The organism is Enterococcus sp. DIV1090 (assembly GCF_050537975.1).
Classification (GTDB): Bacteria; Bacillota; Bacilli; order Lactobacillales; family Enterococcaceae; genus Enterococcus; species Enterococcus faecalis.
Window position 1 is genome coordinate 2,625,515 of the sequence record NZ_CP172917.1, and the last position, 57,671, is coordinate 2,683,185.

The 57,671-nt window shown below is 38.4% G+C and carries 55 protein-coding genes (2 of these 55 running past the window's edge); 10 read left to right on the forward strand and 45 right to left on the reverse strand.

Features of this window, described 5'->3' with window-relative positions:
* A protein-coding gene (gene gshAB / locus IGL48_RS12795) for a bifunctional glutamate--cysteine ligase/glutathione synthetase (protein WP_002354955.1) crosses the window boundary here: on the reverse strand, positions 1-1,668 show its 5' portion. The gene continues 603 nt to the left of window position 1, outside the view; the window shows 1,668 of its 2,271 coding nt (coding positions 1-1,668); it begins with the start codon at positions 1,666-1,668; its stop codon lies off the left edge, out of view.
* A 170-nt stretch (positions 1,669-1,838) separates the two neighbouring features.
* On the opposite strand from gshAB, the gene IGL48_RS12800 reads away from it, so the two are divergent.
* Both IGL48_RS12800 and IGL48_RS12805 read left to right on the forward strand, forming a co-directional pair.
* Positions 1,839-2,345, forward strand: a complete 507-nt coding sequence (locus IGL48_RS12800) for a cysteine hydrolase family protein (protein WP_010777986.1) — start codon at positions 1,839-1,841, stop codon at positions 2,343-2,345.
* Positions 2,346-2,534: 189 nt separating this feature from the next.
* The gene (locus IGL48_RS12805; protein WP_002368434.1) at positions 2,535-3,431 is read left to right on the forward strand and encodes a YitT family protein; all 897 of its coding nucleotides are present in this window, start codon (positions 2,535-2,537) and stop codon (positions 3,429-3,431) included.
* 59 nt (positions 3,432-3,490) lie between these two features.
* Here the strand turns inward: IGL48_RS12805 and IGL48_RS12810 are convergent, their stop codons facing one another.
* Entirely contained in the window at positions 3,491-4,357 is an 867-nt protein-coding gene (locus tag IGL48_RS12810; RefSeq protein ID WP_002415662.1) for a helix-turn-helix domain-containing protein, read from the reverse strand.
* Positions 4,358-4,550: 193 nt separating this feature from the next.
* On the opposite strand from IGL48_RS12810, the gene IGL48_RS12815 reads away from it, so the two are divergent.
* From IGL48_RS12815 to IGL48_RS12835, 5 genes are all read left to right on the forward strand, one after another.
* Positions 4,551-4,739, forward strand: a complete 189-nt coding sequence (locus IGL48_RS12815; RefSeq protein WP_010777987.1) for a hypothetical protein — start codon at positions 4,551-4,553, stop codon at positions 4,737-4,739.
* 78 nt (positions 4,740-4,817) lie between these two features.
* Positions 4,818-6,092, forward strand: coding sequence for a radical SAM/SPASM domain-containing protein (locus IGL48_RS12820; protein WP_010777988.1), 1,275 nt, complete (start codon positions 4,818-4,820; stop codon positions 6,090-6,092).
* Positions 6,064-6,885 (forward strand): hypothetical protein, encoded by an 822-nt coding sequence (locus tag IGL48_RS12825; protein WP_010777989.1) that lies wholly within the window; start codon positions 6,064-6,066, stop codon positions 6,883-6,885. The genes IGL48_RS12820 and IGL48_RS12825 overlap by 29 nt, the downstream gene beginning before the upstream one ends.
* The gene (locus IGL48_RS12830; protein WP_010777990.1) at positions 6,866-7,783 is read left to right on the forward strand and encodes a radical SAM protein; all 918 of its coding nucleotides are present in this window, start codon (positions 6,866-6,868) and stop codon (positions 7,781-7,783) included. Before IGL48_RS12825 ends, IGL48_RS12830 begins: the two co-directional genes overlap by 20 nt.
* Entirely contained in the window at positions 7,776-9,332 is a 1,557-nt protein-coding gene (locus IGL48_RS12835) for an ATP-binding cassette domain-containing protein (RefSeq protein WP_010777991.1), read from the forward strand. Before IGL48_RS12830 ends, IGL48_RS12835 begins: the two co-directional genes overlap by 8 nt.
* A 108-nt stretch (positions 9,333-9,440) precedes the next feature.
* On the opposite strand, the gene IGL48_RS12840 is transcribed toward IGL48_RS12835, so the two are convergent.
* From IGL48_RS12840 to IGL48_RS12915, 16 genes are all read right to left on the reverse strand, one after another.
* The gene (locus tag IGL48_RS12840) at positions 9,441-9,839 is read right to left on the reverse strand and encodes a VOC family protein (protein WP_002354951.1); all 399 of its coding nucleotides are present in this window, start codon (positions 9,837-9,839) and stop codon (positions 9,441-9,443) included.
* Positions 9,840-9,958: 119 nt separating this feature from the next.
* Positions 9,959-10,444, reverse strand: coding sequence for a cupin domain-containing protein (locus IGL48_RS12845; protein WP_010777992.1), 486 nt, complete (start codon positions 10,442-10,444; stop codon positions 9,959-9,961).
* Positions 10,445-10,740: 296 nt separating this feature from the next.
* A complete protein-coding gene (gene ftsY, locus IGL48_RS12850) occupies positions 10,741-12,069 on the reverse strand; it encodes a signal recognition particle-docking protein FtsY (RefSeq protein WP_010777993.1) in 1,329 nt (442 codons plus the stop codon).
* A gap of 2 nt (positions 12,070-12,071) precedes the next feature.
* On the reverse strand, positions 12,072-12,899 hold the full coding sequence (locus IGL48_RS12855; RefSeq protein ID WP_002359053.1) for a Cof-type HAD-IIB family hydrolase: 828 nt from the start codon (positions 12,897-12,899) through the stop codon (positions 12,072-12,074).
* Positions 12,900-12,923: 24 nt separating this feature from the next.
* Complete coding sequence (smc, locus tag IGL48_RS12860; RefSeq protein WP_002361019.1) at positions 12,924-16,502, reverse strand: chromosome segregation protein SMC; 3,579 nt, start codon at positions 16,500-16,502, stop codon at positions 12,924-12,926.
* Between the two features lie 20 nt (positions 16,503-16,522).
* On the reverse strand, positions 16,523-17,215 hold the full coding sequence (gene rnc, locus IGL48_RS12865) for a ribonuclease III (protein WP_010777995.1): 693 nt from the start codon (positions 17,213-17,215) through the stop codon (positions 16,523-16,525).
* 329 nt (positions 17,216-17,544) lie between these two features.
* Positions 17,545-19,323, reverse strand: coding sequence for an oligopeptide ABC transporter substrate-binding protein Opp2A (gene opp2A / locus IGL48_RS12870; RefSeq protein ID WP_002395965.1), 1,779 nt, complete (start codon positions 19,321-19,323; stop codon positions 17,545-17,547).
* A 28-nt stretch (positions 19,324-19,351) separates the two neighbouring features.
* Positions 19,352-20,275: an oligopeptide ABC transporter permease Opp2C gene (gene opp2C / locus IGL48_RS12875; protein ID WP_002365358.1), complete on the reverse strand. Its 924-nt coding sequence runs from the start codon at positions 20,273-20,275 to the stop codon at positions 19,352-19,354.
* A 27-nt stretch (positions 20,276-20,302) separates the two neighbouring features.
* Entirely contained in the window at positions 20,303-21,265 is a 963-nt protein-coding gene (gene opp2B / locus IGL48_RS12880; protein WP_002354943.1) for an oligopeptide ABC transporter permease Opp2B, read from the reverse strand.
* Positions 21,265-22,209 carry an oligopeptide ABC transporter ATP-binding protein Opp2F gene (gene opp2F, locus IGL48_RS12885; protein ID WP_002354942.1) on the reverse strand — a complete coding sequence of 315 codons (945 nt, stop codon included), beginning with the start codon at positions 22,207-22,209 and terminating at the stop codon, positions 21,265-21,267. The genes opp2B and opp2F overlap by 1 nt, the downstream gene beginning before the upstream one ends.
* Positions 22,209-23,249: an oligopeptide ABC transporter ATP-binding protein Opp2D gene (gene opp2D, locus IGL48_RS12890; protein ID WP_002367425.1), complete on the reverse strand. Its 1,041-nt coding sequence runs from the start codon at positions 23,247-23,249 to the stop codon at positions 22,209-22,211. The genes opp2F and opp2D overlap by 1 nt, the downstream gene beginning before the upstream one ends.
* Before the next feature lie 263 nt (positions 23,250-23,512).
* Entirely contained in the window at positions 23,513-23,752 is a 240-nt protein-coding gene (acpP, locus tag IGL48_RS12895; protein WP_002354939.1) for an acyl carrier protein, read from the reverse strand.
* Positions 23,753-23,888: 136 nt separating this feature from the next.
* Positions 23,889-24,890 carry a phosphate acyltransferase PlsX gene (gene plsX / locus IGL48_RS12900; RefSeq protein WP_048949517.1) on the reverse strand — a complete coding sequence of 334 codons (1,002 nt, stop codon included), beginning with the start codon at positions 24,888-24,890 and terminating at the stop codon, positions 23,889-23,891.
* A gap of 102 nt (positions 24,891-24,992) precedes the next feature.
* On the reverse strand, positions 24,993-27,029 hold the full coding sequence (recG, locus tag IGL48_RS12905) for an ATP-dependent DNA helicase RecG (RefSeq protein WP_002359051.1): 2,037 nt from the start codon (positions 27,027-27,029) through the stop codon (positions 24,993-24,995).
* Positions 27,030-27,144: 115 nt separating this feature from the next.
* Positions 27,145-28,821: a DAK2 domain-containing protein gene (locus IGL48_RS12910; protein ID WP_002354936.1), complete on the reverse strand. Its 1,677-nt coding sequence runs from the start codon at positions 28,819-28,821 to the stop codon at positions 27,145-27,147.
* A gap of 82 nt (positions 28,822-28,903) precedes the next feature.
* Positions 28,904-29,266, reverse strand: a complete 363-nt coding sequence (locus IGL48_RS12915; protein WP_002354933.1) for an Asp23/Gls24 family envelope stress response protein — start codon at positions 29,264-29,266, stop codon at positions 28,904-28,906.
* Between the two features lie 273 nt (positions 29,267-29,539).
* Between IGL48_RS12915 and rpmB the strand changes: the two genes are divergently transcribed.
* The gene (rpmB, locus tag IGL48_RS12920; protein WP_002354928.1) at positions 29,540-29,728 is read left to right on the forward strand and encodes a 50S ribosomal protein L28; all 189 of its coding nucleotides are present in this window, start codon (positions 29,540-29,542) and stop codon (positions 29,726-29,728) included.
* Positions 29,729-29,830: 102 nt separating this feature from the next.
* Here the strand turns inward: rpmB and IGL48_RS12925 are convergent, their stop codons facing one another.
* The 12 genes from IGL48_RS12925 to gmk form a co-directional block, all read right to left on the reverse strand.
* On the reverse strand, positions 29,831-30,475 hold the full coding sequence (locus IGL48_RS12925; RefSeq protein WP_002361010.1) for a thiamine diphosphokinase: 645 nt from the start codon (positions 30,473-30,475) through the stop codon (positions 29,831-29,833).
* Positions 30,472-31,125: a ribulose-phosphate 3-epimerase gene (rpe, locus tag IGL48_RS12930; RefSeq protein WP_002354925.1), complete on the reverse strand. Its 654-nt coding sequence runs from the start codon at positions 31,123-31,125 to the stop codon at positions 30,472-30,474. The genes IGL48_RS12925 and rpe overlap by 4 nt, the downstream gene beginning before the upstream one ends.
* A 23-nt stretch (positions 31,126-31,148) precedes the next feature.
* Complete coding sequence (rsgA, locus tag IGL48_RS12935) at positions 31,149-32,042, reverse strand: ribosome small subunit-dependent GTPase A (RefSeq protein WP_002359046.1); 894 nt, start codon at positions 32,040-32,042, stop codon at positions 31,149-31,151.
* Between the two features lie 248 nt (positions 32,043-32,290).
* Positions 32,291-34,447 (reverse strand): serine/threonine protein kinase IreK, encoded by a 2,157-nt coding sequence (ireK, locus tag IGL48_RS12940; protein ID WP_002365367.1) that lies wholly within the window; start codon positions 34,445-34,447, stop codon positions 32,291-32,293.
* A complete protein-coding gene (locus tag IGL48_RS12945) occupies positions 34,444-35,193 on the reverse strand; it encodes a Stp1/IreP family PP2C-type Ser/Thr phosphatase (protein WP_002354922.1) in 750 nt (249 codons plus the stop codon). Before IGL48_RS12945 ends, ireK begins: the two co-directional genes overlap by 4 nt.
* 1 nt (position 35,194) lies before the next feature.
* A complete protein-coding gene (gene rsmB / locus IGL48_RS12950) occupies positions 35,195-36,574 on the reverse strand; it encodes a 16S rRNA (cytosine(967)-C(5))-methyltransferase RsmB (protein ID WP_002354921.1) in 1,380 nt (459 codons plus the stop codon).
* A 5-nt stretch (positions 36,575-36,579) separates the two neighbouring features.
* A complete protein-coding gene (gene fmt, locus IGL48_RS12955) occupies positions 36,580-37,521 on the reverse strand; it encodes a methionyl-tRNA formyltransferase (RefSeq protein ID WP_002398166.1) in 942 nt (313 codons plus the stop codon).
* On the reverse strand, positions 37,514-38,008 hold the full coding sequence (def, locus tag IGL48_RS12960; protein ID WP_002371656.1) for a peptide deformylase: 495 nt from the start codon (positions 38,006-38,008) through the stop codon (positions 37,514-37,516). Before def ends, fmt begins: the two co-directional genes overlap by 8 nt.
* Positions 38,009-38,034: 26 nt before the next feature.
* A complete protein-coding gene (gene priA / locus IGL48_RS12965) occupies positions 38,035-40,467 on the reverse strand; it encodes a primosomal protein N' (RefSeq protein ID WP_048949516.1) in 2,433 nt (810 codons plus the stop codon).
* 345 nt (positions 40,468-40,812) lie between these two features.
* Positions 40,813-40,959 (reverse strand): putative holin-like toxin, encoded by a 147-nt coding sequence (locus IGL48_RS12970; RefSeq protein ID WP_002383235.1) that lies wholly within the window; start codon positions 40,957-40,959, stop codon positions 40,813-40,815.
* Between the two features lie 148 nt (positions 40,960-41,107).
* A complete protein-coding gene (gene rpoZ, locus IGL48_RS12975) occupies positions 41,108-41,410 on the reverse strand; it encodes a DNA-directed RNA polymerase subunit omega (RefSeq protein ID WP_002354916.1) in 303 nt (100 codons plus the stop codon).
* Positions 41,411-41,414: 4 nt separating this feature from the next.
* Positions 41,415-42,029, reverse strand: a complete 615-nt coding sequence (gene gmk, locus IGL48_RS12980) for a guanylate kinase (RefSeq protein WP_002354915.1) — start codon at positions 42,027-42,029, stop codon at positions 41,415-41,417.
* Positions 42,030-42,251: 222 nt separating this feature from the next.
* On the opposite strand from gmk, the gene IGL48_RS12985 reads away from it, so the two are divergent.
* A complete protein-coding gene (locus IGL48_RS12985; RefSeq protein ID WP_002386255.1) occupies positions 42,252-43,733 on the forward strand; it encodes a DUF1958 domain-containing protein in 1,482 nt (493 codons plus the stop codon).
* 43 nt (positions 43,734-43,776) lie between these two features.
* Here the strand turns inward: IGL48_RS12985 and IGL48_RS12990 are convergent, their stop codons facing one another.
* The 13 genes from IGL48_RS12990 to gnd form a co-directional block, all read right to left on the reverse strand.
* Entirely contained in the window at positions 43,777-44,082 is a 306-nt protein-coding gene (locus tag IGL48_RS12990; RefSeq protein WP_002383233.1) for a hypothetical protein, read from the reverse strand.
* A 55-nt stretch (positions 44,083-44,137) separates the two neighbouring features.
* Positions 44,138-45,022, reverse strand: coding sequence for a YicC/YloC family endoribonuclease (locus IGL48_RS12995; protein WP_002365374.1), 885 nt, complete (start codon positions 45,020-45,022; stop codon positions 44,138-44,140).
* A gap of 16 nt (positions 45,023-45,038) precedes the next feature.
* Positions 45,039-45,257, reverse strand: coding sequence for a YdbC family protein (locus IGL48_RS13000; RefSeq protein WP_002381076.1), 219 nt, complete (start codon positions 45,255-45,257; stop codon positions 45,039-45,041).
* Between the two features lie 175 nt (positions 45,258-45,432).
* Positions 45,433-45,903, reverse strand: a complete 471-nt coding sequence (locus tag IGL48_RS13005) for an ASCH domain-containing protein (RefSeq protein ID WP_002354908.1) — start codon at positions 45,901-45,903, stop codon at positions 45,433-45,435.
* A gap of 167 nt (positions 45,904-46,070) precedes the next feature.
* On the reverse strand, positions 46,071-46,724 hold the full coding sequence (locus IGL48_RS13010; RefSeq protein WP_002359031.1) for a bifunctional 4-hydroxy-2-oxoglutarate aldolase/2-dehydro-3-deoxy-phosphogluconate aldolase: 654 nt from the start codon (positions 46,722-46,724) through the stop codon (positions 46,071-46,073).
* 4 nt (positions 46,725-46,728) lie between these two features.
* Positions 46,729-47,802, reverse strand: a complete 1,074-nt coding sequence (uxuA, locus tag IGL48_RS13015) for a mannonate dehydratase (protein WP_002388613.1) — start codon at positions 47,800-47,802, stop codon at positions 46,729-46,731.
* 23 nt (positions 47,803-47,825) lie between these two features.
* Complete coding sequence (locus tag IGL48_RS13020; protein ID WP_002354905.1) at positions 47,826-48,278, reverse strand: PTS sugar transporter subunit IIA; 453 nt, start codon at positions 48,276-48,278, stop codon at positions 47,826-47,828.
* Positions 48,279-48,355: 77 nt separating this feature from the next.
* Positions 48,356-48,862, reverse strand: coding sequence for a PTS system mannose/fructose/N-acetylgalactosamine-transporter subunit IIB (locus tag IGL48_RS13025; RefSeq protein WP_002354904.1), 507 nt, complete (start codon positions 48,860-48,862; stop codon positions 48,356-48,358).
* 21 nt (positions 48,863-48,883) lie between these two features.
* Positions 48,884-49,756, reverse strand: coding sequence for a PTS system mannose/fructose/sorbose family transporter subunit IID (locus IGL48_RS13030; protein WP_002354903.1), 873 nt, complete (start codon positions 49,754-49,756; stop codon positions 48,884-48,886).
* Between the two features lie 20 nt (positions 49,757-49,776).
* Positions 49,777-50,613, reverse strand: coding sequence for a PTS mannose/fructose/sorbose/N-acetylgalactosamine transporter subunit IIC (locus tag IGL48_RS13035; RefSeq protein WP_002354902.1), 837 nt, complete (start codon positions 50,611-50,613; stop codon positions 49,777-49,779).
* A 12-nt stretch (positions 50,614-50,625) separates the two neighbouring features.
* Positions 50,626-51,732, reverse strand: a complete 1,107-nt coding sequence (locus tag IGL48_RS13040) for an iron-containing alcohol dehydrogenase family protein (protein WP_002359028.1) — start codon at positions 51,730-51,732, stop codon at positions 50,626-50,628.
* Between the two features lie 14 nt (positions 51,733-51,746).
* Positions 51,747-52,748: a D-isomer specific 2-hydroxyacid dehydrogenase family protein gene (locus tag IGL48_RS13045; protein ID WP_002368455.1), complete on the reverse strand. Its 1,002-nt coding sequence runs from the start codon at positions 52,746-52,748 to the stop codon at positions 51,747-51,749.
* A gap of 12 nt (positions 52,749-52,760) precedes the next feature.
* Positions 52,761-53,696, reverse strand: coding sequence for a phosphogluconate dehydrogenase (NAD(+)-dependent, decarboxylating) (gnd, locus tag IGL48_RS13050; RefSeq protein WP_048949515.1), 936 nt, complete (start codon positions 53,694-53,696; stop codon positions 52,761-52,763).
* A 374-nt stretch (positions 53,697-54,070) separates the two neighbouring features.
* On the opposite strand from gnd, the gene IGL48_RS13055 reads away from it, so the two are divergent.
* Entirely contained in the window at positions 54,071-54,958 is an 888-nt protein-coding gene (locus IGL48_RS13055; RefSeq protein WP_002383224.1) for a MurR/RpiR family transcriptional regulator, read from the forward strand.
* 1,126 nt (positions 54,959-56,084) lie between these two features.
* Here IGL48_RS13055 and IGL48_RS13060 read toward each other — a convergent pair.
* Together IGL48_RS13060 and pgsA are read right to left on the reverse strand one after the other, a co-directional pair.
* On the reverse strand, positions 56,085-56,801 hold the full coding sequence (locus IGL48_RS13060; protein WP_002378980.1) for a PBECR4 domain-containing protein: 717 nt from the start codon (positions 56,799-56,801) through the stop codon (positions 56,085-56,087).
* A 545-nt stretch (positions 56,802-57,346) separates the two neighbouring features.
* Positions 57,347-57,671 carry the 3' portion of a CDP-diacylglycerol--glycerol-3-phosphate 3-phosphatidyltransferase gene (pgsA, locus tag IGL48_RS13065; RefSeq protein WP_002365382.1) on the reverse strand. The gene runs 254 nt beyond the window's last position, so only the last 325 of its 579 coding nucleotides appear in the window; its start codon lies beyond the right edge, outside the window; it ends in the stop codon at positions 57,347-57,349.

Genomic DNA, 57,671 nt, shown 5'->3' on the forward strand with positions numbered 1-57,671 from the left:
TAACGCTTCCGTAAAGTCTTCCAACGAAGCGCCTTCTTTAAAAATGGTAATTCCTAAACCGTAATTCGTTGATTTTGGTTTCACGACAAACGCTTTATTGGCGTAGCGTAAATGTGCTTCTTGTGCCTCAATAAAAGATGAAAATTCTTCACCGCCAGGCACATGGAACCCTGCTGCAGACAAAATTTTCTTTGTCACGGTTTTGTTTTCCATAATCAATGGTACCACGTAGTTATCTTTGCTAGTCATGTTGGCATTTTTGACGTATTCAATGTGCTCGCCATGTTGCAGTTTCAAAAATTGCTCTTGTTCATCTAAAATTTCGATTTCCAAACCTTTTTGAATCGCATCAAATAAGAAAATTTGTGTGGATAATTCCATCTCACGGAAACCAGCTAATTGATAAGGGCGTTCAAAGGCCATACTTTGATATTGGTTTCCAAAAATATTTCCCAGTTCACTGTTGGAGTTTTCTTGAATAATCGTCCACATTTTGCCAGAAACGGTGTCTTGTGGATTCCGCAGTTGTTGATAATACTTACCGACAACTTCTTTACCTTTACGAATGCCTAGAGCATCTAACATATCAATCATTTCTGAAAAAATCCGATCGCCTTCTGCAATTAACTTAATCGTTTCATGAGGATGACCAAGAGCCACTTGTTCATTAAAAATATCGCCAGTTTTTACCCATTCATCCGCTTCTTCTTTTTCATCTGTCCACAATAAATACAACATGAAATAATGTAAGAAATCCACGGTATCTTCCACAATGCCTAAACGTGAAAAAGGATTTAAGTCTAAATTACGCAACTCGATATAGCGAATACCTGTTTTAGGCAGATCAGACATTTGTTTCCCGCCACGTAAGCGCACAGGCGCATAAAATTCTTTTTCTTCAGAAAGTAAACCATTTTCCACCATGCGATGAATATCTTCTAAATAGCGTTCCAATGAGGCATACGACACTTTCACATTGTCATGATTTCTGTAGCCATACGTACTATTCCGAATACTGCGAATGGGTTCTTGCGGTTGGTCGTCATAGACTCTAAAGTAGCCGTCTTCACTAACTGGCGAAGCCCCAAAAAGATACGTAATTAACCAACGATAACGTAAAAAGTTACGGGCAACTTTCATGTAGACTTTCGTTTTAAATTGTTTGCAATCTGTCACTTCGGATTGTTCATCATATAATTGCTGAATCAGGGCTTGATCATATTCAAAATTAAAATGAATTCCGCTGACCATTTGTTTTCGTTTGCCATACTCTTTTGCCAAATAACGACGATATAACACCGCATCATATTGATCTAATTTAGCAATTTTAATCTCTTCATCTTTTGTTGGTAATTGTGGCGGCATACTTAATGGCCACAGCATTTCATCTTCTGGAATCGAACGACGAGCCACATCGTGAATGGCATCTAAAAAACGAAGCATTTCTGTGCCGCTATTTGCTACAGGCGTGATTAGTTCTAATTGTGTTTCACTAAAATCTGTTTGAATATATGGATGATAAGAACGGTTACCAAAAACCGTGGGATGATCAGTTGTCGCTAAAAGCCCTTCTCGTGTACTACGTTGGTTTTCTTTTTCTAAACCAAAACGAGCCATCAATACGTAAGGACGAACATTTTTCTTTTGCATTAATTCTCTATAATTCATCTTGTCGCCTTTCTTTCTACAAACTATCTGTTTCTCTTACTATTATATAGGAAAATGAGTAAATATGCTGTTTTTTTGAACGTTCACTTGGGAATTTTCGAGACACTTTTAGAGAGCGCCTTTTTCCGTTATACTGAAAACAACTAGTTTATAGAAAGTGGGGATTGCTCATGAAAAATCGTGCATTACTTTTAATTGACTTTCAAAAAGGCATCGAAAGTCCGTCGCAGCAATTGTACCGTCTGCCAGCAGTGTTGGAAAAGGTCAATCAGCGTATTGCTGTCTACCGCCAACACCATGCGCCCATTATTTTTGTTCAACATGAAGAAACTGAACTACCTTTTGGCTCAGACTCTTGGCAACTTTTTGAAAAGTTGGATACACAACCCACAGATTTTTTCATCCGCAAAACACATGCGAATGCCTTTTACCAAACAAATTTAAATGATTTACTGACGGAACACGACATTCAAACGTTAGAAATCGCTGGTGTCCAAACCGAGTTTTGTGTGGACACTACAATTCGGATGGCTCATGGTTTAGGCTATACATGTTTGATGACACCGAAAACCACTTCCACCTTGGATAATGGACATTTAACCGCGGCACAAATTATCCAACATCATGAAGCTATTTGGGCTGGCCGCTTTTTGACTTTTTTACCTTCAATAAATTGAGGGCTTTTCCAAAAAATTGTTTGTTCACTATGTTTTCTTGTCGTATTTCATGTTAGTATAAGGAAAAAGTGTTCAGTTGATTAGTTGAAGATTTAGAGTGTGGGACATGAGTCGATTAGGCTTGTCTCTCATGTTCTGTCTTTTTTTATGTCATCATTCACTAAACTAATAAATAATTGGAGGTATTTTATGAACAAATTTTTTACAGCCCAACGTTTAAAAGACACCGCCTATGTAACAGTCGGCGCATTCATTTTGGCCATTTCAATCAATGCGGTCTTATTGCCAAATAAACTTGTCGCAGGCGGAGCCAATGGCATTAGTATTGTTATTAATTATGTTTTCGGGATTAGTCCCGCCATTGTTCTTTACGCCATCAATATTCCTCTTTTAGTGCTTTGTTTCTTACTTCTTGGGAAAGAGGTCGGTGTCAAAACCATTTATGGCAGTCTTATTTATCCATTTTTTGTAGGAATTACTTCGGGGATGCCTGTTTTAACACATAATATTTTTCTAGCAGCATTATTTGGCGGTATTATTACAGGTGCTGGCCTAGGCTTGGTTTTCCGTGGCAATGCCTCAACTGGTGGGACAGCAATCATTTCACAAATTGTCAATAAATACTTCAAAGTTTCCTTAGGTATTGCTATTTTATTCGTCGATGGTTTAGTCATTTTATCAGCAATGTATGCTTTTAATGCAGATATTGTGTTATTCTCTTTAATTTGTTTATTTACAATTGGTCGTGTCGTTGACATGATTCAAGTTGGTCTGGTTCGCTCGAAGAATGTGATGATTATTTCACCAAAATATGTCGCTATTCAAGAACGCTTATTACGTGAACTAGATAAAGGTGTGACCTTGGTGCCAATCGAAGGCGGTTATCGAAGCGCGAAAGGCATGCTCTTAATGACTGTCATTCGTGAAAAAGATTTTCCCCGCTTAAAAGAAGCCATTCTTGATATTGATGAAGAAGCTTTTTTGATTTCAATGAGTGCGAGTGAAGTCTACGGAAAAGGATTTAGCTTGAAAAAAGTAGCTGATTCTTATGGTGTTGAAGCAACTAATGCCAATAATTTACAATAGTTTTTTGTAGGAAAAGAGCCGCAAAATCTGTAGAGATTTTGCGGCTCTTAATTTATACTCTATTGTTCAGTCATCTTAAAAAATTCGATTTCTTTATTCAGTTCTTCGATTAATTCGTTTTCATCGGTTAATGTTAAGATTTTCATTCCTCGCTCTATTAGTACGCTATTTTTTTCACAAATTCCCATTCTAACAAAATAAACGCCTAAAAAATCATATCGTTTTAAATCTAGTGCTAGTTGTTTCATTCGAAGCAAAACATTTTCACACTCAGCCATCTTACAATTTTTCAAATAAATGGTTGATAAATTAGTCAATATAGATATTTCAAGATCTTTAATTTTAGCATATGTACTGTATTTCTTTAAAGAATACAATAACTTATCGGATATGGCTTCGATTGTTTCAAGTGGGAAATAAAACAAAATACCATTAAGTAAGCGAATCTCATTATAATACCATACATCCATTTTCTCTAATCTAGTCCAAATTTGACTAATTAGCAGTTTCGATTTGCACACATTGCTACTCATTGATTCTAATTGGAAGGCTAACTGAGCTTTTAATAGCATCTGAATATCTTTGATATAATAATCATCCGTTATTTTTAAAAATTTTTCGCATCGTTTTAGCAAGTCCTTGATATTCACTTTGTCTGTATTATTTATTAAAGAATTGAATTCTTCAATGATACACTCTCTTTCCTGGGGCTGATAAACATTACATATATACTCGAACTCAGAAAAACTCATATTTATTTGTTGTAATAAATACTCCATAGTTTGATAACTGGGCATTATTTTACAATTTTCTAATTTGGATAAGGTTGTTCTGGATAATGCTTCATGACAAATTTTTTTCTGCGAAATACCTTTAGACTCTCTTACCTCCTTATAAACTTTCCCAAAATTCCATTTCACCACCATCACTCCTTTTTATAATACTTGTGACTAAAGTGTACAAACTGATTTTTTCTTAATTTTATTTGTTAACATAATTCTAATCAAAAATTCAGAAAAATACAAATATAGACTGGAGGTGATTATTATTTATATTAATTTTTATATTTTATGGTTTTTCTAATTTTTGATAAAAATTACACAATTAGGAGGACTCTTTATGAAAATCAAAACTAAAAAATACAACGTAGAAGTAAATCATGTACATGTGAACCAAAAAAACAATCTTTTTGGAACGTTAAAAATCACATCTATTAATCCTGCATTTGTCTCTGATACAAAAAAACCTACAGAAAATCATATTATTTGCGGCACATGTCATTGTAGCGCTTCAAACATACGCGCCTAATTTTTGAATGATACATTAAAAAACAAGAGTGGATAGTTTTTCCACTCTTGTTAAGTTATTATGCAAAGGAGTCGTTTTATGAAATTATATTTTAATAATGCTTTTTCTATTATTAAAGAAGACCAACACTATTTTTTATTTGAGAAAAAAGACCAAAAAAAGACCACTATTAATGAAGATATGTTTCATTTGCTTAATGAAATACAAAAATTAAACGGTATTGATTCAGATAAATATGTAGAAATTTCTTCTTTAATTATGGAACTTAAGGAAAAAAATATATTGACTTCCATTTCACAATTATCTTGCGATAATTTTTTTATAAAAAACTATTCAGTAGAGATGCTGTTTATAGAATTAAGTAAAAAATGTAATTTAAAATGTCAGCATTGCTATAATGAATCTTTATATTCTATAAAAGATACTCTAACTACTGCTGAGCTATTTAAACTTATTGATCAAGCCAAATCTTTAGGTATTTTTAAAGTTCAATTAACTGGTGGAGAACCTCTTCTTAGAAAGGACATAGTTGATATTTTGGAATATCTATTTAAATCAGGTTTTTCAATAAAAATATTTACTAATCTAACTCTTCTAAAAAATAAGCATCTTGCTTTAATAAAAAAATTTCATATTAGTATTGTTACAAGCTTAGATTTTTTAACAGATAAACAACATGATACATTTAGAGGAAAAGTAGGAGCCTTCAATACAACATTAAATTCTATCAAATTATTAAAAGAAGAAAGAGTTCCTGTCAGAGTGAATTCAATATTAGATGGAAAATCTAACATTGAAATTGAAGACTTCGTTAATTTTTTAAAACAAGAACTTACAGTTGATTATTTGATGGATATTATAATTCCTACAGGTAGAGCTGATTGTGTCGACATTAAAGAGTTTTACAGATTAGTTGAAGCTTATAAAGTTATTGCAGTCGATCAACAAACTAGTTCTACTCAATTTACATTTGAAAATGAATGCAACATTTCAAAAAATTGTATCTATGCTAATGACTGTGGCATACAAAAGAGTTTTTTATTTATCGATCATTTAGGCAATGTGGGTATTTGTCCCTCATTACGCATAGATCATTCATCTATGTTTTGTTTAGGAAATATCTTACACACTCCCTTGGAAAAAATGTGTGCCTTAATGGAAACTAAAAAAAATGATATAGAATGCCGTCATAAAAAAAGTTGTGCCTTTTTTAAAAATTGTCATGGAGGATGTCGCTCAAGAGCGTATCATTTTTCTAATGGAGATATCAATTCCGTAGACCCTGTGATGTGTAATCTATTTGATATATTGGAGGAGCATATTGATGAAGTACACAAATTTAGAATTCCCTAGCATAACGCTAGCTTCTGGTTTATCAGAAGCCAACGTATTAAATATTATTCAGCAAGCATTAGAGCTCAATATTCAAACAATTGTTTTAACCGAGCCTTCTCAAAATTTAGTCTCTACACTACAAACTAAATTTCCATCCGTAAATTTTAATAAGTTGTTCAATCGTTTTATTTGTGATGAATCTCCACTACCAAAAATTTTCCAGTGTTCCTACCGAAGCATTTCTCTATCCTCGTTGAACAAACTGAACAGTTTAAGAGACATTTTGTTTTATAATATTGAAATTGATAAAAGCTTCAGCAAAAGTAAACTTATTAAAGCATTGGATATTTCAAAAAGTTTCAATGGTTATACAATATGTAATCCAATCATCTGTCCTGATATAGATAGTCCGTTGAATATATATGATAGTGTTATTCATTTAATTTGTAATCACTCTAATAAATACTTATTACTTGAAAAAAAACATTTAAAAACAAGTTTAATTCAAAATCATCCCTGCAATGTACATGCATGTTCCGGTAACTCCTGTCATGAAAAAAAATCTGGATTACCTACACAACTTTTCATAGATAACAAGTTACAATTATATGCTGATAATGAAATTTTTTTAGGTGAATTAACTGACAACCTTTTATATGAGATACTTTTGGACAAGAAAGAATATTATTTAAGTATGTTGAAATCAGTCTATTCTACTTATGTATTAAATCATTCTTACAATTATTTTCCTTTAGCGTATTATATACATTTACTACACGGGGAGGGATTTTTTGAAAAAAAGACATGCTAATATTATGTTAACTGATAATTGTAATCTAAATTGTTCATTTTGTTATGCAACAGATTCTGAAGTCTCCCATCAAAGCATTCCTTTTGCACATTGTAAAAACATCTTACTTTCTTTAAAAATTCAGGGATGTAACTCTATATCTTTCACTGGTGGGGAACCCCTTCTTTATCAATATAGTAAAGAAATATTCTATACTGCTAAACATTTAGGGTTTCATACTACGTTATACACAAATGGAACTATTATAGATGAAAATCTTCTGGATTCAAATGTAATTGATTCTTTTATAATTAGTGTAGATGGTCCCTCGGCTATTCACGATATTTTAAGAAAAAGGCGAGGCAGCTATAAATCAACTATACAAAATATTAATAAAATAATTAAAAAAAACATACCTTTAACCCTAGCTACTACTGTGTCTAGTCAAAATTTTGAAACTTTAGATGAGCTTTCTGTTTTGATAAAAAAAATAAAACCAAATTTTTGGAGAATTAATTCTTGCCTGCCTATAGGAAAAGCATTAAACAATATTCTGTTCGCCAATGCAAATAATATTTATAAAAAAATCGTTACTTACTCTTTAGATAAGGACCTTCCTTTAATAATTACAGATTTACATTCCGTAAAATCACTAAAAATTGATTATCAGAAACAAATAGATAACTTCTTTTCATCTATTTGGATATCTCCTGACACATCAATTTCACTCTATCCAAGGTCATTAGGTGCAAAAACTATCTGTTTGACATTAGAAAATTTAACTCTCCTTGATTATTTGTATAAGGAGATTTCTCAAGACTTTGATTCTTATTTAAAACAAACAGAAGAAAAGATAATAAATCCATATTTTATATTAGAAAAATTATTCATAGAAAGGACATCCCACCTCGATGCTTAAATTTTTATTCAGTAAAAATCGAAAGTTATTCCTTGCTACATTTCTGATGACATTACTTTTCGCTACCTACAAACCGATTTTTTCGCTACTGATTTTATTCGACTCAAATTATATTAAACAAGAACAAACTTTCCCTTTTTACATCTTAGTTTGTATCAACTTAGGAATTCTATTTAGTCTTGTTTTAATTAATTTAGGATCACAAATTGTTCAACAACATTTTTTTGCCAGTTCTTTAAAAAAAATGAATAATCAAATGTACCAAGCTTTGATTCGGTTACCGCTGGCTACTTTAATAAAAAAATATCCTACAGAAAAAGTTGTTAAAATAATGACGATTGACAATCCTTTTGTGATAAAAAAATATCTAGGTGCGCTAATTAGTTTGATTTATTTTATTTGTTCATTTTCTCTAGGTTCGCTATTAATTCTAACAATTAATTGGCATATTTGGCTCTATTTATTAGCCTTAACGTTGATTTCTTTTTTTACAACGAAACATTTTGTCAAAAAAATCGCTATATATCAAAAAAAATTTAATGATTCACAAGCTAATATTGTACAAACATTGCAAGATATTTTTGAAGACTTAGCAGTATTAAAAATTTTTTCTATTGGCAAACATCTCTTTCCTCGTTTTTCTCAAAAAAACAAAGAAGCTGAAAAACATTTTTTCAAGAATAATTTTTTCCAATCAACGATAACAGTTATTAATGATACTTGTGGGTGGTTTATTCAAATTGGTTTGTTATTAATAGGTATTTTTTTAATTCGCCAGCAAGAATTGACTTTTCCCGAACTATTAGCGATAACACAATCTGTCGAAACAATTACTACTCCTATTTTTTGGCTCTCAACTGTATTAACAGAACTTTATTCTACAAAAGAGATTCGCAAAGTTAATGATGTCTTGCTTTCCACCGAACCTAAACTTCTTCATTCTTCTATAGTTCCCAAAACAATTTTATTTAATAATGTTTTGATTACTTATGAAGAAAAAAATATTGGTCCGATTAATTTAGAATTATATTCAGGAAAAAAGTATATAATCATTGGTAAAAACGGAAGTGGAAAATCATCTTTCCTAAAATTATTGACACAAGAGATAAATCAGTATCAAGGAAAAATATTATTGAATCAACAACAAGAATTACGCACAGTCGACTTCTCGACAATGATTGGCTATGTTTCCCAAAAAGCCAAGCTTTATGATGGGACAGTCGCAGAAAATATTACTTCTTTCAATAAACCTAATAAAGAGAAGTTACATGAAATTGGTAAAAAAGTTTTTGGTGCCAATTTTGAAATAATTTCCAATCAATCTACTGCCACAATCAGTGGTGGTGAGGCTATGTTAGTTTCCTTGGCTCGGGCGCTATATGAAAATCGTCCATTTTTATTGGTAGATGAACCAACTTCTTCAACAGATAAAGAAAATACTGAAAAAGTTTTATCCCTATTAGCTGAAAGTTCTAAAACAGTCCTTGCTGTTCTTCATCATGTAAACAATGATATTTCTAGTAAATTTGATGAAGTAATTCAAATGTAAAAGAATATACACCATTTTCAAAGTTAGACTTTTTAATCTAAGTTTGAAGAATGGCGTATATTTTTGTTTGGTTATAATATTTTTTCTGTAGAGATTTTGCGGCTCTTTTTACATCTTCATCCAGACAGGTTCTAAGCTATTGCCATCCAAATCTTGCACTTCTAAGCCATACATTTGCTCTTCTGGTATTCCCATATCAACTCGGTAGCAGTTGCCTCCGTTAGCTTTGGCGGTTTCGCCAAACTGTTTTACGGCTTCGGCACTCTCTAAACTAAAGGAAATTAATGCCCCACTGGTTGTTTGCGCATCAATAATTTGCTTTTCTTGGATAAATTTTCCATAAAAGTCATGGTTCAACAACATAATCCAAAATTGATCATCCCACATCATCGAACTAGCTTCCTCTGTTGAAAATTCCTCGTTCTTTTTGAATCCAAGTTTTTCATAAAAGGCTGTAGAACGTTGGACATCCGCTACTGGGAAGTTAACAAAAACCATTGTGCCCATGTGATTCATCCCTTTCTTTTAATCATCTACGACAGCTAACTGTGCGTTGCGACAAAATCAACAAGCTTGTTTGATTTATACTAGCATATTCATAAAAGAAATGTTACTAAAACGTTTTCTTAAGGTAATTCTCGATAAGCCAAGTGCTGAATGATTTCACTATGTTGTGGATAATCGTTTAACAATTCCGCTTGAGTAAATAACTCGAAGTCTTCAAACTCAAAGCCTGGTGTAACCACACAACTGACTAACGCAAATCCTGCCGCTACTGTAGAGCCAAAGATTGTGCCGGCAGGAACTGAGAACGAAAGCTGTTGTCCTTGAACTAAGTCTTTCCCTAACTGAACAGCTTGATACGTTCCATCAGGAAAAATACAGTGAACGGTTAACGGCTGACCATCGTGAAAAAACCATAATTCATCCGCTTTTAAACGATGAAAATGTGACGGACTTTCTGTATTTAATAGAAACAAAATCGCTGTATGCAACGCCCGTTCGCCTCGTTTGGTCGGAATCAATTGTTCACTTTTATTGGTTTGTTTAAAATAACCGCCCTCAGGATGCGCTTCTAATCCTAACTTCTCAATCCACATTTGTTCTGTCATCTTCTCCCTCACTCCTTCATTTTTTCAGAAACAATTTAGGAAGAACTTAGAACATCCGTCCCAATCCTAAAATAAACGGCGGGACAGGAGGTCGGGACAGAACCGTTTAGCTCCGAGAAATAAGAAGAAATTTCCGAAAATTGCTCTTTAATTTTTGGAGAATTTCGACTTATTTCCGAAGGAGTTGGTTCTGTTCCCGCCGTTTATCAGGTTTTGAGCCTGGGACAAAAATCCAAAGTGATTTTTGTCCCAGGCTCCTGTCCCACGTTCTTCCCAAACCTGTTTATTTTCTACAACTAAACATCTTTTAATAAGCCTTTAAATAAGCCCATTGCGAAATCGTTGGCATTAAATGGTTCTAAATCGTTAATGCCTTCACCTAGACCAACTAATTTCACTGGCAAGTGTAATTCATTCCGAATAGCAATGACAATACCACCTTTGGCTGTTCCGTCTAGTTTGGTTAAAACTAAACCAGTGACATCGGTTGTTTCTTTGAACTGTTTGGCTTGTGTCATCGCATTTTGCCCAGTAGTTGCGTCCACGACTAAGAGAACTTCGTGAGGCGCATCTGGAATTTCTCGTTGGATGACTCGTTTGATTTTTTCTAATTCTTTCATTAAGTTGACTTTATTTTGTAAACGACCTGCTGTATCCACTAGCAAAACATCGGCCTGTTCTGCCTTGGCACGTTCCACTGCATCGAAAACGACCGCTGCTGGGTCGCCGCCAGCATTCCCACGTACAACTTCAACGCCAGCCCGTTCGCCCCAAACAACTAATTGATCGATGGCGCCCGCTCGGAACGTATCGGCAGCTGCCATTAAAACTTTCTTTCCTTCCAACTTGTATTGATGGGCTAATTTACCAATGCTGGTTGTTTTACCGACTCCATTAACACCGACAAATAAAATCACGGTTAAGCCATTTGGCTGTAAGTTAATCGCATTATTTTCATTAATTCCTGCTTCTTCATACAAATCAACCATTTTTTCAATGATGGTATTTTGAACTTGAGCTGGTTTTTTCACATTTCGCAGTTTCACTTCTTGTCGCAAGGCTTCTGTAATTTTTAAGGATGTATCAAAGCCTACATCTGCACCAATTAACGTTTCTTCTAATTCTTCAAAGAAATCTTCATCGACGCTTCGGAAATTAGCAAACAATTCGTTCAACCGTTGACCAAATGTTTTACGCGTTTTTTCCAAGCCTTTTTCATATTTTTCTTGGACCTGCTCTTCTTTTGACTCTTCAATTTCTTCTGAAACCTGCGTGTCTGTTGTTTCTGCCAAAGGAGTCACGACGTTATTTTCTTCCTCAGGCGCTTCCACAACAACTTCTTGTGTTTCCTCTGTCAGGATTTCTTCTGGCTCTTCATCTAACGCTTCTTCTACATCAGCTAATTTTTCCATTTCAGCGTTATCTGTTAAATCGGCTGTTTCTGTGACTTCTTCCGCTGTCGTTTCTGGCGTTATTTGCGCCTCTTCTGCTGCGGTTTCTTTTGATTCAGCAGGCGCTGATTCATCACTAGGTGTTTCGTCTACTGTTTCTTCAATTATCTCTTGTTTTTCTTCTTCCTTTTTTTCAGCGGAAAAAGCTTTTTTAATTTTATCAAAAAATCCCATTCTTATTGGCCTCCTTCCAACGGCGTTAAAATATATTTTTCGACCGCTTTGGCAACGCCATCTTGGTCATTCGTGTCTGTGACGACATCTGCGGCTTCTTTAACTAATGGAATCGCATTTGCCATGGCGACACCTAAGCCAGCGTATTCGATCATCGGTAAATCGTTTTCTTCGTCCCCTAGGGTCATGATTTCTTCTGCACGGATTCCTAAATCTTTGGCTAACAAGGAAATACCATAGGCTTTCGTAATCCCTTTTGGCATAAATTCTAATAAGTTATTTCGCGTTTTAATAATTTCAAAGCGCTCATAAAAAGAGGCTGGAATTTCCTTGATGCGTTCATTTAAATACGCTTCATCAATCGCAACAACAACTTTATTATAAATTCGATTCGGGGTTAACTCTTCTAATTTGTAGGACTCAAAGGTTAATAATTTGTTTAGAGAACTATAAATTGAAGGATAATTTGGGGCAGAAGGCAGTTGCATCACGACCTCATCGGATAAGACATCAAACGGCATATTGAGTGTGGTTGCTAATTGGTACAGCTCATGAATCGCTTCCAAGGGCATCAATGTTTTCTCAATAATGGCCCCTGTATCATTTTTTTGAACCAACCCGCCGTTAAAAGTAATGCTATAATCGCCTTCATCTTGTAAACCTAATTCTTCTAAGTAAGGACCAATGGCTGCCAAAGGTCGACCTGTGCAGATAACAACTTTCACGCCTGCTTGTTTCGCAGCCATCAGTGCTTGTTTATTCCGTAAAGAAATCTCTTTTTGGCTATTTAATAATGTTCCATCTAAATCAATAGCAACTAATTTTATCAAACGTTCGCTCCTCCTTGCTTCTGGCTAATTGCTTTTTTCAATTGCGCCACCTTCTTTGACCTCTTCCAAGCGAACTGAAACGATTTTTGAAACCCCAGATTCTTGCATAGTCACGCCATATAAAACATCTGCGGCTTCCATTGTCCCTTTACGATGCGTCACCACAATAAACTGTGTGCCATCTTCAAATTCGCTTAAATAATGGCCAAAACGAGCAACGTTGGCTTCATCTAAAGCTGCTTCTACTTCATCTAAAATACAGAACGGAACTGGTCGAACACGAATAATTGAAAAGAGTAATGCAATCGCCGTTAATGCTCGTTCGCCTCCAGACAACAAGCTTAAATGTTGTAATTTTTTCCCTGGTGGTTGCGCCTCAATCTCAATCCCTGTATTCAAGAGATCCTCTGGGTTGGTTAGCACCAGTTCTGCCCGTCCGCCACCAAACATATTAGGAAATACCACTTTGAACTGGCCACGAATTGCTTCAAAGACTTCTTTAAACCGTTCTTTCACTTCTTGGTCCATTTCATCCATGGTTTCAAATAATTGTTCTTTCGCATTTAATAAATCATCTCGTTGACTGACTAAAAATTGATGGCGCTCATCGACTTGTTCAAATTGCTCGATGGCACTTAAGTTAACAGGTCCTAACCGCTCAATTTCTTGTTTTAGGCGTTTCACTGTTTGCTGCGCTTGCGCCAAATCATCGATTGGGAAATACGCTTCATAGGCAGCTTCAAAGGTTAAGCTGTATTCTTCCTGTAAGTAACTTAATGAGCTATCTAATTGCATTTCTGCACGATTTTTTAGGACTTCGATTTGTGTTTTATCTGCTAAATACTGTTGTTGGCGTTTGTTTTCTTCCGCTAATTTTGTATCTAACTCGTCTACTTCTTCTTGCAACGCTTGTCGTTGACTACGTGCCGTTTGTAAAGACGTTTGCAACGCTGTTTGTTTCTCCGCTAATTGCGCGACTTGTGCCGCTAAGCCTTCTTCGGTTAACTGGTGATCGCTAGAATGGCTACTTAATTGTTGTAGCTGTTGACGGATGGCCGTTTCTCGAATCAACAATTCGTCCAATTGTTCTTGTTTGTCTTGTTTTTGACGAGCAAAATGGGCACATTGTTCCGCCGCTACTGCTTGTTCTGCTTGAACTGTCGTCAAGCGTTCTTGCGCTTGGGCTTTAAAGGTTTCCATTTGGCTAGCTTCTTGTTCCACTTGTTTCATTTCAGCATCTAAACGTTCTTTCGTTGCCGTTAAGTTTGCTTGTTGCTCTGTCAATGTGGCTTTTTTCGTTTGATATTCGGTTAAGAATTGATGCAATTCACGTGATTCATATTCAAACAAGCGTTTTTCTTTTGTTAAACGAGTAATCGTTTCTGTTTGATTGGCTAATTTATTGTCAATTTCTTGTTGTTTTAAACGATTTTGTTCACCAGCAGAGCGCAACATTTCTGCACGTTCCGTGGCTGTTTTCACTTCTTGCGAGAGCGCTTGGACTTCTTGTTCTACACTTCTTAGTTGTGTTTCTAATTGAGTCATTTGTTCAGTAATTGTTTGAAGTTCTTGCGCTTGTGAAAATAGGCTTCCTTGGTTGCCACGTTTATTGGCTCCCCCAGTCATCGAACCGCCAGGATTCATCACATCGCCTTCCAATGAGACAACGCGATATTGGTAATTGACTAATTTTGCTAACTGGTTGGCACTCGTTAAATCTGCCGCTAAAATCGTGACGCCTAAGAGATTTTGAATAACGGTTTGTACTTGTTCTGGATAACGAACTAATTCACTGGCAATCCCCACGAAGCCCGGTGCACCAGCCAAACGATTCTGAACCATCGCCGATACAGAGCGCGGCTTAATGGTAGTCAATGGTAAAAAGGTTGCTCGGCCACTGTGTTGTTGTTTTAAGAAGGTGATGCCTGCTCGACCATCTTTCTCATTTTCCACAACAATATGTTGCGCCGCACCACCTAAGGCCGTTTCAATCGCCAACGTATATTCTTTAGGCACTTCAATTAACTCAGCCACTGCGCCAACAATCCCAGTTAGTTGGTTTTTGTGACGCAATACAGCTTTCACGCCTTGATAGAAGCCAGCGTAATTTTCTTGAATTTCTTGCAAACTTTTTTGGCGTGCCTTCGCTTGTTGCACTTGATTCATCGCTTGGTACATATCATTTTGACGCTGTGCTAATCGTTCACGTTTGGCTTCAAGCGTTGCTTTCAACGCAGTGTATTCTTCCAGCTGTTCTTGTAAGCCTTGTTTTGCAACTTTTTGCTCTTTTTCTAGCGTCTCTTTCATTGCGAGAGCTTCAACCATCTGTTCTTCTAGCGCTTCGTGTTTTGCTAGCGATTGTTGATTTTTAGCTGTTTCTTGTTGATATTGTCGTTCTAAATATTTTAAGTCATTGGCTGTATTGGCTTGTTCTTGCATGACTTCCACATACTGGCTGCGCAATTCCTCCATCAATTCTTTAGAAGACTTACTATATTTTTCCACATCTTTCGTTGCCAAAGCCAATGCTTCTTTTAACGTCTGACGTTGTGCCGTTTTTTCTGCGATTGCTGTTTCCAGCGTCTGCAATTCTTCTCGATAACGAACAATTTTTTCGGCCGTTTCTGCCAATGTCTCTTCGTATTCGCTTGCCGTTTGGGAGGTGTGTTTGGAACGTTCAATTAAAACATTTTTTTGTCCTTCTGCTTGTTTCAACGCTTCTGTCACTTGTAATAATTGTTGTTGTTCCGTTTCAATTTGTTCATCTAAACGATTGCGCTTGCTGCGTAAACGTACCAATTTGCCTTCTAAGTCATGGACTTGCTTACTTGCGCCGGCTAACTTTTCTTCAATGGCTGTTAATTCTTGCGTTTTCGTTTCCCAAATAGCTTTTGCTTCTTGAATTTCGGTCACAGTTAAATTGACATCAATTTCGGTAAGTTCTTCTTTCAAAGCTAAATACTTTTTAGCCGCATCTGCTTGGGCGGCTAGAGGAACTAATTGGTCTTCCAACTCGTAAATGATATCTTGGACACGGCTTAAGTTGTCCTCAGTTTCGAAAAGCTTTTGTTCAGCCTTTTTCTTCCGTTGTTTGTATTTTAAAACGCCCGCTGCTTCTTCAAAGATCCCACGACGGTCTTCAGGTTTACTATTAAAAATCGCTTCAACTTTCCCTTGTGAAATAATTGAAAAAGATTCTTTGCCTAACCCTGAATCCATAAATAAATCTTGAATGTCTTTTAAACGGCACGCTTGTTTATTAATAAAAAAGTCACTTTCGCCCGTTCGTTTTAAACGACGGGTGACACTAATCTCACTATAATCCAATGCTAAATAATGGTCGCTGTTGTCTAACGTCACGGTAACTTCCGCAATATTTAGCGGCTTACGACCTTCCGAACCGGCAAAGATAATGTCGTTCATTTTGCCACCGCGAAGGTTTTTCGCAGATTGTTCACCTAATACCCAGCGAACAGCTTCCGTGATATTACTTTTCCCACTTCCATTCGGACCAACCACTGCTGTCACATCATCTTCAAATTCAATAATGGTTTTATCTGCAAATGATTTAAATCCTGTAATTTCAATTCGTTTTAAATACACGAATATTGCTCCTTCCAGCCTTACTGAGGAATACTTTTCAGTGCCCGCTCAGCGGCATCCTGTTCAGCTAACTTCTTCGATTTTCCTTGGCCTAACCCAATGAGTTCACCATTCATGTAAACTTCAGTGAAAAAGGTGCGGTCATGAGCAGGGCCTTCTTCTTTAATTAAGCGATATTCAATTGAAACATCGCCTTTGCGTTGTAAAACTTCTTGTAATTGTGTTTTGTGATCCATCTCATGTGAAAAAGCACCGGCATCAATTTTCGGAAAAATAACGTCTTCAATAAATTTCTTGGCTGCGCCAAATTTTTGGTCTAAGTAGAGGGCACCTAAAAAGGCTTCAAATAAGTCACATAATAATGATGCACGTGTTCGTCCGCCCGATGCTTCTTCTCCTTTACCTAATAAAATGTAGTTGTCGAAGTGACATTCTTTCGCAAATTTGGCTAAACTATCTTCCCGAACGATGGCTGCGCGCATCTTCGTTAATTTTCCTTCTGGAAGTTCTGGGAATTTTAAATACAAATATTGTGAAACAATTAATTCTAAAACTGCATCTCCTAAAAATTCAAGACGTTCATTATCGGATAATTTTAAATAGCGATGCTCATTCACATAGGATGAATGAGTAAAAGCTTGCTCTAATAGATTGACATCATGGAAAACAATGCCGTAACGTTCTTTTAACTCTGTTGTTAACTGATTGTCCATTCTCCACATTCCTTTACATTTATTTACACCTTGTTTCATTATACTTTTTTTTTCACTTTTTTTAAATGGTTCTATTCAGAAAAAGCCTGTTATTCACTGTGTTCTCATTATTTTTTAGAAAAAAATAAATAAATAGAGCTATGACTGAGATAAAAGCGTTTGTTTACGTAAGAGATAGAAAGAGCGTGGGACAAAAATCACTTTGGATTTTTGCGCCACGCTCAAAAACTGATAAACGGCGGGAACAGAAGCAACTCCTCCTTATTTCTCGGAGTTAAACACTTCTGTCCCGACCTCGTTCTATCTCTATTAAATCAGCGGAACGTTGTTTAACGTTTTTCCGCAGTGACACCCACCGTTGCCCATGGATTATCTTTCGTATCAACTGCCCAAGTAAAGTCAACTACACGGTCGTTGACAGGCAAGACTTCATTTCTGTAAAGCGTTGGGATTACAAACGCTTCATCAATGGCATACTCTTGCCAATCGTAGAAGGCTTTTTTACGTTTTTCTTCATCAAATGATGCTTTTGAATCAATCGCATCAAGTAATTTAGTATTTTCTTCTGACTCAAAACGTGTATAGTTAAAGGCTGAGTTTGGACCATATAAGCCGGTTGGTGAAGGATCTGAACCTGTGCCCCACGCGCCTTGATAGATATCTACTTCTGGGTCATCATTTTTCAATTTATCATAGAAGGCTTGGAAATCAATTAAGCGTCCTGTTGTATACGTTACGTTTAAGCCAATTTCTTTCCATTGTTGGACATAGTAATCAGCAAGTGGTTGTGCAGTTTCGCCGCCTGACATTGAAGCAAACTTGATTTCTAGTGGTTTGCCTTCTTTGTCTTCGCGAATGCCATCGCCGTCTACGTCTTTATAACCAGCATCGTCTAATAATTTTTTCGCTTTGTCTAAATCAAGCGTATAGCCTTTCGCTTCGCTATCATGCAAGCTCTTGAAGACTGGTGGGATTAACGTTGTTGCCCCTGTTCGTAAGCCGTTGTAGAATTTTTGGCCGACTGCATCATTGTCAATTGCATAGCCCATGGCTTGACGTAAGCTTTTATCTGCCATTTTAGCTTTTGGATTGTATTTCACTGTATTGGTTTCTTTGTCAAACGTACCCATTTTAAAGCCAATATACGTGTAGGCTTGTTCGGGACGTCCTAAGATTTGATACCCTTCAGTATCTTTGTATGTTGGATACGTATCTGTTGGCATTGATAATGCAATATCGTATTGTTTCGCTTTCATCGCTTCTACAATGCTCGCAGAAGGAACAGATTTGAACACTAATTTATCTAATTTAGGTTTGCCACCGTAGTAATACTCATTTGGTAGGTATTCAACAGATTCACCTGTCACAATATTACTCATGTAGTATGGTCCAATAGTCACAGGGTTTTTACGAACTGCATCGCTTGACTCCATGTCTTTGACAGCAATTCCTTCAAAGGCATGTTTTGGTAAAACTGAACCCCAAACACCGCCACCTAATTGTTGCATTCCTGGGTGAACTTCTTTATAAGTGATTTTAACTTCTTTATCATTGACTTTTTCTATGCCAGAAATGGTTGGCGATTTACCAGCATGGTAGTCTTCCATACCAACAATATTCGTAAAGTTATCATCATAACGAATCCCTGTATAGTCTTTATGACCAATGACTTCATAAGAGAAAATCACGTCATCTGCCGTCACATCTTTACCGTCAGACCATTTCAAATTGTCACGTAATTTAATGGTTGCTGTATTGGCATCTTCATCTAATTTCAGATCCGCAGGACCCCCATCGACAATCTTAAAGTCTGCATCATTGTTAAATAATGGCTGTACCGTTGGAAGCATGTATTGTGCATCATAGTTGTCTTGATAAAATTCTTGCTGGAAAAGTCCTTGGAATTGTGTATCCATAACTACAGCGACATCTAATGTCCCGCCATCAATTGCTTTTTTATCATTTTTAACAGCGATTGGCATTTTTGAAATGTCTTCTGTTTCCGTTGCTTTATTGCCCCCGCCTTTATTGCCGCCACCACATGCAGCTAACCCGAATACTAACACAGAAGCTAACGTGATTGCACCTAAAATCCGTTTCTTGTTCATCTCTTTTCCTCCCTCATTTTTTGGCTAATTAGCCTAATCGTTGTCGTGCATCTGCTGAGCGCTTAAATGCTTGTCCAACATAGTTTATACTTAACATCAAGACTAAAATTAGAATTGATGCAGGTAACCAAACCCATTGTTTATTGACTAATACATCCCCACTGCTGGCGTAGCCAATTAAGGTTCCTAAACTTGGGACACTTTGTGGTAACCCGAAGCCTAAGAAAGTTAACGTTGTTTCGATCCCGATATTGGCCGCGAAATTAATCGTTAAGTTCGTAATAATTAATGAACTTAAATTCGGCATAATTTCTCGAAACATAATTTTAAAATCGCTTGTTCCCATTGTCTTAGAGGCACTAACGTAATCTCGGCGCCCTTCAGATAACGTTTTACTGCGGAACAACCGCGCTTTTCCAACCCAATAAAACGCACACATAATCCAAATAAAGGACCAGATACTATATTTAGGAATCACGGAAACGAACACAATAATAATTAACATAATTGGCAAAATCATAATAAAATCCACGATACGCATCAAAATATTATCAATCATGCCTCCATAATAACCGGAAATAATCCCTAAACCGACCCCGATAATAGACGTAATAATCGTAATGGCAAAACCGATTAAAATCGAGTTCCTAGCCCCGATAATCAATTGTCCTAAAACATCACGACCCCCTTCATCGGCACCTAAAATGAACTTGGTGCCATTCATTGTAACGGTACCTGGTTCCGCATACTTATCTAAAATACTTACATGCATAACGGCACTTTGGTCTAACACTAACGAACCGATAAAAACGGCTAATAAGATAATGACCAAAAGGATTAAAGAAAACATCGCCATTTTTTCTTTGACGAATTCTCGCGCAATCATCCGAAAGCCCATTGGTGGAATACTTTCTTGTAAGACTTCTTCTCTTTTTTCTTCTGTCAATTCCATTTTTATCACCCTTTCTTCGTGTTTTTTCTACTGAATTCGAATTCTTGGATCAACAATACTCATTACAATATCAGAAATTAAGGTTCCGATAAGGGTTGCCAATCCCAAAATCAACACGAGAGCGGTAATAACGGAATAGTCACGTTGAATGATACTATCAATAAATAATTTTCCAATTCCTGGGAAAGCAAAAATCTTTTCAATAACGACTGATCCGGCAATCAAAGCAGTAATTTCATAACCTAATTGAGAGGCAATTGGTAATGCTGCATTTCTAAAAATGTGTCGATTAAAAATTTTATTCGTTGGCACTCCTTTTGAACGAGCAGTACGAACAAAGTCCATGTTTTTAACATCAATCACTTCACTGCGCAAATATTGAATAGTGACCGCTGTCCCTAGCAACGCTTGAGTGACCCCTGGTAAAATTAAATGCTTCAGTTTATCTAAATAATACGGCCACGTTCCCTCAGCCAAACCAACAGTCACGGTTCCACTCGTTGGGAACCAGTCTAAGCGATACCCAAAAATAAAGAGCATAATCAAGGCAAAGATGAATAATGGCACGGCAAAACTGAAGAAGTTGTAGATAACCACCATTTTGTCAAACCATGAATTTTGGTAACGGCCAGCAATTAAACCGAAAGGAATGGCGATTAAATACGTGATTATAACTGACACAGCGGCCAATGCAATCGTATTCCCCACCCGACCAGCAATGAGCGTGGACACAGGTAACTTAAAGATAAAACTATGCCCAAAATCTCCATGTAAGGCATTGCCAATCCAACGGAAATATTGTTCGTACCAAGGATCATTTAACCCGGCAGCTTCGCGCATGGCTTCAATCACTTTCGGGTCTTGGTTCGGATTAATCAATCCTGTAAACGGATCACCTGGCATCATTTTAGCCAACAGGAAAATCAAGACACTTAAAATAATCACTTGCGGAATCATCAATAACAAACGGCGTAAAATTGTTTTCCACATTATTCAGCACCTCCATTTTTTAACGCTACTTGGTGGGTTGGACTAATCGCATGTAAGTTATAAACCCGCCCATTTTCATCATAATAGTCTTTATGATTTTCCCGATACTCTTGCTCAACTCTTCTTCGTTCTTCTTTGTGAGCTTCTCGGTTCGCTACGTCAATTTTAGGAATTGCTGAAAGTAAGCGTTTGGTATAAATGTGTTGTGGATTAGTGTAAATATCTTGGCGTGTACCGATTTCTACAAAACGGCCTTTGTACATAATGGCAATGTTGTCACACATATGTTTAACTACGCCCAAATCATGGGAAATAAATAAGTAACTTAACCCATATTCCTGTTGAATGTTCTTCATAAAATTCAATACCTGTGCTTGCACAGATAAGTCCAGTGCTGAAACAGGTTCATCTGCAATAATTAATTTGGGGCTGGTAGCCACCGCTCGGGCGACGCCTAAACGTTGGCGTTGTCCACCAGAAAATTCATGAGGATATTTGTACAACGCATCTTCTGGCATCCCCACAATGTCCAACAAACTTTTGACTTTTTTCTTTTCTTCTTGGTCACTTAACCGTTCAAAATTTCGAATTGGTTCGGCGATAATATCTAGTACTCGTTTTTTAGGGTTTAAACTTGACATCGAATCTTGGAAAATCATTTGGACATCTTTGTTGTATCCAATCGCTTTTCGACTTCGCGGCTTGGTTACATCTTGTCCTTGATAAATAATTTCACCATTTGTAATTTTTTCTAAACCAATAATTGCTTTTCCTGTCGTTGATTTTCCAGAACCCGATTCACCAACTAACCCATACGTTTTACCTTGTTCAATCATGAAATCCACACCATCAACCGCCAAAACATGATCAGTGATTCGATTGAAGAAGCCGCTGCGAATTGGATAATGAACTTTTAAATCTTTAATTTGAATAATTTCTGTCATTACGCTTCCCCTTCCCCGTCTCTAAAATGAAAATGTTTATAACATGTACAACGAACATAATGATTCGGTGCAACTTCATGTAATGTTGGATTTTCTTCATGTTCCGATGCATCAATCCAAGGAATTCGTGGGGCAAACCGACAACCTTTTCTAGGTAATTTGGTTAACGAAGGAACAATCCCTTCAATCACATGAAGTTCTTCTTCATCAGAATTCTCTTGGGGAATGGACTGAAGTAAGGAACGTGTATATGGATGTTTCGGATGACTAAACAATTCTTCAGCAGTGGCTACTTCTACAAACTGACCCGCATACATAACCGCTACACGATCAGCCATTTCCGCAACTACACCTAAGTCATGGGTAATTAAAATAATGCCGCTCCCTGTTTCTTCTTGTAAATCTTTTAACAAATCGAGAATTTGTGCCTGAATGGTAACGTCTAAGGCCGTTGTTGGTTCATCTGCAATTAAAATCGGTGGTTTACACGCGATTGCAATGGCAATAATCACCCGTTGGCGCATGCCGCCAGACAATTCATGAGGATACTGTTTCCCGACACGCTCTGGGTTGGGAATTCCCACTTGATCTAACAGTTCAATGGCCCGTGCTTGTTTTTGTTGTGCGGTCATTTTGGTATGATACGTGAGACTTTCTTTAATTTGGTCTTCAATTCGCATGAGCGGATTCAGTGCAGACAACGGATCTTGGAAAATCATCCCAATATCGTTTCCTCTGACTTTGTTGTACAATGTTTCATTAAACGTAGTTAAGTTTAAATTGTTGTATAAAATTTCCCCAGTAATTTTGGTATGATTGGGATCATGTAAGCCCATAATCGTTGTTGCTAAGGTACTTTTTCCACAACCAGATTCTCCGACGATTGCTAGAATCTCATTTTTCTTCAATTCAAATGAAACATCATCGACGGCATTATAATAATCATCTTTGATTCTAAATGCTGTTTCTAATCCTGAAACCTCTAGTAATTGTTCATTTCCTTGCATCCATACGCACCCCTTACGTCCTTTCAAAAACATTATATAAATTAACTAATATTTAATGATAGCACTTTCTAATTTTTATCAATGTTAATTTACAGCTCATTGTTTTTTCATAATTTTATAGAATTATTCCATAAAAAGCAAGATAAAATAACTTTTTTCGCAGTTATTTTTTTACATGTATGATTTTTTTTACAAAAATATGTGTAAAAATAGCCTTATTGCTTAATAAAATAACCATTATGTACGCAAAAAAAGTCGATTAACAGGAATGTTAATCGACTTTGTCTTATTATTTTTTATGAATTACTCACAATATAATCTACAGCGGCACCAACTGTTTCAATTTTTTCTGCATCTTCATCTGAAATCTCTGTTCCAAATTCATCTTCAAGTTCTAAAACAAACTCCATTACGCTAATTGAGTCAGCGTTCAAATCATCTTTAATGTTTAATTGATCTGTTACTTGATCCGCTTCAATATCAAAGTGGTTTGAGATAATCTTCGCTACTTTTTGAAGTACTTCTTCACGAGTCAACTGTATTCACCTCCACTGCTTTTGAAAAAAGGTTCTTTCTTTTACTAAAACGCTAAGATACATTGTACTCACAATTTGGGTATTTGTCCATCTTTTTTTCATTTGAGTAACAAACTGATGTCAAGACAATTGCAAATTACTCTGCTTTGCCTTCATAATATTCCACTAATTGTGGGACAACTTGGGTTTCTAACATTGTATGAATTTGACGAATGGTGTAGCGGACGGCATCAGGACCCGTGGCCCCATGCGTTTTAATGACTGGCGCTTTTAAGCCAAATAAAACCGCTCCCCCATGTTTTGAGTAGTCCATTTCGTCTTTCATGCCACGCAACGCATTCTTTAATAATAAGGCGCCCATTTTTCCTTTGACACCTTCAGAAAGAATCGCTGTTTTCAGCAAGCTCATCATGTTCATAGCTGTGCCTTCGATGGATTTTAAAACGGCATTCCCTGTGAAGCCATCTGTCACCACCACGTCAGCTACGCCATTTAATAATTCTCGTGCTTCAACGTTTCCGACAAAATTAATCGTTTCATCTGCTGCTAACAATTCGAAGGCTTTTTTCGTTAATTCACTGCCCTTTGTTTCCTCAGTTCCGTTATTTAATAGACCGACACGAGGATTCTGAACGTTCCGAACTTTTTCAGCATAGAATGAACCTAAAACGGCATACTGAACCAAATGTTCTGGTTTATTGTCTGCATTGGCTCCTAAATCTAACATGTCAAACCCTTTGTCTGGTTCTCCCATGACAGGTAAAGTTGACATCAAACCGGGACGTTCCACATTTTTGATGCGGCCGACAATGAACAGACCCGCTGCTAATAGCGCTCCGGTGTTGCCTGCAGAAAAAATCGCATCGGCTTCCCCATTTTTAACTGCTTGCGCTGCTAAAACCATGGAGGCAGTTTTCTTACGACGGATTGCCTTCACTGGCTCATCGTCACTAGCAATTTTTTCATCGGTATGAATAATCGTAATGTTTTTTTCATCGGTGATGTATTTTTTTATTTCGGCTTCTTTTCCATATAATTGAAATTCAATGTCTGGGAAGTCTTGTTTGGCTAGCATAACCCCTTCAATAATTGCTTGTGGGGCGTTATCTCCACCCATTGCATCTACAGCAATTTTCATGAGTGATTCCCTCCTACTTTTTTGTTTCCTAACAAGTATAACATATTTTTTTCAAAGAAATACGCATTGGCTTTTACTTTCTGGCTTCAAAAATTACCTCTTCTAATCGAAAAATTGGGCCGCCTCATCTTGGGGTTTCACTCGATTGGCTAAGCCTTGATAAGCAGGATATTGCCACCATTCTTTCACTTGCCATAGGGCACTTGCTTCTTGGCGCGCAACTTCTAAAATGTTAAAGTCCGTCACGATATCTCCTACCGCAAATTGAGGCACCCCTGATTGCCGTGCACCGAACACTTCCCCAGGTCCGCGAAGTTCCAAATCACGCTCACTCAAGACAAAACCATTGGTGGTTTCTGTCATGATTTTCATACGCTCAACGCCCATTTCATTTTTCGGATTGGCCACTAAAATACAATAAGATGCACTGGAGCCACGCCCCACACGGCCCCGTAACTGATGTAACTGTGCTAACCCAAACCGGTCCGCATCCATAATTAACATCACCGTGGCATTTGGTACATTCACGCCAACTTCAATAACGGTGGTAGAAACCAATAATTGTAGCTGATTGTCTTTGAACTCCTGCATAATGTCATCTTTTTCTTGATTTTTCATTTTACCATGTAGTAATCCCACTTGATATCTTGGGGAATAAAAGCTTTGCATATGTTCAAAAATTTCTGTTGCGTTTTTCACATCTAAGGCTTCTGATTCTTCAATCAAGGGACAAATAATATAGGCTTGATGTCCTCGAGCCAGTTCTTTTTCCATCCATTCTAAAACAGTATCTAACTGCGGCGGCCGAATCCAACGTGTTTCGATTGGAATCCGTCCAGCTGGCATTTCATCAATGATTGATACATCCATTTCGCCATAGGCTGTAATTGCCAGCGTTCGAGGAATCGGAGTGGCCGTCATAAATAGAACATCTGGTTTTAAGCCTTTTTCTCTTAATATTTTTCTCTGATTCACACCAAAACGATGTTGCTCATCGGTGATTACCAAACCTAATTGATGGAAACTGACATCTTGTTGTATCAAAGCATGGGTCCCTACCACAATGTCAATCTCGCCATTGGCCAGTTCTTCGAGAATTAGACGACGTTCTTTCGTTTTGGTGGAACCTGTTAATAAGGCCGTTCGCACTTCTAATGGATCAAACAACTGCTGTAAGCTTTCCATGTGTTGCTGCGCTAAAATTTCAGTCGGAACCATCAACGCTCCTTGAAAGCCAGCGGTCATGGTGGCGTATAGCGCAATCGCAGCCACTACCGTTTTCCCACTCCCCACGTCACCTTGAAGCAATCGTTGCATATGCTTCGGACTTCGCAAGTCTCGACAAATTTCATTGGTCACTTTTTTTTGGGCGCCTGTCAATTCAAAAGGCAGTCCTTGGGTGAACGTTTTTAAGCGATCCACGTCATATTGAATAGCTAAACCATTTTTTTCCGCTTTTTCTTGTTTCTTCAATCCTTGCATTTTAAGTTGGAAAAGGAAAAACTCTTCAAAGACTACTCGCCGTTTGGCTTGATGGCTTTCTTCTGGATTACTGGGAAAATGCATCGCCCACATTGCTTCTTTTCTAGGCATCAAGCGGTACTTTTCTAATAAATCATTCGGTAAAATCTCTTCAACCAGTGAACCATACTCTTCAAAAGCAGTGCGGATTAACTGAACCAACGTGCTTTGGCGGACTTTTTTATTCACATGATAAATGGGGGCGAAATCTTCATTGTCTCCTTTAGAAGCTAAGATTTTCATGCCATTTAATGATTTTCTCTTGGCGTCCCATTTGCCATAAACAGCAATTTCTTCGGAAAGAACTACTTTGTCTTTTAAAAAAGGTTGATTGAAGAAGGAAACATTAATGACCGCATGTTCTTGCATCATTCGAAACGTTAACCGGCTCTTCTTATAACCGTACCGACTAACGACTGCTTCCGAAACCACTAGCCCTTTTAGCGTAACTTTTTCCTGATCCTGAATCTCGCTTAAATCCTTTTCTTGGATATCATCGTAGCGGAAGGGATAATACGTCAATAAGTCTTCAATTGTAGCAATCCCCAGTTCTTGTAAATTTTCAGCACGTTTTGGGCCAACACCGGGCAATACGCTGACTAAATCTGTGATGTCCATAAAATCCCCTCCTCATTAATATACGCAAAAAAATGGATCATTCATTAAATAGGCTGGTTCATTAGCCCTAACTAATGAACCAGCCTATTCGTTTTTATTTTTTCATCACGAAAACCTATTCTGCTGAGAATAAGTATGGATATACAGGTTGTCCACCTTCATGAAGTTCTGTTTCTAGTTCATCGTTTTCAGAAACTAAAATAGCGATTAGCTTTTCAGCTTCTTCAACAGAACCATCTTCGCCGACAATAATTGTCACGATTTCAGTGTCTTCATCAATCATGCGGTTCAACGTGTCTAATGATGCATTAAAACGATCTGCTTCAGAAACGACGATTTTACCATCAATCATTCCTAAGAAGTCATCTTTTTTAATTTCAACGTCATCAATGGTTGTGTCACGAACAGCTGTGGTTACTTGACCACTCACAACGCTGTCTAACATTTCCGTCATACTTGCTTTGTTTTCTTCTAATGATTGTTGATCATTGAAAGCTAACATTGCTGTCATTCCTTGAGAAATGGTTTTAGATGGAACAACCGCTACTGGTACATCGGCAACTTCTGCTGCTTGATCAGCCGCCATAAAGATGTTTTTATTGTTTGGTAAAATAATGACTTGCTCTGCATTCACTTCTTTGACTGCTTTTAAAATATCTTCCGTACTTGGGTTCATTGTTTGGCCACCACTAATAATGTAGCTTGCACCTAAACTTCGGAATAATTCTTGAACGCCTTCACCGGCTGCAATAGCAATCACAGCAAACGGTACGCGAACTTTTTCAGTCAACGCTTCTTGCTGAGCATCGCGTTCAACTAACGTTTCATGTTGTAAACGCATATTGTCTACTTTTATTTTTACTAACGAACCAAATTTTTGGCCGTAGTTCATCACTTCACCTGGATGCTCAGTGTGTACGTGAACTTTGATAATTTCGTCATCGTTAACGACTAATAGAGAATCGCCTAGTTCATTTAAGTAGTTTCTGAATGTTTCATAATCAAAAGCGCTGTCCACGGTTGGGCCTTCGCCGATACGAACCATAATTTCTGTACAATAGCCAAATTTAATGTCTTCTGTCGCAACGTGACCACTAACACCACGATGATGTTCAGCATTAACCATTTCGTCCATTTCGGCAGGACTTGGTTCATACGTTTCAGTTGGTAAAAATTCACCACTAAGCGCTTCTAAAAATCCTTCATAGATAAATAGTAGTCCTTGACCCCCACTATCTACAACGCCGACTTCTTTTAGGACAGGTAATAAATCAGGTGTTTTCGCTAAAGCACGTTTAGCACCTGCTACAACAGCTGTCATAACTTCGATACAGTCATCTGTTTCTTTCGCTTTACGTTCACCAGAACGCGCCGCTTCACGAGAAACAGTTAAGATTGTTCCTTCAACGGGTTTCATCACTGCTTTATACGCTGTTTCTACACCATGTGTAAAGGCAGCGGCCAAGTCTTTGGCATTTAATGTTGTAACCTCAGGAATTTGTTTTGAGAAGCCGCGGAATAATTGAGATAAAATAACCCCAGAATTTCCACGAGCACCCATTAATAACCCTTTGGATAACGCACCTGCTAATTCTCCTACTTTTTCAGAGCGAGAATCGGCCACAGCCTTTGCACCACTGGTCATTGATAAGTTCATATTTGTTCCTGTATCACCATCGGGTACAGGGAAAACGTTTAATGAGTTGACATATTCTGCATTTGTGTGCAGACGAGTCGCACCTGCCTGGACCATTTCCTGGAACTGACCTGCGCTGATTTCTGTTACATTCACCTAAAAAATCCTCCTTCAGATTTACCGCTAACGGCAACACACGACTTCCTTGTGCAATTGCATCGTTGACAGTACACTACCTCTAATCCGGTAATACACGAACTCCTTGAACAAAAACGTTAACTGAATTCGCAGTGACACCTAATAATGTTTCAAGATTATATTTTACTTTTTCTTGGACGTTACGAGAAACTTCAGAAATTTTTGTACCATAACTAACAATCGTGTAGACATCCACTGCGATTCCGTTGTCTTCTTGACGAACAACGACACCACGTGAGTAATTCTCACGACGTAAAATATCGTTTAAGTTATCTTTAATTTGATTTTTGCTTGCCATTCCGACAATTCCGTAAATATCTGTCGCAGCTCCGCCAACTACTGTAGCGATCACATCATTGGTAATCTCAATGGTACCTGCGGGTGTTTGAATTTTTACAGCCATTGATGAAAGCCTCCTTATAAGAGCACATTCGCCCTATTTTCTTCCATAACATTTTATCATATCCAGCCTTTAATTAAAAGGAAGTTCGTCAGATATTTTCATTCTTCCACTTCTAAGTGAACATTCTAGCAAGATTTCAATTTACTCTTTTTGATTGCTAAAGTCAAATCATAGAAAAAAATCTTCTTGCAAATCAGTGCCTAATATGATAAATTAAGTTAGTATGAGCTGAATATTATCGCTCCAAGATCAAGGCAAAGGAGGAAACTTAAAATGGCAAAAGTATGTTACTTCACTGGTCGTAAGACTTCAAGTGGTAATAACCGTTCACATGCGATGAACTCAACAAAACGCACTGTGAAACCTAACTTACAAAAAGTTCGCGTATTAATCGATGGTAAACCTAAAAAAGTTTGGGTGTCAACTCGTGCTTTGAAATCTGGTAAAATCGAACGTGTTTAATAAACTTAAATAAGCAAAGCTGGACGTTCGTTGTTCGGCTTTTTTTATTGCATAAAAAAAGAGGCTGGACCTTCATCGCATTGATGAAGGTCCAACCTCTTTTTACTTGTCTTTACTTTGAATAACCGCAATCATCCCTGCATCGAAGGAAAAAGCAGCGGCTTCTTCGATAAATTCATTACTTGCATACGATGTTGGGTAAGGAACATCTTGATTGGTTAATAAATATTTACTGCGTCGTAGCGTCAAGTTTTCTACAGGCGTCAAACAGCAGTAGGCCAGATATTCTTTATCTGGCTCTTTTGGTACGATATACGAACCAGGGGCGTAATACTGGATGCTATTTTGACGATCGCATAGACGGATTTGGCGAAGTACGCCTTGAAATCGTGGTTCAAAGGGTAACCAAAGATTGGCTAATAAGTGGTCAATTCTGCCCCCTGTCGCACCGATAATCGTCATCTCTGCTTGTGGAAATCGTTGTAAAGCTTCTTGAAGCGCTAATTGTGTATCTGTATCATCTTTTTCAGCAGGTGCTTGGATGAGTGTTTCGGCAGTTTCTTGGACAAAATGGTATTCTTCTCGTGATAATGAATCAAAATCGCCCACCGCTAATTGTAACGGTAAATCGGCCTCTAATAAATGGAGACAGCCGCGATCAATACCTACGAAATAATCATACGTAGCTGGTTCAATGGTTGGCCAATCACTTGGATTGCCGCCAGCTACCAGTAAGACACGACTCATTTGTCTAGCACTGCTCTCAGTGCATCGATTCGTTCTTGAGGATTTTCAGCATTATAAATGTAGGAGCCTGCAACAAACACTTCCGCACCAGCTTCTTTGCAGCGTGCGGCAGTTTCAGGAACAATCCCGCCATCGACTTCAATTTCATAGGTGTATCCTTTTGTTTCTTTCCATTCTTTTAATTGAGCAATTTTTTCTAGTGAGTTTTCAATAAATGATTGTCCGCCAAAGCCTGGATTGACAGTCATTACCAAGACTTGATCTGCCAAGTCTAATACATTTTCGATCATCGAAAGTGGTGTCCCAGGATTGATGGTTACGCCAGCTTTCACACCCGCATTTTTAATCATTTGTAAGGCACGATGAATATGGGGTGTTGCTTCTTGATGGACAGTAATAATATCCGCACCGGCTTCCGCAAAGGCATTGATATAGTTTTCAGGTTGTACAATCATCAAATGAACATCCAATGGTAGTTTTGTCACTGGACGAATCGCTGAAACGATATTCGGTCCTAAGGTAATGTTGGGCACAAATTGACCGTCCATGACATCAACATGAATATAATCTGCTCCTAATTCTTCTACTAAACGGATATCTCTTTCTAAATTGGCAAAATCGGCACTTAAAATGGATGGTGCTAGTTTCATTTGGCTCGCTCCCTTTATATTTGCTATGATTTTTTCTTATAAACAGGTCGTCGATTCTCGATTTCCATTAAAAACTGTAAATAATTTTCGTAACGACTCGTCGCAATGGTTCCCGCTTCCACTTGACGTTTCACTTCACAACCAGGTTCTTTGTGGTGCATACATTCACGAAACTTACAGTGAGAGGCCGCGGCAACAAATTCAGGAAATTGCTTTGGTAATTCCACTGCTTCCATCTCCAAGAAATCGATGGCACTAAATCCTGGTGTATCAGCAACCAAACCGTCGTATAACGGAATCAATTCCACGTGACGGGTCGTATGTTTGCCCCGTCCTAAAGATTGGGAAATTTCCGCAGTTGCTAGTTGTAATTCTGGTGAAATTTGATTCAACAATGTTGATTTTCCAGCGCCTGATTGTCCCATAAAAACAGTCAACCGTTCTGGGAAAAAGCGTTCTAATTCTTTGGTGGCTTCTACGTCTTCCGAAGCGATTACCGCATAACCTAACGCTTCATAAATCTGTTTAATTTCAGTGACTTCTTGACGTTGCGGCTCATCTAATAGATCAACTTTCGTTAAATAAATAACTGGTTCTATATCCTTATACTCTAAGCTGACTAAGAAACGATCCAACAAATTAAACGAAAAATTTGGCGAAACCATACTCATGACAACCACACCTAGATCCACATTTGCAACAGGCGGGCGCACTAATTCATTTCGTCTTGGTAAAATTTCCAACACATAACCATCTGTTAAATTATCGCTTTCAAAAAGCACTTCATCTCCCACGAGTGGCGTAATTTTTCGATTACGAAAATTCCCTCGCGCTCTTGTTTGATATGTTTCTCCATCTGCGTATACATAATAAAAACCGCTTAACGCTTTTCTGATTTGACCTTTCAGATAAACCACTCCTAACTACTTTCGAATATACAGGATAGTGGCAGAGAAATCAAGGGAGCCTCTCGATTCTATTAATTAAAAAGAGCCTAGGACATAAGTCGAAATGACTTACCTTCCTAGACCTAAATCTTAAGATAAATGGCGAGACAGGAGCAGCTTCTTCTTATTGCTGAGAAACACTATTTGAAAAGCAAATAGATGTTAAACAGTACCTACTTGGTTCTTGAAGCTAAACCCTCCTGTCCCAACCTCTTGTCTTAATTACTCGTACTACTTTCACTAGTGGTGCTTTTTGAATCATTTGCTTTTGAATAATAAACTGTAACAGAGTCGCCTTTTTTGACTTTGCTGCCAGCAGATGGGCTAGTTCGTTCAACGACTTGGCCATCGCCAGAGCCAGATAATCCTTGTTCATTGATTTTAAGGCCAGCGTTATTGATGCTGTCTTCTGCAGCTTTTGGCGAATAACCTGAAATATCAGGAACAGTTACTGAGTCACTGCCTTTGCTGACATGTAAAGTAATCGTGTCATTTTTCGGATCAACAGCGGTACCAGAAGCTGGTTCTTGACTAATCACGGTATCTTTTTCAACTTTGTCGCTTTCTTCGTCCACTCGTTTAATTTGAGATTCTGGGATACCTAAAGCAATTAAGCGACTTACCGCATTATCGTAAGAAATTCCGCTATAATCAGAAAGTGTCACTTTGTCGCTACCTTTACTTACATATAACGTCACTTGGCCATTTTTAGGTGTCACGGTGCCCCCTGGTGCGGGGTCTTGCGTAATGACTAAACCTGGTTCTACCGTATCGCTTGCTTGGTCGACACGCGTAATTTGAGATTCAGAAATGCCTAACTGTGCCAGTGCATTTACTGCATTTGTGTAAGAATAACCGGCGTAACTAGGCAAAGTAACCGCTTCTGGTCCTTCACTGACCGTTAAAGTGACTTTGTCTTTTTTCGGATCAACTTTTTTACCTGCAGCTGGTTTTTGTTTAATAATGTTATCTGTAGACACAGAATCACTGTATTCTTTTTTCGTTGTAATTTGGTCTTCTGAAAACCCTAGTTTTTTCAAGGCTTCGACAGCAGATTCATACGATTCGTTTGTATAATCGGCCATCTCAATTTTTTCTGTTCCAGAGCTGATATATAAAGTAACAGATCGGCCTTTTTTCACAGATGATTTTGCTTCGGGGTCTGTTTTGACCACCTTGCCTTCTTCAATCTTATCATCGGGAATTTTTTTGGTTTCACTATCGACTTTCAGCCCGGCACTTTGTAGCGCTTGTGAAGCGTCCGCTTTCGTTTCATTTGTAACATCAGGAACTTCAACGTCTTTACCACCCGACATTGCAAAGGCTAAGCCACCTATTGCTAAAGCAATTAATGCCGCAATTGCTAAGCCAATCCACAATTTTTTGCGGTTTTTCTTCGGTGGTTGTTCAGCTAAAATGTCATCTGCGATATCTTCTGGAACTTCGACAGGCGTTGTCTCTTCCGGTTCAGCGATGTCTTCGGGAATCGGAGTTAATACTTTCGTTTCTCCTAATAAAGCCGTTGGTTCCCACGCAGGTTCGTTTAAACGACTGGCTGACAAGGACGTGTATAAGTCTTCTGCCATCTCATTCGCTGTTTTGTAGCGATCGCTTGGGTCTTTTGCGGTTGCATGACGAACCACATTTTCCAATGATTGAGGAATCCCTGGATCAAACATTTTAACAGAGGGAATTTCTTCTTGAAAATGTTTTAAGGCAATCGTTACGGCTGATTCACCATCAAAAGGTACATTCCCTGTTAGCATTTCATAGAGAATAATTCCCACAGCGTAAATATCTGATTGGTTAGTCGCCATGCTTCCGCGCGCTTGTTCTGGCGATAAGTAATGCACCGAACCTAACATTGTGTTCGTTTGCGTAATTGACGTTTCTGACAAAGCAATCGCAATCCCAAAGTCAGTAATTTTGACTGTGCCGTGTTCGTCAATCAGAATGTTTTGCGGTTTTAAATCCCGGTGAATAATTCTATGTTCATGTGCCATTGCGACAGCAGATAAAATTTGTTGCGTAATGTCCACAACTGTGGAATAAGGAATTGGGAAATGCGTTTGGATGTACCGTTTTAAGTCCATTCCTTTCACATATTCCATGACTAAATATTGTAGTCCATCTTCTTCGCCTACATCGTACACACTGACGATATTCGGGTGAACCAGCTCAGTTGCGGCTAGTGCTTCACGCTGAAAACGTCGGATGGCGGCTTGATCGTTTTGGAAGTCAAAGCGCAAGACTTTTACTGCAACGTCTCGGTCTAAAATTAAATCGTGTGCTAAATAGACGTTGGCCATACCGCCGCTTCCGATGCTGCCAATAATGTGATATCGACCATTCAGCTTCTTGCCGATTTCTATCATTGGTTTTCCTCCTTCTGTTCGTCAAAGTGTATCACTAACACGGTAATGTTATCTAAACCACCTGCTTCATTTGCTTGGGCAACGAGTTGGCTTAATTTGGATTCTAAGGGATCTGACGTCTCTAAAATTTCTAAAATTTTTGTCTCAGGAACCATATTGGTTAAACCGTCCGAACATAACAGTAAATAGTCATTAGGCAGCCATTCATGATTGGTTACATCGACTTCGACAGTGCCAGGCATTCCCAAAGAACGTGTTAGGACATTTTTTCGTGGATGATTTGCAGCCATCTCACGAGTAATCTCCCCTGATTTTACTAGTTCATTCACTAAAGAATGATCTTCTGTTAATTGTAACATGTGTTGGTCACGAACTAAATAAGCACGACTGTCCCCCACATTTGCTAAGACAAATGAATCCGGTAAAAGGATGGCACCAACCACGGTTGTCCCCATTCCTAAATACTCTGGTTTCGATTGTCCGCGTTCATAAATTTTTTCATTTTCCTTTTGAATTGCTTGAATTAACCACTGTGCAGATTTTTCAGCTGAGTCGACAGACGCATTGGACCAACTCTCACCTAAATTATTGACTGCCATTTGGCTAGCGACATCACCTGCTTGGTGACCACCCATGCCATCTGCTAAAACAGCAAAGGTTATGTGTTGTTGGTTCTCAAAAACGTTGGCATAATCTTGGTTCGTATTTCTTTTGCGACCGACATCTGATTGAACGTTGATTTCCAAATTATTTCACCTCATTTGAACTAACTTTCCGCATACAGCAAATAAAGAAGCCATCTGTCATGTATTGATGGGGATACAGAACCAGTTCTTGCTCTTTTACTACTGCTTGGACATTTTCATTTGCAACAATTTCAATTTTTTCAAATTCAGGGTGTTTGGCTAAAAAGGCTGCCACTACTTCCTGATTTTCTTCTGGCGTAATAGTACAAGTGCTATAGACCATTATACCCCATTGTTTTAGTGTTGGGGCAACACTTTCTAAGATTTCTAACTGAATTTTAGGTAAATTTTGAAAATCATTGGCCGTTTTATGGTATTTAATGTCTGGTTTACGGCGCATTAGCCCTAAGCCTGAACATGGTGCATCAACTAAAATCCGATCAAAGGTTTCTGCGGGAAATTCTTCGGCCACTTGTCGCGCATCAAGCTTTTCTGCTTGGACGACATCCGCCACATGGAGGCGTTGCGCATTTTCATTAATTAGCTTAATTTTGTGCGCATGAATATCTAAAGAGGTCACACGACCACCTGCTTCAGCCTCTAAAAAAGTTGCGATATGAGTCGTTTTGCCACCAGGAGCCGCACAAGCATCCAAGACACGATGATGCGGTTCAATTTGCATCGCTGGAGCCACGAGCATAGAGCTTTCATCTTGAATGGTTAAACAACCGTTAATAAACAGTTCACTGCCAGCTAAGTAGCCTTTTTCAGCGACAACACCATAAGGGGAAAGTTGACTTTCCTTCGCGGCAATCCCTGTTTCTTGTAATTCTTCCAGCGCTTCTTCTCGTGAAATAAACCGTGTGTTTACTCGGCCACTCGCATGGCTTTTTTCAAATAATGATAAACCTAACTGCCGTGTTTCTTCTTCGCCTAATTGGGCAAGTAATTTTTCTGTTAACCAACGTGGCATGCTAATTTCCGTGGCTAAACGATCAACTGGATCGCTAATTGCGGCCAAACTAGGTGCTCCATTTCGTTGGAACGCCCGCAGCACGCCATTCACGAATTTACCAATCCCAGGATTGCCACGACGTTTGCCAATTTCAACCGCTTCATTAATGACTGCATGATCGGGCACTTTATCTAAATAAAGTAATTGATATAACGATAAAATCAATAAATTTTTCACCCAATTATCGACTTTTTGCGGTTTCTTAACAAATGGTGTTAAGTAGTATTCCAACAATAATTTGCGACTAATTGTGCCGTAGACAAGTTCTGTAAACAAGCGGCCATCTTTCTCGCTTAGTTCTGATTTTGTCATCATTTCATTAAGTAAAAGATTGGAGTACGCCCCACCTTTATCCACACGTTCGATGGTTTCTAAAGCAACGTATCGAACAGAACGTTTTAATTTCTTGGGGATTTTTTCAGCCATTTTTGTTAGTCCACCTTATCTTTTTCTGCGACATTTTGACCAACGCCATTTAAAAATTCTTGAATCGTTAATTGACCTTTACCTGCTGGTTGCAGGCGATCAATTTGAAGGACTGTCCCTTCACCACAAGCAATCCATAGCGCTTTTTTACTACGCTGGATAATCGTTCCTGGGGCGCTAGTTGTTGTTTCAGTCAGTGGTGTCACTGCCCAAATTTTCCAGTTGGTCCCTTGATAGGTTGTGAACGCTGTTGGCCAAGGACGCATACCACGCACTTGGTTATCAATTGCCTCAGCAGTTTTTTGCCAGTCAATTCGTTCTTGTTCTCGGGTAATATTTGGTGAAAAAGTAGCCTCTTCTTCCACTTGTGGAATAGGCGTGATTTCGCCAGCAATTAGCTTGGGTAACGTTTCTAATAAAAGTTCTTTTCCTAGAATGCTTAATTTTTCAAACATGGTGCCTACATCGTCTTGTTTCGTAATCGGAATTGCACGTTGCGCTAAAATCGCGCCAGCATCCATTTTTTTCACCATTTCCATAATCGTGACGCCTGTTTCTTTTTCTCCTTCAATAATCGAGTAATGTACAGGTGCGCCGCCACGATATTTTGGTAAAAGTGAGGCATGGACATTAATCGCACCTAGTTTGGGCGCTTTTAAAATTTTCTCTGGTAAAAATTGTCCAAAGGCTGCTGTCACAATTACATCTGGTGCTAAGTCAATCACTTTTTCCATTTCAGGAGAACCTGAAATTTTCTCTGGTTGTAAGACTAATAAGTTATGTTTTAAAGCTGCTTCTTTGACAGGCGTTGGGGTAATCACTTTTTTTCGGCCAACTGGTCGATCTGGTTGCGTGACAACCGCTTGAACGTCATAGCCTGCCTCGATTAAACTTTCTAAAATCGGAACAGAAAAGGCTGGTGTGCCCATAAATACAATTTTAGTCATCAAAATGTTCCTCCATATACGCTTCTAAATCTTCTGGTGCAATTTTCTCAATCATTTTATCGATAAATAACTCGCCGTTCAAATGATCAATTTCGTGTTGAAAAGCTCGAGCTAAATAGCCGTAAGCCGTAACTTCCATTTCTTCACCTTCACGGTCAAAATAACGGACAGTCACTTCATCTGCTCGTTCAACGGTTCCATATGTTTCTGGAATACTTAAACAGCCTTCCACATCAATACTGGTTCCCTTTTTTTCAATAATCACTGGATTAATTAGTTCAAAACGACCAGATTCTTCATCGATTTCAATCACTGCCATTTGCAAATTTTTACCAATTTGCGGGGCTGCTAAGCCAATCCCATCATGGGCCAGCATTGTTTCATACATATCCTCTAGTAACTGCACAATTTCATCGGTAATAATCGTCACAGGTTGAGCCTTCATTTTTAAGTGTTCGTTCGGGTGAATCACAACTGGATAGCGCATAAGTGCTCCTTTCAAAGCTGTATTTTTTAAATAAAATTCATGGGTTCTGCATCAATGGAAAGCTTTAAGCCACGAGCCGTTGCTCGTTGTGTATCGGTTAAAATTTCTTTCAATAATGGTTGAAGCATTGGTTCTTGTTTATACTTGATAATCACTTGATAAAAGTATCGATTATTGACACGCATAATTGCGTTGGGCGTTGGTCCCAACAAAATAGCTTGCGACGATAAGCCTTGTTTTAATTTCGTCGCAATTTGAAACATTTGTTTCGCTGCTTCATTCTCTTCAGGATGACTGGCCGTAATTTGGACCGTAAAATAGTACGGCGGATAATCCCCACGATGGCGGATATACATTTCTTTTGTATAAAAATCTTCATAATCTTGGGCTTTTGCCAATTGTATCGCATAATGCTCGGGGTTAAAAGATTGAATGATGACTTCCCCCGGTTTTTCAGCGCGACCAGCTCGACCGCTGACCTGTGTCAATAACTGGAAGGTCCGTTCACTGGAACGAAAATCGGGTAAATTCAAGGCGGTATCAGCATTTAAGACACCGACTAACGTCACATTTGGAAAGTCCAGTCCTTTGGCAATCATTTGTGTGCCTAATAAGATATCCGCTTGTCCTTCACCAAATGTTCGCAAAATTTTTTCATACGCACCTTTGCGACGGGTCGTATCAACATCCATTCGGAGAATACGACTGTCTGGTAACAACGTTTGTAATTCTTCTTCTACTTTTTGTGTGCCTGTTCCGTAGTAGCGAATTTTATCTTGGCCACAGTTAGGACAGCGATAAGGAATCCGTTCTTCATGTCCACAATAATGACATTTCATTGTTTTGCTATCCATATGCAAAGTTAAGGAAATATCACAATTCGGACACGGCAACACATAGCCACAATCGCGACACATCACAAATGACGAATAGCCACGGCGATTAAGTAGGAGAACACTTTGTTCGTTTTTCTCTAAGCGTTCTTGGAGTTTTTCTTGCAACGACATGGAAAAAGAAGAGACATTGCCATTTTCTACTTCTTGACGCATATCCACTACATCAATCGTGGGCAAGGTTGCCGCTTGATTGGCACGCTGTGTTAATCGTAACCGCTGATAAACGTTTTTTTGCGCACGAGCGCGTGATTCCAAGGATGGCGTGGCACTGCCTAAAACAACAGGGCAATGATGATACTCCGAACGCCAAATCGCTAAATCTCTCGCGTGGTAGCGGGGGGTTTCTTCTTGTTTATAACTTGCCTCGTGTTCTTCATCAATAATGATCACACCGATGTTTTCGATTGGCGCAAAAATGGCAGAACGCGCGCCAACCACCACTTCCGCTTCTCCTCGTTCAATCTTCCGCCACTCATCGTATTTTTCACCTTGCGATAAGCCACTATGCATTACAGCAACATGTTCGCCAAAGCGACTTTTAAAGCGTTGCACCATTTGCGGAGTTAAAGAAATTTCAGGGACAAGCATAATGGCTGTTTTGCCTTGGTTAAGAACTTCTGCAATGACCTGTAGATAAACTTCTGTTTTCCCGCTTCCTGTAATACCTTCCAATAAGTAGGTTTGGCTTTGCTGTTCTTGGACCGATTGTAAGATTGTTTCCACAGCCACCTGTTGTTCTGCATTTAAAGATAACGCAGTCGTTTTTTCAAACGTCTGATTAGCAAACGGATCACGATACGCTTCTTTTTCAATGAACGTTAACCAGCCGTTTTTGGCGGCTTCATTTAAAAGTGCGGTACTGAAACCTAATTCTTTCATTTCCTTCACAGCGGTGACTTTTTCAGTGCCCAAACGTTGTAAATAGTAAAGAAGTTGCTCTTTCTTCTTAGCTCCCTTGCGTAAACCCAAACGAATTTCCTCTAATTGTTCAAATTCCTTAGCGGCTTGAATGAAGCGGACCATTTTGACTTTATTTCTCGTCGTAACTTCGTAGCGAATATCGACTTTTTGCTGTTTACGCAACGTCATTAGTTGAGGCAAAATCCCACGTTCTTGCGCTTGGTCCCACGAAATTTCCTCTAAACCATAAAATAACTGATCTTGTAATTCTTCAGAAAGCTCATCCGTTAAATAAATATATTTTTGGTAATCGGCACGCATTACGCTAGGCAACATGGTTTGCAAACAAGTGATTTTAAAAGCAAACGTTTTTTCCTTCATATAATCAGCTAAAGCCAACATTTCTGTATTTAAAACAGGTTTTAAATCCAACACCGCCACTAGTTCTTTCAACTGAACATTGGTTTCGTCAAGAACCGTTGCAGCCATTGGTTCAATGGCTAAAACAAACCCTTGAACATGCCGATTACCGTTACCAAAAGGCACTTCTACACGCATGCCGACAGCCAATTGCTCATTTAAATTTTCAGGAACTAAATAAGTGAATGGTTGATCGGTTTGCATCGTTGGTACATCCACAATAACTTTGGCTACTTTTTGCATGGTGCATCCTCCTTTTTATGTAAATTCTCTTTGCCTATTGTACTAAAGATTGACTGATTTGTCTTGTGTGTCTCGTTGTTGTTAAGCTTAGTTAATTTCCCCTTAAAATATAAAAAGCTAGCTTTCCTAAACAAATGATCTAAGAAAGTAGCTTTTAGTAATCCTCTTAAAATACTTTGAAACTTACACTGCTAACTAGTGTTAGCACTCTACATTTTTTTATGGTATAATCATTTTGAAAGAGAGATGTTGGTCCATCTCTCTAACTGTAGAATCATGATAGTAACTTAGTTTTTACTTAATTAAAAAGAAATAACCAGTTAACCGTTCAAAGTTTATGACTGGTTATTTCTTTTTGTCTTTTTTTAGCAAAGTGACAACCAAACTAATCAACGCAATGGTATATAAACCAAAGTCGAAAATTAGTCCGATTACATCTAATGCGGACAAATACGGCTTTCCCCTTTCATAGATTTCAGTACTTATGCTCATAAGCACCACCACCTTCCAGAAGTAGCCACCGTCATAACTTATCTACAAAAACAGTATACCACAAAAGTCATCCCACAACATTTGCAATCACAAAAAAACAAGCCTTTACTTGAAGAAAGCTTCAATCATAGACTTGTTTTTCATTCAATTAATTTTTTTCGTCACGTAAACGGTTTTCTAATTCTTTTTGTTCTTGTTCACGTTGGCGTTTGCGTTCTTCACGTTCAATGCGTAGACGTTCGCGTTTTTCTTCAGGATTTGGATCACTGATCACTGTTCCTGCTTCGATTTCTTCTAACGCACGACCTACACTTTTTACAGAATCAAAGGATTCAACGGTTGGTTGAACGCCTTCATCTAATTCATGCGCACGTTTGCTTGCTAAAATAACCAAAGAATATTTTGAAGGGACTTCTTTTAATAATGAGTCAATTGACGGTTTTAACATCATAAGGCTACATCTCCTCTAACATTTTAATATATTTTCCAATTACACGGTCAACACGGAAGTGCTCACTCGCGATAATGTCTTTAATTCGTTGCACGGCTAAAGGAACTTCATCATTCACTACCGCATAATCATACAGCGCCATCATTTCGATTTCTTCTCTGGCCACAGCCATTCGTTCTTCAATCACAGACATTTCGTCTGTTCCGCGGCCAATAATTCTTGATTTTAATTCCGCTAAATCGGGGGGTGTCAAAAAGATAAATACGCCATCAGGCACTTTGTCTTTGACTTGTTTAGCCCCTTGGACTTCGATTTCTAAAAAGACGTCTTTGCCTTCATCTAGCGTCTGGTTAACATACGTTAATGGTGTCCCATAATAGTTACCAACATATTCCGCATATTCCAACATTTCTCCAGCTTCAATCATCGCTTCAAATTCTTCTCTTGAACGGAAATAGTAATCTACTCCATCCACTTCGCCTTCTCGCTGTTTCCGAGTGGTCATTGAGATTGAATATTGAAAATCATTTTCTTCACTGTCGAAAATAGCCTTTCTTACAGTCCCTTTCCCCACTCCTGAAGGACCTGACAATACGATTAATAACCCGCGCTCTGACATAACGACTTCCTTTCAAAACATAATTTCACAGTATTAGTTCTATTTTGCACTTTTTTTCTGCAATTTTCAAGACTTTCTTGGAGATTCACTGAAAAAATAACATTTCTTCTTTAATTTGGCTTTCATAACTTGTTCTTTTTTTAAACAAATTACCTAGAATTCCTATACAGGCAGCCATTTTTTAAGTAAAATGAAGTGATGACTCCTTTAGGATGAAAAAACGTGAATAAGAAAGGACTGAGAAACATCGCACGAATTAAACCATTTACATTGTTTCTGCTAGGCTTAGTTGTCAGTTGTGGGGCCTTTTTTGCCCAACCTACTGTGACTCACGCAGAAGAAGATATTACCGCAATTGCTAAAAAAATGGGGACGACCCTGAAAGCGGATGGCATTCCCAAAGCAGCCATCGTTGTTGATGCTGATTCTGGAGAAATTCTCTGGTCGCAGCAACCAGATTTAGCGTGGAATCCTGCCAGTATTGCCAAAGTGATGACCATGTACTTGGCCTTTGAAGCAATGGAGCAAGGAAAATTTACAATGGATACCACTGTGACTGCTACGCAAAAAGATGTCGATATTTCTAAAATATATGCCATTAGTAATAACAAAATTACGTTAGGTGTTGCTTATCCAGTCCGTGAACTGTTAAAAATGATTGCTGTCCCCTCTTCTAATGTGGCGACTCTCATGTTGGCAAACTTAATTTCAGGGAACCAGCCTACTGACTTTGTTCATTTAATGAATCAAAAAGCGGCTGAACTAGGGATGACAAATACTACCTATTACAACTGCAGTGGAGCGCAAGCAAGTGCCTTTAACGGCCTGTATCAAATGCAAGGAATTGACCCAAATGGCGATAACGTCTCTACAGCTAGAGATTTAGCTTCACTAACCTATCATTTTCTGAAAAATTATCCAGAAATTTTAGAAATCACCAATAAACCAGTGGTGAAAACAATGGTCGGCACGCCTTACGAGGAAACGTTTGAAGCGTACAATTATTCTTTACCAGGAGCTAAGTATGGCTACCAAGGCGTGGATGGTTTAAAAACAGGCTCTAGTCCAACAGGCGGCTTTAACTATATTGCGACTGTCAAACAAGGAGATTTCCGTTTAATTGAAGTCATTTTAGGCGTTGGTAATTGGCAAAACCAAGATGGTGAATACGAACGGCATGTGGCTGGGAATGCTTTGCTGGACTATGCCTATACGACATACGAACGCAAAAAACTTTTAGACAAAGGACCACAAACCATTGATCACAAAAAAGTCACTTTGGCTAACGATTTATACGGTGTCGTTCCCAAAGGCAGTCAGCCTACTTTTAAATTAGTAGCAGGGCAGGTGCAAGTCGACACGCCCTTGACATTATTAAATAGTACGGTTCAAGCGCCAAAAGTGGCTTACCAAGAAGTTAAGCCAAAACAAACAACAGCGGAAGCTGCGGAAGAATCAAACGAACATTCTGGGGACACCACCGTTGCAGAACCGAATCATTTTATTCCCAAATCGATTGCCACAAGTGTTTTAGTCCTTTTCGGGCTGATTTTCTCAGTAATTACCCGTCAGCTTCAAAAACGTTTAGAACGTCAGAAAAAACACGGCAAAGAAAGCAGTAAAACTGCATCCATGCGGACAATCTTTTTAAGTGCCGCAGTTCTTTCTTTCCTATGCGCCGTTGGCTTGTTTCTTTTATTCTAATTAAAAAAAATACCACCAAGCGTGAAATGCTTGGTGGTATTTTTTATAAGCCCATATTAGAAAGCGTATTGACCACGTTCATCAATTCATCGCGACGACGAACTTGTTTGTCGACAGGGCCGTCAACTTCTTTCACGTCAATGCGAACAACAAAGTGACGATTCAAAGTAACAAACGTGTCTTCGTTAATTTGGATATTTAATTCTGTTTCAGAATAGCTTGCACAAGCATCTTGCCAGACGTCAAATGGTTCTCTGTCTGAAGCGACTTCTGTTTTTACCACAGAACGACCACTTAATTCTTGAAAGGTTACATCATAAAATTTAGTCATTGCTTTCACCTCTGTCATTTATTCGTTACTTCTATATTATAGCGTTTTCTGGAAAAACACGAAACCATTTTCTCTATTCGACATTTTGAATTTGTTCACGAATCTTTTCTAAGGTTGTTTTCATTTGAACGACACTATTTTTTATTTCAATTGGACTTGATTTCGAACCAATCGTATTGACTTCACGGTTCATTTCTTGAATTAAGAAATCTAGTTCTCGGCCCACTGGTTCTGTTTCATCAAGCAACTGATGCAACTTATCAATATGGATATCCAAACGATCCAATTCTTCATGAATATCGCCTTTTTCCAATAAAATGGCCATTTCTGTTAATAAGCGTGTTTCATCCACTTGGCTACCTAACCATTCGTTTAATTTCGCTTCAAAACGTTGACGGTATTCTTGTTCAAAAACGCCCACAAACGCTTGCAGCTCTTGAATTGATTGGGTCAACACTGCTACATAGTCAAGCAGGACTTGTTTAATTTGCGTTCCTTCTTGCACACGGCTTTGGTCAAGGCTAGCGATGGCTGCTTCAAATGCTTGAACAAGAAATGGTTCAAATGTCTGATCAACAATTTCTGCTTCCACTATTTCGACAAAATCATTTTGCTTTAATAAATGGTTGACCGTGTCCCCTGCATCAAACGTTGCTTCCGGATAGTTTTCCTTTAAATGTTGATCTACCGAAGTTAATAATTGATCAATTAAGTCCCACTGCACGCGCACTTCTTTTTGATTGTTGCCGATTTTTTGGAGATTTACATAGACTTCCACACGCCCACGTTTTAACGTGCGTTTGATTACTTGCCGAATCACCAGTTCATAGGCATTCAGTTCCTTTGGCATACGCAACTGAATATCTAAAAACCGCTGGTTGACACTTTTGACTTCGATATCCAATTGATAATTTTCATTTTGAATGGTCTTTTTTCCAAATCCAGTCATACTTTTCATTGACAGGGTGCTCCTTTTACATGGATTTAATTGTTTTGCTTAATTCAGCAAATTCTTCGTTGGTTAAGGTGATGCCTTTACCCATTTTTTCGTGATCAGGGGCCCACTCACGCAAATCAAATTTTGGTGGACGACCATTCCAACTAATTAAATTCAATTCTTTACGCCAGCCACGAGCATTCTCAGATAACACAGCGACTTCTTCTAAAATTTCATATGAAAATTCTTCTTTCATAACATTCACTCCTTGTTAGTATTCCTTAGGTTATTGTACCATCTTTTCCTCGACACTTAAAATACACATCTCTTTTCTATCACCCTGTCTATATAAACATACGCAACTTTTTCAAAAAATCAGTAAAAAAAGCGGCGACTGCTCGTTTCAATCGTGTCAGTCACCGCTTCTCTGTCTATTCTTTTTCTGTATAAAGATCCACTACTTCAAAACTTTGGCAAACTAACAGCATATCGGGATAAAATTGTAGCTGATAGGGGGCCAGTTCTTCTTTAAAGAACCGCGCATGCTCTTCATACCAATAATCCAACGTCAAATCTCCTTCACCTTCCGCTTGCGCAAAAGATTCTGAGACCTTATTCATGGGCATAATTTCAACTTTGGTTGTTCGAATAATAGCCAGCGGTTGAGACTGACCATCTAAAATTATGTCGTATTGACCAGCTTTAGGGAGTTGTTCTTCTTCCATCTTATAAATATCTAAAGAAGAACATGTCGCTGTCTTACGACCAGAAACAACCAATTGACCCAAACGATTACCCATCTCAGAAGAGCCATCACCAAACATCCACACATCGGGCATCAACATATCTAATTCATGTTTATCTAAAAAGTTTTGCCAGAACACTTCTACATTTTTTAACATCCTTTGCTCTCCTTTTTATTTTTACTTCACGCAACCTTCTTTCACTAATTATACATAACTGATTGCTTTTCTCCTATACTATTTTTACAAAATGAAAACTAAAATAATGTCAGTAACATTGGGACAGAAAAAAAAGAGGACTAAGTAACAAAACTTAGCCCATCTTTTTATTTTGCTTGTCGTTCTTTGATTTTCGTGAGTAAAGATTGAACATGCTGGCGTGCCGAAGCTTCATCTTCTTGAAGCATCTTTTCCGATAAAATAAAGGAGCCGCCCACTGCTAATACTTCTTCTGCTTCCACATACTCTATAAAGTTTGTTTCATCAATCCCACCAGTTGGTAAAAATTGAACATCATAAAACGGGCCACTTAAACTTTTGATGGCTTTTAACCCGCCGTAAATATCGGCTGGGAAAAATTTAACCACTCGTAAGCCATACGCCAGCGCTCGCTGAATCTCCCCAGGCGTAGCTGTTCCTGGAAAAATAGGCACCTCATTTGCCAGACAAAAATCAATGACTTCTGGAACAATCGCTGGGGAAACAATGAACTGTGCACCGTTCGCTACTGCCTCTTGGGCTTCTTTCAAGGTTCTAACAGTTCCTGCGCCCACAATTAAATTCCCTGAAGCAGCAAGTTGTTTGATGGCAGGCAAGGCCAGCTGACTCCGAAAAGTGACTTCAATAAACGGTAATTCGTTTTCTACTAAGACTGATTCTACTTGTGGCAAATAGCGTAAATCTGTTGCAGTGTATAGTGGTAAAAGTTTACATGTCGCTAATTGTTGATACAGTTGATTTTTTTCAACTTTTGTTTCCATTCTGTCACTTCCTATTTTGTTTGGCTTTGGTTGCTTCGTACAGTCCTTGAATATAGGTCAACCCCATTGCTCGATCATATAAACCATAACCAGGCATCGCTTTTTCATCCCAAATTGCCCGCCCATGGTCAGGACGAATAACGCCTTCATACCCTACGTCTACCAGTGCTTGCATTAATTCCGCCATATCTAACGAACCAGCGACACTCGGATGCGCCGTTTCTTCAAAACGATGCTCGCCTAAATACTTCACATTGCGGAAATGAACAAAATTAATTCTGTGACCTATTTCACGAATCATAGTAGGCAAATCATTCGTCGGGTCCGCACCGAGGGAACCTGTACAAAATGTAATCCCATTTGCTGGTGAGTCAACCAAGGAAAGGATCCGTTTTAAATCCGCTAAATTTTTAGTGATTCTTGGCAAACCAAAAATTTCCCAAGGTGGATCATCGGGGTGAATCCCCATTTTGATATTTTCTTCTTCACAGACAGGAATCACACGTTCTAAAAAGTAGCGCAAATTTTCGACCAAATCTTCTTCCGTTACGCCGGCATACATGGCTTTCAATTCTTGAAATTGTTGCAAACGCTCCTCTTCCCAACCTGGTAACCGGAATCCTTTTGACTGACTGTGAATTAATTGATACATGTCTTCTGGCTGCATGTTCTCTACCACAGCTTGATCAAATAACAACGATAAGCTGCCATCTTCATTCTCATACGCCAAGTCCGTTTTAGCCCAACCAAAAATAGGTTTGAAACTGTAGCACACTAAGGAAATTCCGCATTTCCCCAAGTTACGCAACGTCTGGCGATAATTATCAATATAGTGGTCTCGTTGATCCGTCCCCGCTTTAATGGCATCATGAATAGCGACACTTTCAATTCCTAAAAGTGCTAATCCTTCTTGTTCCACCGATTGTTTAAGTGCCTGAATTTCGGCTACTGTCCAAACATCACCTGGTAGTTTATTTAACAAGGTACCGACAACACCAGTAATTCCTGGAATCTGTCGAATATGTTTTAACGGAATGGCATCGCCTGCCGCTCCGTACCATCTAAATCCCCATTTCATTGCTTTCACCCTTTACTACATTCTTAAAAATCATCGTCCTCATCCTCTTCGTCCTCAAAGGAAGTCATAGAAATATCCCATGCTTGCACACTTTCTTTGCCTTGCGCAACAATCGCTTGCGCCGCTTCAGCAATCGGTGTGCCCAATAATTGATGGTTTATCGCTTCTAAGACCATTGGTAGGTTGGTACCACTCACCACAAAGATTTTCTTTTGTAGAGCTGGTTCGAGTTCGTTAATCACCAAAACTGCCTGATTGTAAGGACTCGCACTTAATAAGTCAACCATGACCAACACGCCATCCCCTTGTTGGACGTTCTCAATCGCTGTTTTAATTTGTCCGCCTAGTGCTTGGACATCGTCTCCACTATTTAGATTAACGGTTTCGATATTTTCGGTTGCGCCCATAATCACGGTAGCTGCGTCTTTCGCACCGTCACTTAGTGCACCGTGTGTAGCAATCACAATCCCTAACATAAAAGTTCCTCCTTCAATTCAGTGGCTTGAGTCATTACTTCAAACAGTCATGCAATGACTCAAGCGACTGGCCTTTTTTATAAATTAAATTTGCCTAAAACCTCTTTTAAACTAGTTTTTGGTGCAGAAGGCGTTGCTTGGAAATAAATATCTTCTACGCCATACACCTCATGTAGTTCTTTTAATTTTTCGGCATCTTCTTTGTTTAAATAAACTGATTTGGTTACTAATAAATCTTTTTCTGGATTCTTCTGTGCAATACCGCCGATATTTAACTCCTTCATAGGGACTCCGTGTTTTACTAAGTCATAAATTACAGAGACGGTTTTAGCGATTAAAATACAGTTGTACTCTTTGAATTGGTATTCATCCCAATAAAATTTAGCTTTTTCCGGCGTAATGACAATGGTTTTTTGTCCTGTCCGACTGCCTGCACTTTTGTATAAATCACGCATAAATTTATCCTTTGCCACCACTTCATCAACAACGAAAATGGAATTAACGCCACTTTTTTGGGACAAGGTCACCATCACTTGTCCATGAATTAATCGTTCATCTACTCTTGCTAAATTTACTACGCCCATCTGATTCACGTCCTTTTCTTTTTATAAAATACCGACTGTTGCTAAGACAATTAAGATACCTGTTAACCACAATAATGCTTGCGTAACTTTCAAGCCTTTTTTCGTATAGAACCAATACACGCCCATTACAACAGCTAGCGGTAAGAGTCCTGGGACAATCTGATCAAGGATATCTTGAACCACAAACTCACGGCCAGAAAGTTTAAATTGAAGAGTTGAAGAAACTTTGACATAATTACCAGCTAAAATCCCCATCATGAACAACCCTAAAACAGATAACATTTCAATGGCTTTTTGAATCCCCGCACTTTGCATTAAGCCTGTGGCATTCCGCCCCATTTTGAAGGATTGTCTCGCAAAGAACACACCTAACAGTACTTGATAAAGAGCAAACGCGACAAAGGGGAAAATCGCACCTAATGCGCTACCTTGTTGCGCCCACGGCACCGCAATCGCAATAAAAATATATTGAACCGTACCTGAGTCAATCGCATCACCAATCCCAGCTAACGCGCCCATCAAGCCAGCTTTGGTGTTATACATTAAATCATCTTGCATCATGATTTCGCGGCCTTCATGTTCTTCTTTGGCCCGCTCTTGTTCCATAGAAGCCATCAGCCCAGTAATGACCCCGCCGCCCCAACTTAATTGCGTATTGAAAAACAGCAGTTGACGCATATAAGCGGCTTTTAATTGTTCATCGTCTTTATATAATTTCTTTAAAAGTGGCATCATTGCGTACAATAACGAAGGCGCCAAGTAACGTTCAAAGGAATGGGGAATTTCATTGGCAAAATGCCAACGGAGATAAGCTTTTGTAACATCTTTATTGGTAATTTCTTCTGGTGCTAAATTCGTTGTTTTCGGCACGACTTTTTCTGTTGTTTCCGTCATTTCAGTTCCTCCTTTTTCTTTTAAAACCCGTCATCGTAATCGTCATCATCATCAAAATCAGTGGTGGCACTGGCGGAACCAGCACTTTCTGCTACAGGTTTGCCTTTTTGGACTTGCACAAAAATTAACGCAATAATTACGCCAAAGATGGCATACGTTACCATGGTAATTTCCAATGACTTAAAGACGATACTCATGAAGTATGCAAGGAAAAAGAAAACCAAGAAATCTTTTCGACCAATGACATAGACCGTTGTCGCAATCCCAATTGCGGCTAAACCACCACCGACTACTTCTAACACGTGAATCACAACGGTTCCTTCTAATGCTTTAATAATATCGGCAATGACTGGTGCCCCTAAATAAAGAGCAAAAAAGACTAATGGAACGAATAAAATAAATGAGGCAATCGTTGGATACCAGATAATTGAGCGGGCAATTTTTTTAGAATTTAGTTCAGCCACCGCACGATCGGTATACTTCCCTAAAAACGTGTTAATAAAGAAACGGAATTGATATAAATAACTTCCTAAAAGACCGACAGGAACCGCTACGGCGATAGCCGCTTCCGGCTTCAAATTTCCTAGCAACGCAACTGGCACAGCAATCGCTGCCGCAATTGATGGTTCTGCTGGCATAGAGCCACCTGGTGAAAAAACACCCATGTAAATCATTTGTAATGCTGCGGTGACAATCATCGCTTTCGGGACATCGCCCATCACTAAACCTGCTACTAACCCTGTCATTAAGGGCGAGAAACGCAACGTTAACGTTGCTCCTCCTCCAAGCCATCTGGACATAATTGCTGCCACCCAAAGCGCCATTATCAAACTTTGTAAAACACTTAACGTTTCCATAGTTCCTCCTTCTTATCCTTGGTTTTGGATATACTTTTCTAGCTCTTCAATCCCTTGACGTAAACGTTCTTCCGAAATCTCAATAGGAATTAAATGAACCTTTTCTTTTGAATCAATAAATTGAACCATTGCATCGAGTACTGCTTCTTCTTCTGGGTAAAGGCCCATTTGTCGTAACGACATGGGCAAGTTTAGCTCTTGATAAAAAGGGATTAATGCGTCTATGATGGCCCACCTTTTTTCCAATGCTAATTGATAGAAGATGCCGTAAGCTACTTTTTCGCCGTGTAAATAGTCATGACTTTTGGGTAAAAATTTACTCATAGCATCATGCATGGCGTGTGCTGCTGCATTGCGGGCGTATTTGTCGCCAAAGCCGCCGACTAATCCGGAAACGGCGAAAACAATTTCTGAAAGATGGACAAATTCAGGCGTGAGTTTGCCCTCATCCATCGCTGCTAAGGCTGCTTTTGAGTCCCGCATAATCGCTTCTTGCGAAAGCTTGGCGGTCGCTCCCGCTAATTGTAAAAAGGGTTCCCCTTGCAAATGGGCTTGGCGTAAAATGGTCTCTGATTCATACCATTTCGCTAACGTATCAGCTAAACCAGCGACAAAATAATCACGGGGTGCATCCAGAAGCAACTTAGGATCGGTGATTAAAAACGCAGCTTGGCGAAAGAAATGTTCCGTTTTGCCTTCGGCCGCGCCATTTTCTTGATACATCACAGCTAACGGTGTCCACGGCGCACAGTTACTAGCCAAAGTGGGGACCAAGCCAAAATTCAGATTGTTTAAATGGGCGCTGTAGCCCACTAAATCGGCTAACTTACCGCCGCCGACTCCCAGAAGAAAGTCAATCTGGTGTTCCTTTATTTGCTGTGAAATTTGTTCGGCGCCAAAATAACTACATTCTCCTGTGTAAGTGTGATAGAAGAATTGATACTCTGAATCTGCCAAGAATGGCAAAAATGGCTGAGCTTTTTCAAAGGATACGGTGCCATGCACCACCAAAATTCGTTGGGCGTGATATTCCTTGAAAAGTGACGGCACCGAAGCTAAGGCGCCTTCGTGGTAACGATAAAATTGCGGTCCAACTTTCACTTTTAAATCAGTTAACATGCTCCTCCTCCTTCTTAACTAACGTAACGACTGACTTCTTGCACTGCCCGTTGAGGTAAAATACCTTGCACCACGTCTTCCACATCTTGCACGCATTTTTCTCCCATCGCTTGCAGGCATTCCATGGTATAAGCGGAGGTGTGCGGCGTCATTACTACATTTTCAAACGCAAGATAAGGATGATTTTTCCGACCTGGTTCCTCTTCTAAAACATCTGTCCCAAGCCCAGCAATTTTGCCCGATTCTAAGCCGGCAATCATGGCTTCTTCATCAATCAAGGCGCCTCGTGCGCTATTGGAAAGATAGACGCCGTCTTTCATCTTGGCAATTTCCGCCGAGCCAATCATGTGATAACTTTCTTCAGTTAAATTGGCACATAAACAAATGATGTCAGCTGAAGCTAGCAACGTATCTAAGTCTACTTTTTTGGCTCCATAACTTTGCAGATAAGTGGCGGATTTATAGGGATCATACGCTAACACGTCACAGCGAAATCCGTTTCGTAACGTCTCCACGACACAACTTCCTGTGTTCCCAACACCAATGACACCCACAGTTTTGTTAAATAATGTCCGACCGACAAAATTCGCTCGTTTTTCCCATTGATCTGCTTTAACGCTGGCATCTGCAGCCACGGTTTGCCGTAAAACAGCTAGTAAATTTGTGACATTGTTTTCCGCCACGGCATCTCGTTCTACTAAAGCCGGGATGATGGAAACAATTGTGTCATGCTGTTTTGCAGCGTCTAAATCGATGTTGTTATACCCAATGCCGTGGCGAGAAATCAGCAACAATTCATCTTTATGTTCAAAAAATTCTTTCGTGAAAAATGGCGTCACGCTAGCAATAATAATCGTATATCCTTGTAAACGTTCCGCTAACTCTTTGCCACCAATTTCACTGTCGACTGTAAAATGCTTCACGGTGCCTATTTTTTCTAAGCGCGTCAAGTGTTCAGGAAAAATTTGACCAAAACTACTGGAATTCACTATGGCAATTTTTTGTTTTTTTAACATGACTAAACTCCTTTACTGACTTTTTACGACTTCATGCCCGCCAAATCCTTGTCGCAAAGAAGCGACCACTTTGTTTGAAAAATGATTTGCTAGCATACTTTCATTTCGAGTAAATAAGGACAACGCTGTCGTTGGGACGGGCATTTCCAAACGCAATGCTTCTTCAATCATCCATTTGGCTTCGCCATTTGCTGCAACTTTCCCTTCTAGATTGGCTAACGTAGGATTTTCCGCAAAAACCTCTTTCGCTAAGCCCATCAAGCGAGCTTCAATAATCGAGCCGTGATTCCACACATCGGCTACTTTCTCCAACGCAAAATCATATTCGGCAGCTTCTAATAAATTGAATCCTTCGCCCATGGCTTGCATCATGACGTACTCAATCCCGTTATGCACCATTTTCAAATAGTGACCAGCTCCTGATTTCCCAGCATAAAGATACCCTTGTTCACAAGCTAAATCTTCAAAAAATGGGGTTAACACTTTGACAGCTTCAGGCGCACCGCCAACCATTAAACACGCTCCTTCCCGCGCTCCTTTGATGCCACCAGAAGTACCACAATCAATAAAATAAATTCCTTTTTCCTTAGCAAGCTGAGCATTCGCAACACTATCATGAAAATTTGAATTGCCACTATCCACAATGATATCCTCTGGTGCTAATTGCTCTACCAATTCTGCCACTAATTGATTGGTAATCTGACCAGCGGGGGTACTTAAAAAAATCACCTTCCTTTTATTAAGCGCTTTCAATAATTCTTGTAACGAATCTACAACGGAAAGACCCTGTTCTCTAGCAGTCGCTCTTGCTTCCTTTGTTACATCAAAGCCAATAATGGGCCAGCCTTGTTCGTGAACATTTAATGCCATGTTCAAACCCATTTTCCCAAGTCCAATAAAGCCAATGTCCATTTTTCTTTCACCTGCCTCTTTTGATACTTCAATCATAAAGGATAAAAAAAATAATGTAAACGATTACACTAATTAAAAAATATTTTTTATTTTTTAGCAAAAATCTTGCCTACTCAAAAGGTAAAACGTTTTTATTTTTAAGGAGCTTTCATACAAAAAACACAAGTAAATCTCTTGGTATCACGTTCTTTTTACTGGCTACTTTCTTTAGTTGAGAGAAGTCTTTTCAAGACCCCTTCATTTTTCAGAAAAAAGATTATTTATTTTTTTTGGCTTTTTTAAAGAATTTCTTTTTTGTGGAGAAAAAGAGAAATTGTATTTGTCCTCTTTTTCCACTATAATCAGTCTATACCAACAATGAAAAGGCATTCATTTTATTTTTAAAAAAATAAGATTGGAGGAACGTGTTAATGAAAAACCACTATTTGGATCAACGGATTCGGATCAAAAAACCGAATTTGAGCCTCACAGAAAAGAAAATTTCCGATTACTTTGTTCATTCTGAATCATTATTGACACAAATGACGTTAGAAAGTCTTGCCAACGAAATTGGCGTCTCCCAATCTTCCGTGTATCAATTTGTAAAAAAGATTGGCTATTCTGGGTTCCAAGAATTTAAAATTGATATCGCCAGAAATTCTAATTATCAGCCGACTTTTCAAAACGTCAATAGCGTGAATGGCGCCGATGATATTTCACCAGATGATGATAGTATTACCATTGCTAAAAAAGTCTTACAAGCCAATATTTATTCCCTCAGTAACGCCACACAGTTCTTAACAAAGGAGCTGTTAGATAACGTGTTGGCTTTGATGTACTCTGCCAAAACGCTTCATTTTTTTGGGCAAGGCGGGTCCTCGATTGTGGCTTTTGATAGTTTCCATAAATTCATTCGGACTAACTATCGGTGCAACTACATTTTTGATTACCACATGCAGTTAAGTTTTGTCACAAAATTAACCAGTGAAGATTGCGTGTTTATTTTTTCCCATTCAGGCAAAACCAAAGAATCAATCAACCTAGCACGACAAGTTAAAAAAACCAACGCAAAAATGATTACGTTAACTGGTAACAGCGGTTCAGAGTTGGCAGGCTTGTCCGACGAAGCAATTATTGTCGTCACCGAAGAAGGCTTGTTTCGTGCGGAATCCTTGGCTTCACGGATCAGTTACTTAACGGTAATGGATATTTTATATACAAATACGATGTATCACAATTTTGATCAAAATGCCGATTCCTTGAAAAAAATCCGCGACAACATTAGCACGACTAAGACCGATCCGCATTATTTGTCGTAAAGAAAAGTCTTATTTGTTAGTAGTTGCTTCTGCTCCCACCCTTTATCATTTTTAAGCCTGGAACAAAAATCCAAAATGATTGATGTCCCAGGCTTTTCCTTTGAAGTTTTAATCCTTGGCTTTCTCAGTGCAACTACTCAGGATTTATATTTTTTATCCTTACGAACAGTATCATTAGAATCATCCAGATATCGACTACTCTAAAAAGTAGATTATACTCATACAGCCAAGTTGCTTGCGAACAGACAAGAAAGACTGAAAATATAATGGGTAGGCAAAATAACCTATCTTCTTTTTCCGTTATTGAAATAATTAATAGCGTTAATAAAAATAAAGGAATAAAGAGGAAGTGCATAACCATTTGAGTAACAACTATCGATACAGTAATCGTGTGCTTGTCAAATAGCTGAACTAGTCTTGGATTAAACCAAACAATGGCGACTATTACTAACGAAAAATATTTAGTCACGCTTTCCAGCCTTATTACATACAACAAGCCAAAGAAAATTAGTAAACTAATAATGATATCTTTATAAGTAAAAAAATGTTCATAATTCATAATTTCTTTCGTTTCATCTCCACTCAACTTGCTTAACTATTCAAGGTTTAGGTAAATCACGTTTCCCATTTTCTCACATGATCGTTCAAAGAAACAGAACGTTGTTTGGTGTTTTAAAACGTAAAAGTTGAGCAACATATCCTGTCTAAACATTTACTTGGCAGTTTATTTATAGAAAAATTGTTACTTTCCAAATTTTTGTATGCTTTTTAGAAATGAAACCAAGCTTATGTTTTAATGCTTCTTATGCAAATCATTAAAACGAAATCCCCCAAATTTCGCAACTCTTATCATTTCAGATTGTGATGTTCGTCCAATTAAAAAGTGATAGTACTTCTTAACGTATCGTTATTAAATTTTAAATTCAAAGGGGCTACTCTCTTTAATTTTGTTTCTGATTTTTTCTAAAAGTACTGTTATGTAAGTAATAAGTTCTATACTGGACTTGTAATAGAAAATAAATTTAATTCTTTACAAAAATTAGTATAAGAGAACCCCTTTTTTCATTCTACGACATCATTAGCTGACGATATATAGCAAATTACAAACTAAGTTAATGACGTAGTCCTACTTTTTTCTTCTTTTTTTCTTACTTTTTTCTGCCTGTATTTTTTTAAAAAATTCTTGCCTATCTTCTAATTTCCAAGTACCCTGTTCTGTTCTTTCATATATCCAAATTTTTGTACACCGACAGGCGTTACGAAACGAGGTATGTTGTTTCGCTTCTTTATCCTGAGCAAGATTTAAACAAGAACGAGGAATTGAGAATTCTGGATGATCATGATATAAGCCAATCCCTAAACCAATCTTAGGCGTACTGATTGTGTTCGTCATAGGGATTGTTCTTAATTGTCCGTCAGCGCCTATTCTGACCACATCTGTCTTTATGCTTTTAATGTATTTCAATACCTGAAGCTTATCTTTTACTTTTCTTGTACTTTCTACCCAACATTTTGAAAAGTTCAATTTATTTCTTTTAAAGTCTCTATAAAATTCAATAGCATACTTACTTTTCATTCTTGACTTAGAGGTTTCTCTTTCATTAATATCATAATAACTTATCCCAATTAAGTGCAGAATACTCTCTCTAGTAAAACAAACTTCTAGTTTTTCTTGTTTACTTTTCACGTTTCTTTTATAGAAATAAACTATTTTTTTATTAACAACTTCTACATCTAAAATTTCTAAAACGGCAATAAGTTCATCAAATAAATCTTTACAACTTAAATCACTTGCCACTAATTCTGTTAATCGGAAAGTTTTAGTTACTTTAGCTTCACCCATTCCATCCCTCCTCTACGTTTTCATTTTGATAAAAAAAAACAAACGTGCAAAAAGCACGTTTGTTGAAATATCTCATAAGAGGGTGCATTATTTTCAGCTTTCGCCTAGGCTCCTTCTAAGCCTTCGTACTTTAAATAAATATGCTGATAGTTTATCAACCCTATGACTACTAAATGTATCAGCCTCTAGATCCTTTGTTCATAACGACTTGAAACAGTCAGCTATGAATTGAGAAGTATCATTGGAGTGTCATGCACCGTGACACTGAAAGTAAGTTTTCGATGATTGGCTCTATCATCACTCCAGATAATCTGGTACCCTTTCAGGTGAGTTTTACCTCCAGAAATTCTATATGAGCCATAAGAATTTCTGACTTCTTTCATCCACATTATAGCTAAATCATAGCCTCTTGTCAAATAAAAGCAAACAATTGTTCTCTAAATTCAAACAAGATATCTATTCCCACTGAACAGAAAAAAGATTCACCAATTTTACCTTTGAACCTTTTTTCATTTATGCTTTTATCAAGCAATTTTTTTATATGGTTACATCGAACCTTTAAAAACATCTTTATTCTTAGCAAAATAATCAACACCAGAGTAAATGGTGAAAATCAAGCAGGCATATAGCATGATTTGATCTAGTGGTAGATGGAGTGCTGAAAATGGAATGTTGTTAATGAATAGTAAAATAATTGCAACCATTTGGGTAGCTGTTTTTACTTTTCCTGGCCAAGCTGCTGCCATTACTTCGCCATGTTCGACTAATAACAACCGTAAACCAGTTACTGCCAATTCACGACAAACGATAATTGCTACAATCCAAGCGGGTACTTTGCCTTGACCAACTAAGACGATAAAAGCGGTCATC

Bases quoted from the DNA above. Each gene is read 5' to 3' on its own strand.
- IGL48_RS12800 (WP_010777986.1), top strand. From the start codon at position 1,839: ATGAAAAATCGTGCATTACTTTTAATTGACTTTCAAAAAGGCATCGAA.
- IGL48_RS12805 (WP_002368434.1), top strand. From the start codon at position 2,535: ATGAACAAATTTTTTACAGCCCAACGTTTAAAAGACACCGCCTATGTA.
- IGL48_RS12810 (WP_002415662.1), bottom strand. From the start codon at position 4,357: ATGGTGGTGAAATGGAATTTTGGGAAAGTTTATAAGGAGGTAAGAGAG.
- IGL48_RS12815 (WP_010777987.1), top strand. From the start codon at position 4,551: ATGAAAATCAAAACTAAAAAATACAACGTAGAAGTAAATCATGTACAT.
- IGL48_RS12820 (WP_010777988.1), top strand. From the start codon at position 4,818: ATGAAATTATATTTTAATAATGCTTTTTCTATTATTAAAGAAGACCAA.
- IGL48_RS12825 (WP_010777989.1), top strand. From the start codon at position 6,064: ATGAAGTACACAAATTTAGAATTCCCTAGCATAACGCTAGCTTCTGGT.
- IGL48_RS12835 (WP_010777991.1), top strand. From the start codon at position 7,776: ATGCTTAAATTTTTATTCAGTAAAAATCGAAAGTTATTCCTTGCTACA.
- IGL48_RS12840 (WP_002354951.1), bottom strand. From the start codon at position 9,839: ATGGGCACAATGGTTTTTGTTAACTTCCCAGTAGCGGATGTCCAACGT.
- IGL48_RS12845 (WP_010777992.1), bottom strand. From the start codon at position 10,444: ATGACAGAACAAATGTGGATTGAGAAGTTAGGATTAGAAGCGCATCCT.
- ftsY (WP_010777993.1), bottom strand. From the start codon at position 12,069: ATGGGATTTTTTGATAAAATTAAAAAAGCTTTTTCCGCTGAAAAAAAG.
- rnc (WP_010777995.1), bottom strand. From the start codon at position 17,215: ATGGACAATCAGTTAACAACAGAGTTAAAAGAACGTTACGGCATTGTT.
- opp2A (WP_002395965.1), bottom strand. From the start codon at position 19,323: ATGAACAAGAAACGGATTTTAGGTGCAATCACGTTAGCTTCTGTGTTA.
- opp2C (WP_002365358.1), bottom strand. From the start codon at position 20,275: ATGGAATTGACAGAAGAAAAAAGAGAAGAAGTCTTACAAGAAAGTATT.
- opp2B (WP_002354943.1), bottom strand. From the start codon at position 21,265: ATGTGGAAAACAATTTTACGCCGTTTGTTATTGATGATTCCGCAAGTG.
- opp2F (WP_002354942.1), bottom strand. From the start codon at position 22,209: ATGACAGAAATTATTCAAATTAAAGATTTAAAAGTTCATTATCCAATT.
- opp2D (WP_002367425.1), bottom strand. From the start codon at position 23,249: ATGTTTTTGAAAGGACGTAAGGGGTGCGTATGGATGCAAGGAAATGAA.
- plsX (WP_048949517.1), bottom strand. From the start codon at position 24,890: ATGAAAATTGCTGTAGATGCAATGGGTGGAGATAACGCCCCACAAGCA.
- recG (WP_002359051.1), bottom strand. From the start codon at position 27,029: ATGGACATCACAGATTTAGTCAGCGTATTGCCCGGTGTTGGCCCAAAA.
- IGL48_RS12915 (WP_002354933.1), bottom strand. From the start codon at position 29,266: ATGGCTGTAAAAATTCAAACACCCGCAGGTACCATTGAGATTACCAAT.
- rpmB (WP_002354928.1), top strand. From the start codon at position 29,540: ATGGCAAAAGTATGTTACTTCACTGGTCGTAAGACTTCAAGTGGTAAT.
- IGL48_RS12925 (WP_002361010.1), bottom strand. From the start codon at position 30,475: ATGAGTCGTGTCTTACTGGTAGCTGGCGGCAATCCAAGTGATTGGCCA.
- rpe (WP_002354925.1), bottom strand. From the start codon at position 31,125: ATGAAACTAGCACCATCCATTTTAAGTGCCGATTTTGCCAATTTAGAA.
- ireK (WP_002365367.1), bottom strand. From the start codon at position 34,447: ATGATAGAAATCGGCAAGAAGCTGAATGGTCGATATCACATTATTGGC.
- rsmB (WP_002354921.1), bottom strand. From the start codon at position 36,574: ATGGCTGAAAAAATCCCCAAGAAATTAAAACGTTCTGTTCGATACGTT.
- fmt (WP_002398166.1), bottom strand. From the start codon at position 37,521: ATGACTAAAATTGTATTTATGGGCACACCAGCCTTTTCTGTTCCGATT.
- def (WP_002371656.1), bottom strand. From the start codon at position 38,008: ATGCGCTATCCAGTTGTGATTCACCCGAACGAACACTTAAAAATGAAG.
- priA (WP_048949516.1), bottom strand. From the start codon at position 40,467: ATGCAAAAAGTAGCCAAAGTTATTGTGGATGTACCAACGATGCAAACC.
- IGL48_RS12970 (WP_002383235.1), bottom strand. From the start codon at position 40,959: ATGAGCATAAGTACTGAAATCTATGAAAGGGGAAAGCCGTATTTGTCC.
- rpoZ (WP_002354916.1), bottom strand. From the start codon at position 41,410: ATGATGTTAAAACCGTCAATTGACTCATTATTAAAAGAAGTCCCTTCA.
- gmk (WP_002354915.1), bottom strand. From the start codon at position 42,029: ATGTCAGAGCGCGGGTTATTAATCGTATTGTCAGGTCCTTCAGGAGTG.
- IGL48_RS12990 (WP_002383233.1), bottom strand. From the start codon at position 44,082: ATGACAGAGGTGAAAGCAATGACTAAATTTTATGATGTAACCTTTCAA.
- IGL48_RS12995 (WP_002365374.1), bottom strand. From the start codon at position 45,022: ATGAAAAGTATGACTGGATTTGGAAAAAAGACCATTCAAAATGAAAAT.
- IGL48_RS13000 (WP_002381076.1), bottom strand. From the start codon at position 45,257: ATGAAAGAAGAATTTTCATATGAAATTTTAGAAGAAGTCGCTGTGTTA.
- IGL48_RS13005 (WP_002354908.1), bottom strand. From the start codon at position 45,903: ATGTTAAAAAATGTAGAAGTGTTCTGGCAAAACTTTTTAGATAAACAT.
- IGL48_RS13010 (WP_002359031.1), bottom strand. From the start codon at position 46,724: ATGGAAACAAAAGTTGAAAAAAATCAACTGTATCAACAATTAGCGACA.
- uxuA (WP_002388613.1), bottom strand. From the start codon at position 47,802: ATGAAATGGGGATTTAGATGGTACGGAGCGGCAGGCGATGCCATTCCG.
- IGL48_RS13020 (WP_002354905.1), bottom strand. From the start codon at position 48,278: ATGTTAGGGATTGTGATTGCTACACACGGTGCACTAAGTGACGGTGCG.
- IGL48_RS13025 (WP_002354904.1), bottom strand. From the start codon at position 48,862: ATGGGCGTAGTAAATTTAGCAAGAGTAGATGAACGATTAATTCATGGA.
- IGL48_RS13030 (WP_002354903.1), bottom strand. From the start codon at position 49,756: ATGACGGAAACAACAGAAAAAGTCGTGCCGAAAACAACGAATTTAGCA.
- IGL48_RS13035 (WP_002354902.1), bottom strand. From the start codon at position 50,613: ATGGAAACGTTAAGTGTTTTACAAAGTTTGATAATGGCGCTTTGGGTG.
- IGL48_RS13040 (WP_002359028.1), bottom strand. From the start codon at position 51,732: ATGTTAACTGATTTAAAAGTGAAAGTTGGACCGCAATTTTATCGTTAC.
- IGL48_RS13045 (WP_002368455.1), bottom strand. From the start codon at position 52,748: ATGTTAAAAAAACAAAAAATTGCCATAGTGAATTCCAGTAGTTTTGGT.
- gnd (WP_048949515.1), bottom strand. From the start codon at position 53,696: ATGATTGAAGTATCAAAAGAGGCAGGTGAAAGAAAAATGGACATTGGC.
- IGL48_RS13055 (WP_002383224.1), top strand. From the start codon at position 54,071: ATGAAAAACCACTATTTGGATCAACGGATTCGGATCAAAAAACCGAAT.
- IGL48_RS13060 (WP_002378980.1), bottom strand. From the start codon at position 56,801: ATGGGTGAAGCTAAAGTAACTAAAACTTTCCGATTAACAGAATTAGTG.